The sequence below is a fragment of the Rhizobium sp. X9 genome (assembly GCF_018873185.1).
Taxonomy (GTDB): domain Bacteria; phylum Pseudomonadota; class Alphaproteobacteria; order Rhizobiales; family Rhizobiaceae; genus Agrobacterium; species Agrobacterium oryzihabitans.
The window spans coordinates 1,017,735-1,075,405 of sequence record NZ_CP071311.1 but is presented as its reverse complement, the minus strand read 5'-3'; the positions used below and the strand labels follow the sequence as shown (position 1 = coordinate 1,075,405).

The 57,671-nt window shown below is 59.4% G+C and carries 49 protein-coding genes and 3 tRNA genes (2 of these 52 cut by a window edge); 16 read left to right on the top strand and 36 right to left on the bottom strand.

Annotated elements, in window-relative coordinates; translation table 11 throughout:
* Window positions 1-230, bottom strand: partial view of a GNAT family N-acetyltransferase gene (locus JZY08_RS05225; RefSeq protein ID WP_035242812.1) — the 5' end (the start) only. The gene continues 382 nt to the left of window position 1, outside the view; the window shows 230 of its 612 coding nt (coding positions 1-230); the start codon lies at window positions 228-230; the stop codon falls past the left edge of the window.
* 139 nt (window positions 231-369) lie between these two features.
* Entirely contained in the window at window positions 370-2,022 is a 1,653-nt protein-coding gene (locus tag JZY08_RS05220; protein ID WP_003496378.1) for an acyl-CoA dehydrogenase family protein, read from the bottom strand.
* Window positions 2,023-2,530: 508 nt separating this feature from the next.
* Here JZY08_RS05220 and JZY08_RS05215 point away from each other — a divergent pair.
* The 5 genes from JZY08_RS05215 (at window position 2,531) to dprA (ending at window position 7,264) form a co-directional block, all read left to right on the top strand.
* Window positions 2,531-2,962, top strand: coding sequence for a hypothetical protein (locus JZY08_RS05215; RefSeq protein WP_035242813.1), 432 nt, complete (start codon window positions 2,531-2,533; stop codon window positions 2,960-2,962).
* Between the two features lie 241 nt (window positions 2,963-3,203).
* Window positions 3,204-4,145, top strand: coding sequence for an aspartate carbamoyltransferase catalytic subunit (locus JZY08_RS05210; protein WP_003502441.1), 942 nt, complete (start codon window positions 3,204-3,206; stop codon window positions 4,143-4,145).
* The gene (locus JZY08_RS05205; protein ID WP_216331234.1) at window positions 4,142-5,434 is read left to right on the top strand and encodes a dihydroorotase; all 1,293 of its coding nucleotides are present in this window, start codon (window positions 4,142-4,144) and stop codon (window positions 5,432-5,434) included. The genes JZY08_RS05210 and JZY08_RS05205 overlap by 4 nt, the downstream gene beginning before the upstream one ends.
* A gap of 47 nt (window positions 5,435-5,481) precedes the next feature.
* A complete protein-coding gene (gene plsY, locus JZY08_RS05200; protein ID WP_216331233.1) occupies window positions 5,482-6,099 on the top strand; it encodes a glycerol-3-phosphate 1-O-acyltransferase PlsY in 618 nt (205 codons plus the stop codon).
* A 22-nt stretch (window positions 6,100-6,121) separates the two neighbouring features.
* Complete coding sequence (dprA, locus tag JZY08_RS05195) at window positions 6,122-7,264, top strand: DNA-processing protein DprA (RefSeq protein ID WP_216331231.1); 1,143 nt, start codon at window positions 6,122-6,124, stop codon at window positions 7,262-7,264.
* On the opposite strand, the gene JZY08_RS05190 is transcribed toward dprA, so the two are convergent.
* Entirely contained in the window at window positions 7,217-7,450 is a 234-nt protein-coding gene (locus JZY08_RS05190; protein WP_080600295.1) for a hypothetical protein, read from the bottom strand. The genes dprA and JZY08_RS05190 overlap by 48 nt on opposite strands.
* Window positions 7,451-7,708: 258 nt before the next feature.
* Between JZY08_RS05190 and topA the strand changes: the two genes are divergently transcribed.
* The 6 genes from topA to rpmG all read left to right on the top strand — a co-directional run bounded on the left by topA (window position 7,709) and on the right by rpmG (window position 15,375).
* Entirely contained in the window at window positions 7,709-10,393 is a 2,685-nt protein-coding gene (gene topA / locus JZY08_RS05185) for a type I DNA topoisomerase (RefSeq protein ID WP_216331229.1), read from the top strand.
* Entirely contained in the window at window positions 10,390-12,744 is a 2,355-nt protein-coding gene (gene rnr, locus JZY08_RS05180; protein WP_216331227.1) for a ribonuclease R, read from the top strand. The genes topA and rnr overlap by 4 nt, the downstream gene beginning before the upstream one ends.
* Window positions 12,745-12,804: 60 nt before the next feature.
* The gene (locus JZY08_RS05175; RefSeq protein WP_035242571.1) at window positions 12,805-13,248 is read left to right on the top strand and encodes a DUF983 domain-containing protein; all 444 of its coding nucleotides are present in this window, start codon (window positions 12,805-12,807) and stop codon (window positions 13,246-13,248) included.
* A 62-nt stretch (window positions 13,249-13,310) separates the two neighbouring features.
* A complete protein-coding gene (locus JZY08_RS05170; protein ID WP_003496400.1) occupies window positions 13,311-13,937 on the top strand; it encodes an NUDIX hydrolase in 627 nt (208 codons plus the stop codon).
* A gap of 17 nt (window positions 13,938-13,954) precedes the next feature.
* Window positions 13,955-15,118 (top strand): MFS transporter, encoded by a 1,164-nt coding sequence (locus JZY08_RS05165; RefSeq protein WP_003496401.1) that lies wholly within the window; start codon window positions 13,955-13,957, stop codon window positions 15,116-15,118.
* 89 nt (window positions 15,119-15,207) lie between these two features.
* On the top strand, window positions 15,208-15,375 hold the full coding sequence (gene rpmG / locus JZY08_RS05160; protein ID WP_003496403.1) for a 50S ribosomal protein L33: 168 nt from the start codon (window positions 15,208-15,210) through the stop codon (window positions 15,373-15,375).
* Window positions 15,376-16,191: 816 nt separating this feature from the next.
* On the opposite strand, the gene JZY08_RS05155 is transcribed toward rpmG, so the two are convergent.
* Both JZY08_RS05155 and JZY08_RS05150 read right to left on the bottom strand, forming a co-directional pair.
* On the bottom strand, window positions 16,192-17,562 hold the full coding sequence (locus JZY08_RS05155; RefSeq protein WP_003496407.1) for a PleD family two-component system response regulator: 1,371 nt from the start codon (window positions 17,560-17,562) through the stop codon (window positions 16,192-16,194).
* 18 nt (window positions 17,563-17,580) lie between these two features.
* On the bottom strand, window positions 17,581-17,952 hold the full coding sequence (locus JZY08_RS05150; RefSeq protein WP_003496409.1) for a response regulator: 372 nt from the start codon (window positions 17,950-17,952) through the stop codon (window positions 17,581-17,583).
* 131 nt (window positions 17,953-18,083) lie between these two features.
* On the opposite strand from JZY08_RS05150, the gene JZY08_RS05145 reads away from it, so the two are divergent.
* The 3 genes from JZY08_RS05145 to JZY08_RS05135 all read left to right on the top strand — a co-directional run bounded on the left by JZY08_RS05145 (window position 18,084) and on the right by JZY08_RS05135 (window position 21,150).
* Entirely contained in the window at window positions 18,084-18,392 is a 309-nt protein-coding gene (locus tag JZY08_RS05145) for a DUF3572 domain-containing protein (RefSeq protein ID WP_216331225.1), read from the top strand.
* Between the two features lie 70 nt (window positions 18,393-18,462).
* Window positions 18,463-19,746: a DNA polymerase IV gene (locus JZY08_RS05140; protein WP_216331224.1), complete on the top strand. Its 1,284-nt coding sequence runs from the start codon at window positions 18,463-18,465 to the stop codon at window positions 19,744-19,746.
* Between the two features lie 153 nt (window positions 19,747-19,899).
* Window positions 19,900-21,150: a L,D-transpeptidase family protein gene (locus JZY08_RS05135; protein WP_216331222.1), complete on the top strand. Its 1,251-nt coding sequence runs from the start codon at window positions 19,900-19,902 to the stop codon at window positions 21,148-21,150.
* A 21-nt stretch (window positions 21,151-21,171) separates the two neighbouring features.
* On the opposite strand, the gene dnaE is transcribed toward JZY08_RS05135, so the two are convergent.
* From dnaE to JZY08_RS05005, 26 genes are all read right to left on the bottom strand, one after another.
* Window positions 21,172-24,672: a DNA polymerase III subunit alpha gene (gene dnaE / locus JZY08_RS05130; RefSeq protein WP_216331220.1), complete on the bottom strand. Its 3,501-nt coding sequence runs from the start codon at window positions 24,670-24,672 to the stop codon at window positions 21,172-21,174.
* Between the two features lie 485 nt (window positions 24,673-25,157).
* Window positions 25,158-25,841, bottom strand: a complete 684-nt coding sequence (locus JZY08_RS05125) for an ABC transporter ATP-binding protein (RefSeq protein ID WP_003496425.1) — start codon at window positions 25,839-25,841, stop codon at window positions 25,158-25,160.
* A gap of 15 nt (window positions 25,842-25,856) precedes the next feature.
* Entirely contained in the window at window positions 25,857-27,164 is a 1,308-nt protein-coding gene (locus JZY08_RS05120) for a lipoprotein-releasing ABC transporter permease subunit (RefSeq protein ID WP_216331218.1), read from the bottom strand.
* 124 nt (window positions 27,165-27,288) lie between these two features.
* Entirely contained in the window at window positions 27,289-28,611 is a 1,323-nt protein-coding gene (proS, locus tag JZY08_RS05115) for a proline--tRNA ligase (protein WP_035242814.1), read from the bottom strand.
* A 786-nt stretch (window positions 28,612-29,397) separates the two neighbouring features.
* Window positions 29,398-29,703 carry a DUF1467 family protein gene (locus JZY08_RS05110; RefSeq protein WP_003496431.1) on the bottom strand — a complete coding sequence of 102 codons (306 nt, stop codon included), beginning with the start codon at window positions 29,701-29,703 and terminating at the stop codon, window positions 29,398-29,400.
* Window positions 29,704-29,843: 140 nt separating this feature from the next.
* On the bottom strand, window positions 29,844-31,511 hold the full coding sequence (locus JZY08_RS05105; RefSeq protein WP_216331216.1) for a ribonuclease J: 1,668 nt from the start codon (window positions 31,509-31,511) through the stop codon (window positions 29,844-29,846).
* Between the two features lie 204 nt (window positions 31,512-31,715).
* Window positions 31,716-32,456 carry a biotin--[acetyl-CoA-carboxylase] ligase gene (locus JZY08_RS05100; RefSeq protein ID WP_216331215.1) on the bottom strand — a complete coding sequence of 247 codons (741 nt, stop codon included), beginning with the start codon at window positions 32,454-32,456 and terminating at the stop codon, window positions 31,716-31,718.
* 26 nt (window positions 32,457-32,482) lie between these two features.
* Complete coding sequence (gene nuoN / locus JZY08_RS05095) at window positions 32,483-33,925, bottom strand: NADH-quinone oxidoreductase subunit NuoN (protein ID WP_137037474.1); 1,443 nt, start codon at window positions 33,923-33,925, stop codon at window positions 32,483-32,485.
* 18 nt (window positions 33,926-33,943) lie between these two features.
* A complete protein-coding gene (locus JZY08_RS05090) occupies window positions 33,944-35,455 on the bottom strand; it encodes an NADH-quinone oxidoreductase subunit M (RefSeq protein ID WP_082184148.1) in 1,512 nt (503 codons plus the stop codon).
* Complete coding sequence (gene nuoL / locus JZY08_RS05085; protein WP_216331213.1) at window positions 35,455-37,452, bottom strand: NADH-quinone oxidoreductase subunit L; 1,998 nt, start codon at window positions 37,450-37,452, stop codon at window positions 35,455-35,457. Before nuoL ends, JZY08_RS05090 begins: the two co-directional genes overlap by 1 nt.
* 7 nt (window positions 37,453-37,459) lie before the next feature.
* The gene (gene nuoK / locus JZY08_RS05080; protein ID WP_003496445.1) at window positions 37,460-37,768 is read right to left on the bottom strand and encodes an NADH-quinone oxidoreductase subunit NuoK; all 309 of its coding nucleotides are present in this window, start codon (window positions 37,766-37,768) and stop codon (window positions 37,460-37,462) included.
* 29 nt (window positions 37,769-37,797) lie between these two features.
* Window positions 37,798-38,412: an NADH-quinone oxidoreductase subunit J gene (locus JZY08_RS05075; protein WP_216331211.1), complete on the bottom strand. Its 615-nt coding sequence runs from the start codon at window positions 38,410-38,412 to the stop codon at window positions 37,798-37,800.
* A 136-nt stretch (window positions 38,413-38,548) separates the two neighbouring features.
* Window positions 38,549-39,040, bottom strand: a complete 492-nt coding sequence (gene nuoI / locus JZY08_RS05070) for an NADH-quinone oxidoreductase subunit NuoI (RefSeq protein ID WP_003496449.1) — start codon at window positions 39,038-39,040, stop codon at window positions 38,549-38,551.
* Between the two features lie 36 nt (window positions 39,041-39,076).
* Entirely contained in the window at window positions 39,077-40,123 is a 1,047-nt protein-coding gene (nuoH, locus tag JZY08_RS05065) for an NADH-quinone oxidoreductase subunit NuoH (protein WP_046800309.1), read from the bottom strand.
* A gap of 13 nt (window positions 40,124-40,136) precedes the next feature.
* Complete coding sequence (gene nuoG, locus JZY08_RS05060) at window positions 40,137-42,218, bottom strand: NADH-quinone oxidoreductase subunit NuoG (RefSeq protein ID WP_216331209.1); 2,082 nt, start codon at window positions 42,216-42,218, stop codon at window positions 40,137-40,139.
* A 150-nt stretch (window positions 42,219-42,368) separates the two neighbouring features.
* The gene (gene nuoF / locus JZY08_RS05055) at window positions 42,369-43,673 is read right to left on the bottom strand and encodes an NADH-quinone oxidoreductase subunit NuoF (protein WP_003496455.1); all 1,305 of its coding nucleotides are present in this window, start codon (window positions 43,671-43,673) and stop codon (window positions 42,369-42,371) included.
* 10 nt (window positions 43,674-43,683) lie between these two features.
* Window positions 43,684-44,781 (bottom strand): NADH-quinone oxidoreductase subunit E, encoded by a 1,098-nt coding sequence (locus JZY08_RS05050; protein WP_082184144.1) that lies wholly within the window; start codon window positions 44,779-44,781, stop codon window positions 43,684-43,686.
* Between the two features lie 16 nt (window positions 44,782-44,797).
* Window positions 44,798-45,058 (bottom strand): hypothetical protein, encoded by a 261-nt coding sequence (locus JZY08_RS05045; protein WP_003496459.1) that lies wholly within the window; start codon window positions 45,056-45,058, stop codon window positions 44,798-44,800.
* Window positions 45,058-46,248: an NADH-quinone oxidoreductase subunit D gene (locus JZY08_RS05040; RefSeq protein WP_003496461.1), complete on the bottom strand. Its 1,191-nt coding sequence runs from the start codon at window positions 46,246-46,248 to the stop codon at window positions 45,058-45,060. The genes JZY08_RS05045 and JZY08_RS05040 overlap by 1 nt, the downstream gene beginning before the upstream one ends.
* A 1-nt stretch (window position 46,249) precedes the next feature.
* Complete coding sequence (locus JZY08_RS05035; protein ID WP_216331207.1) at window positions 46,250-46,678, bottom strand: GFA family protein; 429 nt, start codon at window positions 46,676-46,678, stop codon at window positions 46,250-46,252.
* Entirely contained in the window at window positions 46,675-47,277 is a 603-nt protein-coding gene (locus JZY08_RS05030) for an NADH-quinone oxidoreductase subunit C (protein WP_035217676.1), read from the bottom strand. Before JZY08_RS05030 ends, JZY08_RS05035 begins: the two co-directional genes overlap by 4 nt.
* Window positions 47,278-47,297: 20 nt before the next feature.
* On the bottom strand, window positions 47,298-47,882 hold the full coding sequence (locus JZY08_RS05025; RefSeq protein ID WP_003496467.1) for an NADH-quinone oxidoreductase subunit B family protein: 585 nt from the start codon (window positions 47,880-47,882) through the stop codon (window positions 47,298-47,300).
* Window positions 47,873-48,238, bottom strand: coding sequence for an NADH-quinone oxidoreductase subunit A (locus JZY08_RS05020; protein WP_003496469.1), 366 nt, complete (start codon window positions 48,236-48,238; stop codon window positions 47,873-47,875). Before JZY08_RS05020 ends, JZY08_RS05025 begins: the two co-directional genes overlap by 10 nt.
* Window positions 48,239-48,673: 435 nt before the next feature.
* Window positions 48,674-48,750: transfer RNA gene (locus JZY08_RS05015), tRNA-Asp, on the bottom strand.
* A gap of 40 nt (window positions 48,751-48,790) precedes the next feature.
* A tRNA-Asp gene (locus tag JZY08_RS05010) sits at window positions 48,791-48,867 on the bottom strand.
* A 99-nt stretch (window positions 48,868-48,966) separates the two neighbouring features.
* On the bottom strand, window positions 48,967-49,272 hold the full coding sequence (locus JZY08_RS05005; protein WP_216331205.1) for a hypothetical protein: 306 nt from the start codon (window positions 49,270-49,272) through the stop codon (window positions 48,967-48,969).
* Window positions 49,273-49,313: 41 nt separating this feature from the next.
* Here JZY08_RS05005 and JZY08_RS05000 point away from each other — a divergent pair.
* Both JZY08_RS05000 and JZY08_RS27745 read left to right on the top strand, forming a co-directional pair.
* Window positions 49,314-49,389: transfer RNA gene (locus JZY08_RS05000), tRNA-Val, on the top strand.
* 321 nt (window positions 49,390-49,710) lie between these two features.
* Entirely contained in the window at window positions 49,711-49,845 is a 135-nt protein-coding gene (locus JZY08_RS27745) for a hypothetical protein (protein WP_003496477.1), read from the top strand.
* Between the two features lie 208 nt (window positions 49,846-50,053).
* On the opposite strand, the gene JZY08_RS04995 is transcribed toward JZY08_RS27745, so the two are convergent.
* From JZY08_RS04995 to clpP, 5 genes are all read right to left on the bottom strand, one after another.
* Window positions 50,054-52,252, bottom strand: a complete 2,199-nt coding sequence (locus tag JZY08_RS04995; RefSeq protein WP_216331203.1) for an esterase-like activity of phytase family protein — start codon at window positions 52,250-52,252, stop codon at window positions 50,054-50,056.
* 354 nt (window positions 52,253-52,606) lie between these two features.
* Window positions 52,607-52,882, bottom strand: a complete 276-nt coding sequence (gene hupB / locus JZY08_RS04990) for a DNA-binding protein HupB (protein WP_003496481.1) — start codon at window positions 52,880-52,882, stop codon at window positions 52,607-52,609.
* A gap of 289 nt (window positions 52,883-53,171) precedes the next feature.
* On the bottom strand, window positions 53,172-55,589 hold the full coding sequence (gene lon, locus JZY08_RS04985) for an endopeptidase La (protein WP_003496483.1): 2,418 nt from the start codon (window positions 55,587-55,589) through the stop codon (window positions 53,172-53,174).
* Between the two features lie 412 nt (window positions 55,590-56,001).
* Window positions 56,002-57,279, bottom strand: coding sequence for an ATP-dependent Clp protease ATP-binding subunit ClpX (gene clpX, locus JZY08_RS04980; protein ID WP_003496489.1), 1,278 nt, complete (start codon window positions 57,277-57,279; stop codon window positions 56,002-56,004).
* Between the two features lie 292 nt (window positions 57,280-57,571).
* Window positions 57,572-57,671, bottom strand: the 3' end of a protein-coding gene (gene clpP, locus JZY08_RS04975) for an ATP-dependent Clp endopeptidase proteolytic subunit ClpP (RefSeq protein WP_003496491.1). 533 nt of this gene lie beyond the right edge of the window; only the last 100 of its 633 coding nucleotides appear in the window; the start codon falls outside the window, past its right edge — the gene reads right to left on this strand; the stop codon is at window positions 57,572-57,574.

The following is a 57,671-nucleotide window of genomic DNA, read 5'->3' as shown; positions in this document are numbered from 1 at the left end:
TGCAAGGCCGTATCAAGCGTGCCGGCGATATAACCGCACACACCTTCCTCATCCTCCGCCACAAATACGGCATCGGGCCACAGATGCAGGTAAGGTGCGGAATAGATATGACCCACCATGCGGCCGTCACGGTAGAGCGGCGTCGCGTCTTCCCCGGCATCGCCGGTTGCAAGACTTATGGCGTAAAGCGCATCCTCATCTTCCAGGCGGGCGGAACGAAACGTCAGCATCTGCAGCCGCCCTCCATTGCCGCGCATCGACACGCGACGCTGTCACGACAGATCAAAGCACGCTCCATGCCACCGCTTTTTTTCAAATCCGAGCCCCCTCCCGCCGGGAATGCAACAACCGTCATCCGCCCTTCGTCGCTCAGGACGCGGGCGGATACAGAAGATCGATAATATAATTTGGATCGAAGCGGGAATCGAGCATGCCGTAAGTGTGGCGCCAGCCACCCGCAAGACGGGTCTCCAGGAACGCGTCGGCTATCTTGCCGGCACCCAGCCGGCAAAGCTCGGCAGCGGCCGCAGCGAGCGCGAACTGCTCGACCAGCAGGCGGGCAGCCCCCTCATCGCGCTCGGCAAGGGCGATTGCGGCACGCAGGACGTCGGTGGTCTTTTTGCCGGCAGGTCCAAGATCCCGCTCCAGCGTCTGGAAGACGAGATCGAACAGATCCTTGCCACGCTGAAGAACCCGCAGCACATCCAGCGCCATGACGTTGCCGGAGCCTTCCCAGATGGCGTTCACGGGCGCTTCGCGGTAGTGGCGGGCAATCGGCCGCTCTTCGACATAGCCGTTACCGCCGAGGCATTCCATGGCCTCGTAAATCAGCGCGGGCGCGATCTTGCAGCACCAGTATTTCACGATCGGCGTCATGACCCGTGCATAGGCGGCTTCCGCCGGATTGTTGCGCGCGGCATCGAAGGCCGACGCCAGCCGGAAGGAAAGCGCCGTCGCGGCGGCGACATCCAGCGCCATGTCGGCAAGAACACGCGTCATGATCGGCTGGCTGACCAGCATTTTGCCGAAAACCGAACGGCCGCGGGCGAAATGCACAGCTTCCGCGAGCGAGGCACGCATCATGCCGGCCGATGCGAGCGCACAGTCGAGCCGCGTCAGCGTCACCATGTCGAGGATGGTGCGCACCCCGCTGCCTGGATCGCCGAGAATATAACCGAAAGCATCGGTGAACTCGACCTCGGCAGAGGCGTTGGAGCGGTTGCCGAGCTTATCCTTGAGGCGCTGGAAATGCAGGCCGTTCTTCGAACCATCTTCCAGATAACGCGGCACCAGGAAGCAGCCCATGCCGTCGCCCATCTGGGCCAGCATCACAAAACCGTCGCTCATCGGCGCGGACAGGAACCACTTGTGGCCGGACAGGCGATAGATGCCCTCGCCCACCCGTTCCGCCGTAGTGCGGTTGGCGCGCACATCCGTGCCGCCCTGCTTTTCCGTCATGCCCATGCCGATGGTCACGGCGGTTTTCTGCAGCCCCGGTTTCTGCGAAGAATCATATTTGCGCGACAGGATCTTCGGCACCCATTCCTTCTGCACGCGTGGCGAGGTCATGATGGCGGCGACGGAGGCGCTGGTCATCGTCAGCGGGCAGAGGTGCCCGGCCTCGAGCTGCGAGGTCAGATAGAACTTGGTGGCGCGGGCCTTGTGTTCATTGCCGCGCGTTTCGGCCAGATTTTCCCAGACGCTGGAATGAAGGCCCGATGACATGGAGCGGCGCATCAGCGCGTGCCATGCGGGGTGGAACTCCACCTGATCGAGACGTTCGCCGCGCGGGCCGTGGGTGTGCAGCTGCGGCACGCCCTGGTTGGCCATGCGCGCCAGTTCCTGCGCCTCATGCGAGGTCACGTATCGCCCGAGCTGGTCGAACTCTTCTCTCAGATTGCGGGACAGGCCAGAGGTGAGGTCGACGATCAGCGGGTCGGAACGATAGGCATTGATACCGGACCAGAGGCTGGGCTGGTTCAGTTCGGCGAGCGTTTCTTCTGTCCGGGAATTCTGGGTCATCCACTGCTTCTAGCTGTTTTTTACTGGAATTGCATAGGGGGGTGATATTGCATAATCCCGCCCACAGGAAGCGATTGAGACGATTAAACCCCCGCTTTCAGCATTTTTCAGGACCGGTCTAGAAAATGCCGAACACGTTTCCGGCAAGACCGAGGGACAGCGCCATGAGGAAGCCGGATGCCGTGCCTCGAACGAGCATCGGCGAAGAGTGGCCCGCATGGCGGATGAGAAGGCTTCCAATCGAAATCCCACAAGGACCGCGCATGCCACCAGCGCCCAAAAAAGGATGTGCGGCGCCTTGATGTAAGACAAGCGACGAACCCCTCAGCCACTTCAATATTAGGCTCTGCACACGGCAACTCCACTCAGCCTGGAGCGAATGCGTGATCTGGCTGAAACCCAATCATCGCATATGTCGAATATTATGCATCAGCCATCACCCGACGTGGAACTTTCGGCAGGCTTTTTCGGTTCGCAACTTATTGGAAGGCTGCGCAGGGAGGAAACCATGGAGGCCGGTGTAAGAAAGCTCTTCGAGCGATACGAGCGGTTTTTCAACAGGTCGCTCAACGGTCACATGGATATGGAAGAGGTCGCATCCCTCTATGCGTCAGACTTCATCGCCGCTTCCCCTTCAGGAGTGATGACCGGAAAGAATGACGCGCAACTGAGGCAGGTCATGACAAAGGGTTATGAGCGCTATCGGGCGATAGGAACGAAAGAGATGCGGATCCGCAATATCCACCTCTCGCCCATCGATGAACATCATTGCGTCGCCCATGTTGCCTGGACGGCGACCTTTGCCCCCAAAAGCCAGGCGGATGTCGCAATCGATTTCGATGTTCACTACTTTGTCCAGAATCTGGACGGGAAGCCTAAAGTTTTCGGCTGGGCTTCGGGCGACGAGCAGGCGCTTTTGAGAAAGCATGGCATCATCTGACATTCGCTCAAACGCGGTCAGATAGTCCACTTTTTCTCGCGCGCTGGGGAAACATCGCCATGTTTTCATTTCAGGGGTTCACGGGTGCTTGCCCCTGCGGCAAGCAATCTCTATAGAGCGCAGGACCGAATTCCGCGGCACTCCACCGGCGTGTTCACAGCGAATGGAGCGCACGGATCAGCATTCGGGCGTTCCGGGCATTTTCACGGGAAAATGCGACGCCCGTCAGGAGGCAAACCGCATGGTCTTCTTCCCCCATCGCCATCTCCTCGGCATCAAGGGGCTTTCCCATCAGGACATCACCCTGCTTCTCGACAAGGCCGACGAGGCGGTGAAAATCAGCCGCCAGCGCGAGAAAAAGACCTCGACGCTCCGGGGCCTCACGCAGATCAACCTGTTTTTCGAAGCCTCTACGCGCACGCAATCCTCCTTCGAGCTTGCCGGAAAGCGCCTTGGCGCAGACGTGATGAACATGTCGGTGGGCAACTCCTCGGTGAAGAAGGGCGAAACGCTGATCGATACGGCGATGACGCTGAACGCCATGCGCCCGGATGTGCTGGTCGTGCGCCATTCTTCCGCCGGTGCGGCAGCCCTTCTCGCGCAGAAGGTCGCCTGCTCCGTGGTCAATGCCGGCGACGGCCAGCACGAACACCCGACGCAGGCCCTTCTCGACGCGCTGACCATCCGCCGCGCCAAGGGCGAGCTATCTGGCATCACGGTGGCGATCTGCGGCGACGTGCTGCATTCGCGCGTTGCCCGCTCCAACATCATCCTCCTCAACCAGATGGGTGCGCGCGTGCGCGTCGTCGCCCCCGCCACGCTTCTCCCCTCCGGTATCCGCGACATGAGCGTCGAGGTCTTCCACGACATGAAGGAAGGGCTGAAGAACGCCGATGTGGTGATGATGCTGCGCCTGCAGCGCGAGCGCATGTCCGGCTCCTTCGTGCCTTCGGTGCGTGAATATTTCCATTATTACGGTCTCGATGCCGAAAAGCTGAAGGCGGCGAAGGAAGATGCGCTGGTCATGCATCCCGGCCCGATGAACCGTGGCGTCGAAATCGCTTCCGAAGTGGCCGATGGTCCGCAGAGCGTCATCGAAAGCCAGGTGGAAATGGGGGTTGCCGTGCGTATGGCCGTCATGGAAACCCTGCTTGTCTCGCAAAATCAGGGTGAGCGCGTATGAGTGCCGTAACCGTTCTCAAGAACCTCCGCATCGTCGATCCCTCCCGCAATCTGGACGAGGCCGGCAGCGTCATCATCGGTGCTGACGGCACGATCCTCGCGTCCGGCAGGGATGCTCACAATCAGGGTGCTCCCGAAGGTGCGACGGTTCGCGACTGCAAGGGGCTGGTGGCCGTACCCGGTCTGGTGGATGCCCGGGTCTTCGTTGGCGAACCGGGCGGCGAGCACCGCGAAACAATCGAATCCGCCTCGCGCGCGGCAGCGGCCGGCGGCGTTACCAGCATCATCGTCATGCCGGACACTGATCCCGTGATCGACGATATCGCGCTGGTCGAATATGTGAAAAAGACGGCGCGCGACAAGGCGATTGTCAATGTTCATCCCTCGGCGGCGCTGACCAAAGGCCTCAGGGGCGAGGAAATGACCGAGATCGGCATGCTGAAGGAAGCCGGTGCGGTGGCCTTCACCAATGGCCGCAAGGCGCTTTCCGACACGCTGGTCCTGCGCCGCGCCATGACCTATGCGCGCGAACTGGGTGCGGTGATCGCGCTCGAGACCCGCGACAAATATATCGGTGGCGGCGACATGAATGAGGGGCTTTTCGCAAGCTGGCTCGGTCTGTCAGGCATTCCGAAGGAAGCCGAGATCATCCCTCTGGAGCGCGACCTGCGCATTGCCGGTCTGACGCAGGCGATCTATCACGCCGCCAAGATTTCCGTACCGGAATCGGCAGAGGCGATCCGCGTTGCGCGGCAGCGGGGCGTCAAAGCCACCTGCGGCATCTCGATCAACCATCTGACGCTCAACGAGAATGATATCGGCGAATACCGCACCTTCTTCAAGCTCTCGCCGCCGCTGCGCGCCGAAGACGATCGCAAGGCCATGGTGGAAGCGCTGAAAGACGGCACGATCGACATCATCGTCTCTTCGCACGATCCGCAGGATGTGGACACCAAACGTCTGCCCTTTTCGGACGCGGCAAGCGGTGCCGTGGGGCTGGAAACCATGCTGGCGGCGGCGCTGCGGCTCCACCACAGCGGCGAGGTTCCGCTGATGCGGCTGATCGATGCGCTTTCCACGCGTCCGGCGAAAATCTTCGGTCTGGATGCGGGAACGCTTAAAGTCGGCGCAAAAGCCGATATCACCCTGATCGACCTCGATGAACCATGGCTCGTCACGCGGGAACAGCTGGTGTCAAAATCCAAGAACACGCCGTTCGAGGACGCCCGTTTCAGCGGCCGCGCTGTGGCCACTTATGTGGCTGGCAAAGCCGTTCATTCCTTGGCATAAGAACACGACAGAGATCACGCAGCCGGCGCGACAGAGGGGACGTTTGAATGAGTGCTTTGACTGACTGGCAGACGGCGCCCGCCCTTCTCGCGCTTGCGGCGCTGATCGGCTATCTGTTCGGTTCGATACCCTTCGGCCTCCTTCTCACCCGCATGGCCGGGCTGGGGGATGTGCGCAAAATTGGTTCCGGCAATATCGGCGCAACCAACGTTCTGCGCACCGGCAACAAGAATCTCGCCGCAGCGACTTTGCTGCTCGATGCGCTGAAGGGCACCGCTGCCGTGCTGGTGGCCAATGCGCTCTGGGGCCACGAAGCGTCGCTGGTCGCCGGTTTCTTCGCCTTTCTCGGGCACCTGTTTCCAGTGTGGCTCGGTTTCAAGGGCGGCAAGGGTGTGGCCGTCTATATCGGCGTGCTTTTAGGCGCAGCACCGCTAATGATGCTGGCCTTTGCGCTGATCTGGCTCGCGACCGCTTTCATCACTCGTTATTCCTCGCTGTCAGCGCTGCTTGCCATGCTGGTCATTCCCGTGGCGCTCTGGATACTCGGACCTGAAAAGACGGCGCTGCTGGTAACGGTGCTGAGCGCCATTTCCTGGTGGAAACATCGCGAGAACATATCGCGGCTTCTGGCCGGTACGGAAAGCCGGATCGGGCAAAAAGGCTAAGGCCAGTCTTTAAGGATATGTCATGCCGCATGAGGAAACGACACGGCAGGGCATAGAGCTTTCCGCCCGGCAGCGGGTCGCCTGGCTGCGGCTGATCCGCAGCGACAATATCGGTCCCGTCACCTTCCGCGAACTCATCAATCATTTCGGCAGTGCCGAAAAGGCGCTTGATGCCCTGCCCGAGCTTTCAAGGCGCGGCGGTTCATTGCGCAGCCCGCGCATCGCCACGCTGGCGGAAGCGGAAGGCGAAATCGAAACGGCTGAAAGATTCGGCGCGCGTTTCGTCGGCATTGGTGAGCCTGACTATCCACCCGCCTTGCGGCATCTGGACGGCGCGCCGCCGCTGATCGCCATGAAGGGGTCGGCATCCACCGCAACAAGACCCTGTGTCGGCATTGTCGGCTCGCGCAACGCCTCCATCAACGGCGCGAAATTCGCCGCGATGTTGTCGCGCGACTGTGGAAGGGCCGGTTATACGATCGCTTCTGGACTGGCGCGTGGTATAGATGCGGCGGCGCACCGGGCAAGCCTTGCAACCGGCACGGTGGCGATGCTGGCGGGCGGTCTCGACCGTCCTTACCCGCAGGAAAATTTCGGGCTGCTGCAGGACATATACGATCAGGGCGGCGCGACCATCAGCGAAATGCCCTTTGGCTGGGAACCGCGCGCACGGGATTTTCCCCGCCGCAACCGGCTGATATCAGGCGTCTCCCTCGGTGTCGTCATCGTGGAGGCGGCGGAGCGTTCGGGTTCGCTGATCACCGCGCGGCTTGCCGGCGAAGCAGGCCGGCTGGTTTTCGCCGTGCCCGGCTCGCCGCTCGACGCGCGGTGCGAAGGCACCAACCGGCTGATCAAGGAAGGCGCGATGCTGACGACCGGGGCTTCAGATATTCTCGATGCGCTGCGGCCGCTGATGGAGCCGCAATTGCCGTATGAGCGAAAGGTCGAGGAACCGAGATCCGACATCGAGATGTCACCACTAGGGGACGACGAGCGCAGCATCATCGCAGCCGCTCTCGGTCCCTCGCCCGTGGAAACGGACGATATCATCCGTCACACGGGTTTTTCCGCCGCCACCGTTCATCTGGTGCTGCTGGAACTTGATATAGCCGGGCGACTAAACCGGCATGCCGGGGGTCGGGTTTCGCTCTTCGTCGCGGATTGAGAGCTTGCGTCGTCCGCTCTGGATGTCACCGACTTCGACATAGGCCATCTCGATCAGGTAGCAGAGCATATCTGCTCCCTCGCGGCTGGCGACCTGGCGCAGTTCCGCCAGCATCTGGCGAATGTAAGCCAAGTTCTCTCTGGTCCCTTCATTATCGGCATTATTGTTTGTCGCGTTCGGGACCATATATCTATCCTGGAAATTCAATCTGAAACAAACGGCATTAAGTAGATTCAAATCATGTTGGTCACCATAACCAATTTACCAAAGATTGCAATACAACGATAGATTATCCATAGGTTGCACCCGCCTTGGAGTGATAAAATCGGCCTTGCCTCTTGACCCGCGCGCATTACCTGTCCATGTCGAATTATAAAGAGGCCTTGTTGCAGCATTCGGTTGCAACCCGGCTATGTTAACGGACCAGTTCCCAGAGAAAAAAATATGAATGTCGTCGTCGTAGAATCTCCGGCCAAAGCCAAGACGATCAACAAGTATCTTGGTCCCGGCTACAAGGTTCTTGCATCTTTTGGCCACGTCCGGGACCTTCCTGCCAAGGACGGATCGGTGCTGCCCGACCAGGACTTCGAAATGTCCTGGGAGGTCGATAGCGCGTCCGCCAAGCGCATGAAGGACATTGCCGACGCGGTGAAATCCTCCGACGGCCTGTTTCTCGCAACCGACCCGGATCGCGAGGGCGAAGCGATTTCCTGGCATGTGCTCGATCTTTTGAAGAAGAAGCGCGTTCTCGGCGACAAGCCGGTGAAGCGTGTGGTCTTCAACGCCATCACCAAAAAGGCGGTGCTGGATGCGATGGCGAACCCACGCGACATCGACATTCCACTGGTCGACGCCTATCTCGCCCGCCGCGCGCTCGATTATCTCGTCGGCTTCAACCTGTCGCCGGTGTTGTGGCGCAAGCTGCCCGGCGCCCGCTCGGCCGGCCGCGTGCAGTCCGTTGCATTGCGTCTCGTCTGCGATCGTGAATCCGAGATCGAACGTTTCGTCTCCGAGGAATACTGGAACATCAGCGCGCTTTTGAAGACACCGCGCGGTGACGAGTTCGAAGCCAAGCTGGTTTCCGCCGATGGCAAGCGCCTGCAAAGCCGCTCGATCAAGACCGGTGAGGACGCCAACCGCCTGAAGGCGCTGCTCGAAGGTGCGACCTATGTAGTCGACACCGTCGAGGCAAAGCCCGTCAAGCGCAATCCCGGCCCGCCCTTCACCACCTCGACGTTGCAGCAGGCGGCGTCTTCACGCATGGGCTTTTCCGCCTCGCGCACCATGCAGGTGGCACAGAAGCTTTATGAAGGTATCGATATCGGCGGCGAGACCGTCGGTCTGATCACCTATATGCGTACCGACGGCGTGCAGATGGCACCGGAAGCGATCGACGCCGCACGCCGCGCCATCGGCGAGCAGTTCGGCGACCGCTATGTGCCGGAAAAAGCGCGCTTCTATTCAACGAAGGCAAAGAACGCCCAGGAAGCGCACGAGGCGATCCGCCCGACCGACTTTAACCGCACGCCGGATCAGGTGAAGCGTTACCTTGATGCCGACCAGCTGCGTCTTTACGACCTGATCTGGAAGCGCGGCATTGCAAGCCAGATGGCATCTGCCGAAATCGAACGTACCACGGTGGAAATTCTTGCCGACAAGAACGGCGAAAAGGCCGGTCTTCGTGCCGTCGGTTCGGTGATCCGCTTCGACGGCTTTATCGCCGCCTATACCGACCAGAAGGAAGATGGCGAGCAGAGCGACGACGGTGACGACGAAGGCCGTCTGCCGCCGATCAATGCGCGCGAGAACCTCGCCAAGCAGAAGATCAATGCCAGCCAGCACTTTACCGAGCCGCCGCCGCGTTATTCGGAAGCATCGCTCATCAAGAAGATGGAAGAACTCGGCATCGGCCGTCCTTCCACCTATGCGGCGACGCTGAAGACGCTGAGCGACCGCGAATATATCATTGTCGACAAGCGCAAGCTCATCCCGCATTCGCGCGGACGACTGGTGACGGCTTTCCTCGAAAGCTTCTTCTCCAAATATGTCGAATACGACTTCACCGCCGCTCTCGAAGAAAAGCTCGACCGTATTTCCGCTGGTGAGTTGGACTGGAAGCAGGTGCTGCGCGATTTCTGGAAGGATTTCTTCGCGCAGATCGAAGATACCAAGGAATTGCGCGTCACCAACGTGCTGGATGCGCTGAACGAGGTTCTGGCGCCGCTGGTGTTCCCCAAGCGTGAGGATGGTTCGGATCCGCGCATCTGTCAGGTTTGCGGCACCGGCAATCTCTCGCTGAAGCTCGGCAAATACGGCGCTTTCGTCGGTTGCTCCAACTATCCGGAATGCAATTACACCCGCCAGCTCACCTCCGATGGTTCGGAAGCCGAAGCTGCGGCCTCGAACGAGCCGAAGGCACTCGGCGCCGATCCGATGACCGGTGAAGAGTTGACGCTGCGCTCCGGCCGCTTCGGACCCTATATCCAGCGCGGCGACGGCAAGGAAGCCAAGCGTTCTTCGCTGCCCAAGGGCTGGAAGCCTGAGGACATCGACCACGAGAAGGCTTTGGCGCTCATCAACCTGCCGCGCGATATCGGCAAACATCCGGAAACCGGCAAGATGATATCGGCCGGTCTCGGCCGTTATGGGCCGTTCCTTCTGCATGACGGTTCCTATGCGAACCTTGAAAGCATCGAGGACGTGTTCTCGATCGGTCTCAACCGCGCCGTCACCGTCATTGCCGAAAAGCAGAGCAAGGGACCGGGACGCGGCCGCAGCGGCACGCCGGCAGCGCTGAAGGAACTGGGCGACCACCCTGATGGCGGCCCGATCACCGTGCGTGACGGGCGTTATGGCGCTTACGTCAACTGGGGCAAGGTCAACGCCACCATTCCGAAGGGTCAGGATCCGGCCTCGGTGACGCTGGACGAGTCTCTGGTGCTGATTGCCGAGCGCATTGCCAAGACCGGCACCGGCGGCAAGCCTGCCAAGGCCAAGAAGCCCGCCGCCAAGAAGGCCGATAGCGACGCCGCGGCAAAACCGAAGGCGACGAAAGCCAAGGCAGCAACCAAGAGCAAGACGGCCGCCAAGCCGAAGGCCGCAGCCAAATCCAAGAAGGCAGAATCGTGAGCAAGGCGCCGCGTCAGAAACAGGGTTCCGCCAGCGACGGCTTCGGACGCACCGGGCGCGGCAAGCGGGTGAACGAAGGTGAAGGCATCATCCATGGCGAGGTGCCTTCCCGCGAAGTGCTGCTGAAATTCATCGCAGACCATCCGCAGCAGGCCTCCAAACGCGAAATCGCCAAGGCTTTCGGGCTGAAGGGGGACGACCGCGTTGTTCTCAAGGCGCTGCTGAAGGAGCTTGAAAACGACGGCATGGTGCAGAAGAGCCGCAAGACGCTGACGCGGCCGGGTGGCCTGCCGCCCGTTACGGTTCTCGACATCACCACCCGCGACAAGGATGGCGAATTGATTGGCAGGCCGGCGGAATGGCCGGAAGATATGGGCGCGGCACCTGCCGTGCTCATCCGCCAGTCCTCGCAGGATCGCGGCAAGAAAGCCCCGGCGGCCGGTCTCGGCGACCGCATTCTGGCAAAGATCTTCCCCTCCAAGGACAGCGTCGGCCCGGCCTATACCGCCCGTGTCGTGAAGCTCATCGACCGTCGCCAGAACGCGCTGCTCGGCGTGTTCAAGCAGACGGAAGGCGGCGGCGGACGCCTGATGCCGATCGACCGGCGCGGCGAGGAAATGGTCATCGACCCCGATGGTGTCGGCGACGCCAAGGACGGCGATCTGATCGAGGTGGAAACCTCACGCAATAGCGGCCGTTACGGCCTGACGCGCGCGAAGGTTCTGTCTGTCGTCGGCTCAGTCGCCTCGGAAAAGGCGATCTCGATGATCGCGATCCATGCCCACGGCATTCCGCACATCTTCCCTTCGAATGTTCTGGCCGAAGCGGACGCTGCCAAACCCGCAACCATGTCGCACCGCGAGGACTGGCGCGACCTGCCGCTCATCACCATCGATCCGGCCGACGCCAAGGACCATGACGACGCGGTCTATGCCGAACCGGATACATCGCCCGACAACCCTGATGGCGTCATCGTCACCGTCGCAATCGCCGATGTCTCCTGGTATGTGCGATCAGGCGCGCCGCTCGACCGCGAGGCGCTGAAGCGCGGCAACTCCGTCTATTTCCCTGACCGTGTCGTGCCGATGCTGCCGGAGCGCATTTCCAATGATCTCTGCTCGCTGAAGGAAGGCGTCGACCGCCCTGCCCTTGCCGTGCGCATGACCTTCTCCAAGGAAGGCCGCAAGGCGGGCCACACCTTCCATCGCATCATGATGAAAAGTGCTGCCAAGCTTTCCTACCAGCAGGCTCAGGCAGCAATCGACGGCCACCCGGACGACAAGACCGGCACACTGCTGGAGCCGATCCTGAAGCCGCTTTGGCACGCCTATGCCGTGATGAAGCGCGGCCGCGACCGCCGCCAGCCGCTGGAACTCGACATGCCGGAGCGCAAGATTCAGCTCAGGCCCGACGGCACGGTGGACAAGGTCGTCATTCCCGAACGCCTCGACGCGCACAAGCTGATCGAGGAAATGATGATCCAGGCGAATGTCGCCGCCGCCGAGACGCTTGAAAAGAAAAAGCAGCCGCTGGTCTACCGCGTGCATGACGCGCCGACGCTCTCGAAGCAGGAGGTGCTGCGCGAATTCCTCGGCACGATCGGCATTTCCATGGCCAAGGGCGTGGCCATGCGCGCCAATTCCTTCAACGGCATTCTGGCACGCGCACTCGACACGCCGCACCAGATCATGGTCAACGAAATGGTGCTGCGCAGCCAGAGCCAGGCGATCTACAGCCCGGAAAATATCGGCCATTTCGGCCTCAACCTGATGAAATACGCGCATTTCACCTCGCCGATCCGCCGTTATGCCGATCTGATCGTGCACCGTGCGCTGGTGGGGTCACTGGGCCTCGGCGAAGGCGGCATCACCCCGCAGGAAGAGGCGACGCTTGATGATATCGCCGCCGAAATCTCCACCTTCGAGCGGCGCGCCATGGCGGCCGAGCGCGACACCGTCAACCGGCTGATCGCGCATCATCTTTCCGAACGGGTGGGTGAAGAGTTCGAGGGCCGCGTCGGCGGTGTCACCAAGGCGGGACTATTTGTCGCGCTGCCGCAGTTTGGCGCGGACGGGTTTGTTCCTATATCTACACTCGGAACCGACTATTTCCTTTACGACGAGGCGCATCAGGCTCTGACGGGGGAAAAGACGGGTCTCGGTTATCAACTAGGCGACACGGTTCAGGTGCGGCTCGCGGAAGCGGTGCCACTGGCGGGTGCGCTGCGTTTTGATATGCTGAGCCCTGGGCGCAAGATGCCGGTCGGCACCCGGTCGTTCCACAAGGCGGGCCGGCGGACATCGCGTCCTGCCGCAAAGCCCGGAACACGGCCGCCCAGAAGGCGACGTTAGGCCGGCGACGCTAACAAGACCGCGACAGGCGGTAGAAGGAAACGGGAGAAGGACTTAAGGATGAGTGCACATCAGAGCTCGGAAACGGTCACCTTCGGCGACAACAGTGCGGAGCGGCCGCTTGGACGCTCCATCATGCGGGGTATGGCGAACCGCTGCCCGGCCTGCGGCAGCGGCCGCCTGTTTCGCGCTTTCCTGAAGCCGGTGGATAATTGCGCGGCCTGTGGTGAGGAAATGCATCACCACCGTTCCGATGATTTGCCGCCCTACATCTCCATCGTCATCATCGGCCATATCGCCGTCGGCGGTTTCATGATGACGGACATGGTTTTTTCCGTTCCCATGTGGGTGCATTTCGCCATCTGGGTGCCGATCACCATTCTCGCTGCCCTTTTGACGCTGCAGCCGATCAAGGGTGGCGTCATCGGCCTGCAATGGGCGCTTAAGATGCACGGCTTTGACGGAAAGCAGCCAAAAGCGCAGATAGACGGCTCCTCCCACTGACCGCGGGCGGGAACTTTCACGTGCCCCAGCGTCCCACGAATACCGGAGCGGCGAGCACACCGATGCGTCCGCGCGATGCCGCCTCCATCATTCTGTTCGACCGTTCCGGCCCAGCCCTCCGGGTGCTGATGGGCCAGCGCAGCAGCGCCCATGTCTTCATGCCGGGCGCTTACGTGTTTCCCGGCGGCAAACGCGATCCGCGCGACCACGCCCTGCCCTTCTCAAGCGACCTGCATCCCGCTGTCATCAACAGCCTGACAGTCTCTGCGGCGCGCCGTCTGAGCATTGCCGGGGCAAGAGCACTGGCGCTTGCCGCCGCCCGCGAACTTGTCGAGGAAACCGGCGTGGACATCGGGCTCGATACGGGCGGCCCGGATCTTTCCTGTTTCCGATATGTGGCGCGCGCCATCACCCCGCCCGGCAATATCAGGCGTTATGACACCCGATTTTTTTGCTGTTATGCCGACGAATTGCGGCTGGATACCCGGCTAACCCGAGATTCCGACGAGTTGCACAATGTGCAATGGCTTGACATGAATGACCTTTCCGGTCTGAACATGCCGAAAATCACGCGCACGGTTCTCGAAGATGTCACAAAACTCATGATAGGTGATCCCTCACTGCCCTTTGACAGCCCCGCGCGGCTCTATTTCACGCGCCACGGCCGATTCATTCAAGAGTTTGTATAAAGGCCGTTATGTCACAAATGAAATGCGAAGCGGATGCCATTCACTGGCCCTCACTGATCGCCGCGATTTCCGCCATCAGTGCGGTCGGTGTCGCCATCGGTCTTGGCCTGCCGCTCCTGTCGATCATCCTCGAGAAGCGTGGCATCTCCTCCACCATGATCGGCGTGAATTCGGCGATGGCCGGCGTCGCCGCGATGATGGCCGCGCCGGTGACGACCAAGATCGCCCATGATTTCGGCGTGGCGCGAACGATGCTGTTTGCGGTCGTCGTTTCGGCCCTGAGTGCGCTCTGTTTCTATTTCGCCGACGCCTTCTGGATGTGGTTTCCGCTGCGAATCGTCTTCCATGGCGCAACCACCACGCTGTTCATCCTTTCCGAATACTGGATCAACATGACAGCGCCGCCGAAAAAACGCGGCATGGTTCTCGGCATCTACGCTACCGGACTTGCGGTCGGCTTTGCTGTCGGCCCGCTGTTGTTTTCCGTGGTCGGCAGCGAGGGCATCCTGCCGTTTCTGGTCGGCGCGGCGATCATCCTGCTGGCGGCGATCCCGATCTATCTGGCGCGCGGCGAGAGCCCGGAGCTGGACGAGCGGCCCAACCACCATTTCATCCGTTATGTCTGGCTGGTGCCGATGGCGTCCGCTGCGGCTTTTGTCTTCGGCTCGGTGCAGGCGGGCGGCCTGTCGCTCTTTCCGATCTATGCGACGCGTGAAGGCTTCAACGAATCACAGGCCGCACTTCTGCTGACCGTGATGGGCATCGGCAACATGGTCTTCCAGATACCGATCGGCCTGCTTTCGGACCGGATGAAGGACCGGCGCACGATGCTCGCGCTGATGGCCTTTGCGGGCGTTTGCGGCACGTTGGCGCTTCCCCTGCTGGTGGACAGCTGGATCCTCGTGGCGGCTCTGCTGCTGTTCTGGGGCGGCCTCGTATCCGGCATGTATACCGTCGGCCTCACGCACCTCGGATCGCGCCTGAAAGGTGCAGATCTCGTGGCCGCCAATGCCGCCTTCATCTTCTGTTACGCCATGGGCACGATAGCAGGACCACAGGCCGTGGGCATTTCCATGGATGTCGCCGGCACCGATGGCTTCGCCTGGGCGCTCGCCGTGTTTTTCGGGCTTTACGTGGTGCTTTATGCCTTCCGTTTTGTTTTCCGGGCAAAACAGACTTGACTTTTCAGGCGCGATACGTAGTTTCGCGCCAGATTTAGCCGAGGTGAGAAGCGCCTGCGGCTTCTCTTTTGTTTAAAGGCAGGACGACCATGGCGAAAGCTACAACAATCAAGATCAAGCTGCTGTCGACAGCCGACACCGGTACCTTCTACGTCACCACCAAGAACAGCCGTACGTTCACGGACAAGATGACGAAGACGAAGTACGACCCGGTTGTACGCAAGCACGTTGAATTCAAGGAAACCAAGATCAAGTAATTCTTGATCGGGTTCTCCGGCAAAAGCGCGCCCAACGGGCGCGTTTTTTGTTTGTGCGCTGGGGCAAATCCAGACACACTCTTATTCGTACGGACATCGCAGGGGAGGATGTGCCGAAGGCCCCTTCCCCGCCATTCCAAGCCAAGCCGATGACGAGACCACAAGGTGACGCGCGATGAGTGCCAGAAGCCCTCTGTGTCGCGAACGCTTCCGTCGCCCGAATGCAGCGTAAGAGAACACTCCGCTAAAGGCGCGTTACAGGCAGACGGATTTTGAGGGATAAGGCGGTCGGCCAACGATGTGATTACGGCACGAGGAACCGATTCGGACATCGTCAGCCGACCGACCCCACGATTCAGGAGATGCGGCGGACCTGAGCATCATGGGGCATTCGAACTACGCAATACCAGCCCCTGACGAGCGAATTCGCGGCGGTGTCAACCGCCATCATTCCATCATCACAAGACGGAAAACCCGCCGGAAGAACTGTTACTCTCAATAGGGAGTGTGCGCAGAAGTAAAATAAAAATCAACAAATTCTTAAGCCAGAGATACATCACTTGGAAAACATGGTTAAATATACCAAGCTGGCACACTATAGTTCCCTGAGAGATTGAATTCAACGTATTTTTCAACTTGAACTCTATTAACCCTGCTTACTTTCACGCCTTCATTGCAAGAAGATAAAATACAGGCCGCGTCAGGGGCTTGGGACCTATCGAGTCCCCCCTAAAATTCGTTATGCGGCTATTGCCAGTACGCAGCACAAGAAAAAAGGCGCATGAATTCTCCACGTAAAGTGGAGTTTGGGGGGCGTCAGGCCGCAGCTGCCACAACCCGGTTGCGTCCGGCGCCCTTTGCTTCGTAGAGCGCCCTGTCGGCCTGTTTCAAGAGTTCGTCAGGTGTGCCGAAGGCACCTTTACTGGTGGCGATGCCAAGTGAAGCAGTGATGCTCAGTTCGCGGTCGATGGAACGCACGTAAAAAGGCTTGTCCTCGACGATTGCCCGCAGGCGCTCGGCAACGCTTGCCGCCAGCTCCATCGGCGTATCCGGCATGACGACCACGAATTCTTCCCCGCCATAACGGCAGGCGAGATCGGCGCCGCGCACCGTGCTGCGGATACGCGCTGAAAACTCCCGCAGGACTTCGTCACCAACATCATGGCCATAGGTATCGTTGACCAGCTTGAAACGGTCTATGTCGGTCATGCAGATGGAGATCGGGCGGCCACGAACGGCGGCACGGTCGAAAAGTATCCTGAGGTGACTGTCGAGATAACGGCGATTATTAAGACCTGTCAGCCCGTCGACGATGGCAAGTTCCATCGTATGCTGGAGATTGAGCCGCAGATGCTCGTTATAGCGCTTGCGCCTGATCTGCGTGAGCGACCGGGCGACAAGTTCGTTGGGATCGATCGGGCGGAGAATGTAATCGTTCACACCGAGATCGAGTGCGCGCGAAACCATATCGTCCGCCCCCTGCTCCGCCACCAGAAGCAGCGGCAGAAAACGGGTGCGCTCCAGAGAGCGAAGCTGCGAGCACAGTCGCAGCGGATCGTAGTCTTCGAAATTGGAATTGACGATGACGAGTTCGAAGGGGTTGCTCGCTGCCTTCAGCAGTGCCGCCTGCGGCTCGGTGACGGCATCGACCTCGGCAACCGGCTTCAGCGCCCTGACAATGCGCTCCTGCGAGCTGGCACGGCCATCCGCGACGAGCACACGGCCTGGCGTCTGCATAAGGCCATCGCTGCGCAGCATCTCCTCGATGCCGATCTGCCTTGCCGTTTCGGCGCGCATCCGCAATTCGTCACTGACGGCCTTGAGGCGCACCAGGCTTTTGACACGGGCGATCAGCTGAAGATCATTAACCGGTTTGGTCAGAAAATCGTCGGCGCCCGCTTTCAGGCCGCGCACGCGGTCTGACGGCTGATCGAGCGCGGTGACCATGACGACCGGGATATGCGCCGTTTTGGGGTTGGCCTTCAGGCGTTCGCACACCTCGAAACCGTCCATGCCCGGCATCATGATGTCGAGCAGGATGATATCGACCTGTTCCTCGTCGCAGATCGCCAGCGCCTTGAAGCCATCCTCGGCGGTGACGACGTCGAAATATTCCGCCAGAAGCCGCGCCTCGAGAAGCTTGACGTTTGCGGGTATGTCGTCAACAACCAGAACTCTCGCCGTCATAACAGTTCCCCAGTCGCCTTATGCATCGCCAAGATATGTCTTGATGATTTCGATGAATTTCGGAACGGAGATCGGCTTCGACACATAGGCCTCACATCCGCCCTGACGAATGCGTTCCTCATCGCCCTTCATGGCAAACGCAGTGACCGCGATGACCGGAATGACATGCAGCTCGTCATCCTCCTTCAGCCACTTGGTCACCTCCAGCCCGGAAACCTCCGGCAGCTGAATATCCATGAGAATGAGGTCCGGGCGGTGCTTGCGGGCAAGGTCCAGCGCTTCCATGCCGTTGCGTGTCTGGATCGTCGTATAGCCAGACGCCTCGATCAGGTCGCGAAAGAGCTTCATGTTCAGCTCGTTATCTTCGACTATCATGACCTGCTTGGGCATGGTGAGCAGTCCCCGTTTCGCTTTGAAACCTTCATCCAGACATATAGGGTGTCAGAGAACCGATTCCATCGTCCATTTGTTGCGCAAGGCTAGATGGATTTGGTTTCAAAATAGGTAACTTCGGTAGAGAAATGCTGCGAGATCCAAAAAACAAAGACGATGCCGGCAAAGATCCGCAAGAAACGGCGGCCGCCATACTTGGCTGGCTGGCAAACGAGCCGGACATGCTGGCGCGTTTTCTGGCGCTGAGCGGATTGCAGGCCAACATGCTGCGCCAGGCCGTCAACGATCCCGGCTTTCTGGCGGGCCTCACCGATTTTCTGATGAGCCACGAGCCCGACCTCATGGCCTTCTGTGCCGCGACGGGTACCTCTCCCGAAACGGTGGCTGCCGCCTGGCACCATTTTTCCGGGCCTGGGCTGGATTCAGGCGTGTATTGACAGGCCGACCTCTTGAGCCAAGGTCACCACCGGAGTATGGTCGGCAACGTTCTGGTTTTGTTTTCGGTCCATGCCCACGTCGCACCACTATGATCCCGGTTTTTGCCGTGACTGTCTGGCGGGCCAGCCAGCGGGCATGAGGCGTTGCCGCGCCTGCGGCAGCCCGCGTCTCGTCTACCATGACGAACTCTATGATCTCAGCATCGCCCATATCGATTGCGACGCCTTTTACGCCTCCGTCGAAAAACGGGACAATCCCGAACTTGCCGACAAGCCGGTCATCGTTGGCGGTGGCAAGCGCGGTGTGGTTTCCACCGCATGCTACATTGCCCGCATTCAGGGCGTGCGTTCCGCCATGCCGATGTTCAAGGCGCTGGAAGCCTGCCCGGATGCGGTGGTCATCAAGCCGGACATGGAAAAGTACAGCCGCGTCGGGCGCGAAATCAGGTCCATGATGCAGGAGTTGACGCCGCTCGTGCAGCCGATTTCCATAGATGAGGCATTTCTTGACCTTTCCGGAACCGAAAGGCTGCATCATGATCCGCCAGCGCGCGTGCTGGCGAAATTTGCCAAGCGGGTGGAAAAAGAGGTCGGCGTGACGGTCTCGGCCGGCCTGTCCTATTGCAAGTTTCTGGCCAAGGTCGCTTCCGACCTCAAAAAGCCGCGCGGCTTTTCGGTAATCGGCGAAGCCGAGGCGCTTTCCTTTCTGGCGACGCGGCCCGTCACCACCATCTGGGGCGTGGGAAAGGCATTTGCGGCAACGCTGGAGGCGGACGGCATCCGCATGGTGGGCCAGCTGCAGGAGATGGAGGAAGGCGATCTGATGCGCCGCTACGGGGTGATGGGGCAGCGGCTCTTCCGGCTCTCACGCGGCATAGACGAGCGTCATGTCCACAACAATGACCCGGCCAAAAGCGTGTCTTCCGAGACCACTTTCTTCAACGATATTTCCCGGCACGATGACCTCGTCCCGATCCTGCGCTCGCTGTCCGAAAAAGTCGCCTGGCGGCTGAAGAAGAGCGGCATTTCAGGCCAGACGGTGGTGTTGAAAATGAAGACGGCCGACTTCAAGAGCCGCACCCGTAACCGCAGGCTTGATGACCCTACCCAGCTTGCCGACCGGATATTCCGCACCGGTCTTTCGCTGCTGGAAAAAGAAACCGACGGCACCAAGTTCCGGCTGATCGGTATCGGCGTCAGCGATCTGCGCGATGGAGGGCTTGCCGATCCTCCCGATCTCGTCGACAGACAGGCTGAACGCCGGGCAGCGGCGGAAGCGGCCATGGACAAGCTGCGCGACAAGTTCGGCAAGGGCAGCGTCGAGACCGGCTACACTTTCGGCACACGAAAGTGAGGCCTGCGCATGCCGGTGCCGCTCTCAGCGAATGACGCGCGTTTATTTAAGCTTTTACACAAATTAGTGATGCTGCAACTGGCGCATCCTTAAACTTCATTAAACTTCGCGTGGTTGAGTGAAGCAAGTTTTGTGCATGTGGTGTATTGCGTCATGTCCCTTCGCCTATGTTTTCTGACCGGCATGTTGTCGGCCAGCATTCTTGCCTTTCCGGCGCTCGCCGCCGACAGCAAGTCCCTGCAGATCGTCGTTTCGAAAAACGATCAGTCGCTGGCGCTTTATGAAAACGGCGAGATCATCGCCACATCGAAAGTCTCCACCGGCAAGGCCGGACATGAGACGCCGAGCGGCATATTTTCCATTCTGGAAAAGCGTAAATACCACGAATCCAATATCTACTCGGCCGCCCCCATGCCCTTCATGCAGCGGCTGACATGGTCGGGCATAGCACTCCACGAAGGTAAGGTGCCGAATTATCCGGCCTCGCATGGCTGCGTGCGCCTGCCCTCCAAATTCGCGAAGTCACTCTTCGGCGACACGCAACGCGGCGTGCACGTCATCATCACCGACCGGCCGGTCTCGCTGCGCTTCGTGCAGCATCCGGCGCTGTTTGAGCCGCGCGAGGATGGCGATGACGGCGAGCTGCTGCTCTCCGATGTCGAGCTGCGCCCGGCGACATTCGATGCCGCACTGGGTGCGGTGGAGGTCGCGGTCAATGAAAAGACGCATTCTCTCAAGCCGGCTCTCAAAACGACCGCAAAGGGTAAGGAATCTTCGCCCCTGCGAATCCTCATCACCCGGCGCGGTGAGCGGGAAAAGGTGATGGATATTCAGGCCTTGCTGACCCGCCTTGGTTTCGATGCTGGTTCAGCGGATGGTTATGCCGGAGAGATGACGATCAGCGCCATTAACGGGTTCAAGCGCTGGAAAGGCCTGAAAACCACCGGACCGCTTCTGACGGATACTTTCGTAACGGCGCTTTATGCTTCCGCCGGTGAAGACCATCCACTGAGCGGCCAGATCATGGTGCGGCAGGATTTCAAGCCGTTGTTCGAGGCCGCCATCGACATCAAGGATCCTGAAGTGGCGCTCGGAACCCATTTCTTCGAGGCCGTTTCGGTGGACCGTGCGAGGGGCACCGCCGAATGGAACGGCTTGACGCTGGAAAACCATCTGCCCACCGCTGCCCGCAAGCGGCTGGGCATTACCGTTACCGAGGCTCCCGGCGGCTTCGACCAGCTGAGCGCCGTGCTCGGCCGCCTCGACATACCGGCCGACATCCGTGCCCGCATCGAAAAGGAGCTTTCAACGGGCAGCTCGATCACCGTTTCCGACCTCAGTCACCAGATGGAGACAGGTGCTGGAACGGACTTCATCACCGTGACCAGGGAAGGGCCGGTCTGAGCAGGCTGCGCGATTGAGGCCTCACACCAGCTCGACATCAACAATGCCGGGAGCGGAGCGAAGTGCTGCGGCGATTTCCGGCGAAATGCGGTATTTCTCCGTCAGTTCCACCTCGATCTCGCGACTGCCTTCATCCTTGATGACGATAAAATAGACTGATCCGTCACCCTTCGTGTTGAGGTGCCGGGCGACGGTTTTCAGCGGGCCAGAATCGCGCACGTAAACGCGCAGAGCCTTCTGCATCTGCACGGATTTCTCCTCCAGCGATTGCGCCGTCTGGATGCGAAGACCGATGCCTTCCGGGCGTTCTTCGGCCTGAACAGTGATGACCAGCGATTTGCCCACTTCTAGCAGATCACGGAACTGGCCGAGCCCTTCGGAAAACAGCACAGCCTCATACTGCCCTGACGCATCCGAGAAGGTGACGATTCCCATCTTGTTGCCGGTGCGGGTCTTGCGCTCCTGCTTGCCCGTGACCGTGCCGGCCAGACGCCCGGCGGTTGCGCCCTGCTTCACCGCCGCTGAAAAATCGGCGAAATTCTGTACCCGCAATTTCTCCAGGACCGGCCGATAGGTATCGAGCGGATGGGCGGTGAGGTAAAAGCCGAGTACCTGATATTCGCGCAGCAGCTTTTCCGAAGCGAGCCAGGGCTGGAAGGCGGGCAGCACGAGCTTTTCCGGACCGCTTGCGCCGCCTGAGCCGAACATGTCCGACTGGCCGGTGACACGGCTTTCCTGCGCGCGCTGCGAATAACCGATGATCCGGTCCAGACCGCCGATCATCTCGGCACGGTCGCGACCGAAACAATCGAAACCGCCGGCATTGATGAGGCTTTCCAACACACGCCGGTTGATCTGCTTCGGATCGATCCGCAGGCAGAAATCCTCAAGGCTCGTAAACGGCTTGTCGCCGCGAACAGTGACGATGTGCTCCACCGCCCCCTCGCCCACGCCCTTGATGGCGGCCAGCGAATAATAGATGCGGTTTTCGCCCGTCTCGAACTGGCGGAAGGAGGTTTGCACGGAAGGTGCGACGATCTCGATGCCGAGGCGGCCGGCATCCTGCCGGAAATCGTTGAGCTTATCCGTATTCGCCATATCAAGCGTCATGGAGGCCGCCAGGAACTCCACCGGATAATGCGCCTTCATATAGGCGGTCTGATAGGAAACGATGGCGTAGGCGGCTGCGTGGCTCTTGTTGAAGCCGTAATTGGCGAATTTCGCCAGAAGGTCGAAGATGGTGTCGGCCTGCGGCTTCGACACGCCGTTCTTGATGGCGCCATCAACGAAACGTTCGCGCTGCTTGTCCATCTCCTCCTTGATCTTCTTGCCCATGGCGCGGCGCAGAAGATCGGCCTCGCCGAGCGAGTAACCGGAGAGAACCTGGGCGATCTGCATCACCTGTTCCTGATAGACGATAACGCCCTGCGTTTCCTTCAAGAGATGGTCGATGGTTGGATGGATGGACTCCAGCTCCTCCTCGCCATGCTTGCGGGCATTATAGACCGGGATATTCTCCATCGGTCCCGGACGATAGAGCGCCACCAGCGCGATGATATCCTCGATGCAGTCCGGGCGCATGCCGATCAGCGCCTTGCGCATGCCGGCACTTTCCACCTGGAACACGCCGATGGTCTCCCCGCGCGACAACATCTCGTAGGTTTTTGCGTCATCCAGCGGAATTGCGGCAAGATCGACCTTGATGCCGCGCTTGGCAACAAAATCGACGGCCACCTTCAGCACCGTCAGCGTCTTCAGGCCGAGGAAGTCGAATTTGACGAGGCCGGCGCTTTCCACCCATTTCATGTTGAACTGGGTGACCGGCATGTCGGAGCGCGGATCGCGATACATCGGCACGAGCTTCGATAGCGGCCGGTCTCCGATGACGATACCGGCGGCATGGGTGGATGCGTGCCGGTAAAGCCCTTCGATCTTCTGGGCGATATCAAGCAGACGGGCGACGACCGGTTCCTTGTCCGCTTCTTCCTGCAGACGCGGTTCTTCCTCGATGGCTTTCGACAAGGGTGTCGGATTGGCCGGGTTGTTGGGCACGAGTTTGCAGATCTTGTCCACCTGCCCATAGGGCATTTCCAGCACGCGGCCAACGTCGCGCAAAGCCGCACGCGCCTGCAGCGAACCGAAGGTGATGATCTGCGCCACCTGCTCGCGGCCATATTTGCGCTGCACGTAACGGATCACCTCTTCGCGGCGATCCTGGCAGAAGTCGATATCGAAGTCGGGCATCGATACGCGTTCGGGATTGAGGAAGCGTTCGAACAGCAGCGAGAAGCGCAGGGGATCGACGTCGGTGATGGTGAGTGCATAGGCAACGAGCGAGCCGGCACCCGAACCGCGGCCGGGGCCGACCGGAATATCCTGCTGCTTGGCCCATTTGATGAAGTCGGCAACGATGAGGAAGTAACCGGGGAATTTCATGCGCGAGATGACGCCGAGCTCGAAATCCAGTCTCTCGCGATAATCCTGCTCCGTATAGCCGGGCGACATGCCGAGCGCGGCGAGCCGCTGATCCAGCCCCTCGACAGCCTGTCGACGCAACTCCTCGGTTTCGGCGTGCTCCGCAGCCTCCGGATCGTCGCTGGCGCCGGTGAAACGCGGCAGGATCGGCCCGCGTTTTTTCAGCACGTAGGAGCAGCGGAGCGCAATCTCGATGGTGTTTTCCAGCGCCTCGGGAATGTCGGCAAACAGCGCCGTCATTTCCTCGCGGCTTTTCAGATAATGGTCGGGGGTCAGGCGAAACCGGCTGTCATCGGAAACGATGGCGTTATGCGCCACCGCCATCAACGCATCATGCGCCTCGTAATCGGCCTTTGAAGGAAAGAACGCCTCATTGGTGGCGACAAGCGGAATATCGTGTTCGTAAGCAAGCCCGATCATACGCCGCTCATGGGCGCGGTCATAACCGGACTGGCGCTGCAATTCGATGTAAAGCCTGGCACCGAAGAGCGACTTCAGCGTTATCAGACGTTCTTTTGCCTGGGATGCATGCCCTTCCTTCAGGGCCATATCAACAGGACCACCCGAGGCGCCCGTCAGCACGATCAAACCGGCATTGGAGGCCTCCTCCAGCCACGCACGGGTAATGTGCACGGACTGGCCGCCGCTCTCACCTTCCAGATAAGCGCGGCTGATCAGATCCACCAGCCGCTCGTAACCTTCAGCATCGGCCGCCAGAAGCACGATGGCGGGAAGTTTTGCGAGGTGGCTGTTATGGTTGCGGCGATCATCCGCCGCATCCTGCATGTCGATCGATACCTGGCAGCCGATGATCGGCTGCAAACCTTCATCGCGCGCCTTTTCGGAAAATTCCAGGGCAACGAAAAGATTGTTGGTGTCGGTAATGGCAATGGCCGGCTGCCCGTCCGCGACGGCCTTGGACATGATTTTCTTGAGGGGTAGCGCCCCCTCAAGCAGGGAGTAAGCGGAATGGACCCGCAGATGGACGAAACCCGGCGTTTTCAGCGTTCCGTCAGAGTTTTCTCCACGCACAACCGTATCGCCCATAACATCGTCCTGTCATTCTGAATCGAGGGGACGATTTTCCGATTTCCGGCGCTCAAAGTCCACAGCCTTGCGGCCTCTATACAGGCTTCTGCGCCGGTGCGTCCTTCACAGGGCAGTGAGGATCACCGAAAAGCTGGCAACGAAGACAGCGATGGAAGCGAAAGCGGCAACGTCACGGATGAAATCAGTCATTGGTCTCTCCTTACTCGTTATGTTCCAAGTTTGTTCTCATTTCGTTCCATTGTCAACAGGGTTCTGCTGATGTTCCTCTTGCTAACGCGAGAGAATCGGCCGCGGTTCCGTTGGCGTTGTCGGCAAGTCCCTGACTCCAAAGCAAAAAACCCGGAGGCAAAAAACACCTCCGGGTTCGGAAAAATTCAGTTGTGGAAGAGCGAGCGACAGTCTGGCCGACGCAGGGTGAAGAGACTCACCGGTTCGGTACGGATCGCACCGGGCGTCGCAATGATCGCCCTATGCAGTGACGATCAGAAATCGACGATCTTCCCTTCGGCGAGCGTCACGCGACGGTCCATGCGGTTGGCAAGATCGTGATTATGGGTGGCGATCAGTGCTGCAAGACCGGACTGGCGCACCAGCGCTTCCAGCGCATCGAACACATAATGCGCGGTCTCGGGGTCGAGGTTGCCGGTCGGCTCGTCGGCAAGCAGCAGGAGCGGTGCATTGGCGACTGCGCGCGCAATGGCCACACGCTGTTGTTCACCGCCGGAAAGTTCCGCCGGGCGATGTTCGCCGCGATGGCCGACGCGCATGTAGTCGAGCAGCGCGCTGGCGCGCTTGCGGGCCTCAGCCTGCGTCAAGCCGGCGATGAGCTGCGGCATCATCACATTCTCCACCGCCGAGAATTCCGGCAGCAGGTGATGGAACTGGTAGACGAAACCGATGTCGCTGCGGCGGATCGCCGTGCGGGTTTCGTCGCCCAGCCCATTGCAGGGCGCACCGTTGATGAAGACCTCGCCGGCATCGGGATGTTCCAGAAGCCCCGCCAGATGCAGCAGCGTGGATTTGCCGGTTCCCGAGGGGGCGACAAGTGCCACCATCTCGCCGCTCTTCAGTTCAAAATCGGCCTTGCGCAGAATGGAAAGCGACGTCTCGCCCTGACCATAAGTCCTCTCGACGCCGGTAAGCCGCAGCACTGTTTTTTTTGCCATATTGCGAAGCGGTCCTTATTCGTAACGCAGGGCCTGCACCGGATCGAGCTTGGAAGCCCGCCATGCCGGAAAGATCGTTGCCAGGAAAGAAAGCGTCAGCGCCATGATGACAACGGTGATGGTCTCGCTCAAATCCATTTCAGCCGGCAGCTGGCTCAGGAAATAGAGCTGCGGATCGAACAATACCGTGCCTGATATCCAGGAGAAGAATTGCCGGATGGATTCCACGTTGAGGCAGACGATGACGCCGAGCGCCACGCCCGCGAAGGTGCCGACCGTGCCGATTGCCGCCCCGGTCATGAAGAAGATGCGCATGACCGCGCCGGAACTGGCGCCCATGGTGCGGAGAATCGCGATATCGCTGCCCTTGTCCTTCACCAGCATGATGAGGCCGGAAATGATGTTGAGCGCCGCCACCAGAACGATGAGGGTGAGGATCATGAACATGACGTTTCTTTCCACCTGCAGGGCGGAGAAGAAGGTCTGGTTTCGCTGTCTCCAGTCGGTGATATAGATCTGCCGTTCGGCCGCCTGCTCCACCAGCGGCCGGATTCCGTCGACATCGTCGGGACGGCTGACGTAAAGCTCGATGGACTGCACGATACCGTCGGCATTGAAATAAAGCTGGGCTTCCGACAAGGGCATATAGATCATCGAGGCGTCATATTCCGACATGCCAATCTCGAAGACGCCCGATATCTTGTAGGATTTGACGCGTGGATTGACACCCATCGGCGTCACATCGCCTTCCGGCGAAATGAGGGTGATATCGTCGCCCGCCGTCACGCCAAGCTGGGCGGCGAGCCGCGAGCCGACCAGAACGCCGTCTCCCGCCATGAAGCCAACGAGGTCGCCGGTCTTGATGTTGGTGGAGACTTCCTTGATCTTGTCGATATCGTCCTGACGCACACCGCGCACCAGCGCGCCGGAGCCTGCACCGCCGCGACCGGAGGCCAGGGTCTGGCCTTCCACCAGCGGCAGGGCCATGTTGACACCCGGAACGGCGGCGAATTTCTTCGCCAGCTCATCATAATTGTTGAAGGGCTGATCGATCGGCTGGACGATCATGTGGCCGTTGATGCCGAGAATGCGGGAAATCAGCTCCGTGCGGAAACCGTTCATCACCGCCATGACGATGATGAGCGTCGCAACGCCCAGCATGATGCCGACGAAGGAAAAGCCGGCGATGACGGAAATGAACGCTTCCTTGCGCCGCGATCGCAGATAGCGCCACGCCACCATGCGCTCGAAAGCGGAAAACGGCCGGGCGGTTTTTTCCCGGGCGGAAGGAGCCGCACCCTTGTCAGCCTCGGCTTTTGCCATTTCGTCTCCCTGATCTCACCTTGCAAGATCGGTCTTTTCAAAGACCGGTCCCAATCTCTGCGGCATGCGCTCTAAAACTGGAGCGGTCTTCGGATGAAGGCCGCTCCCATCTTTCCGTTCGTGCTTAGCCAAGCACCCTGTTCATTGCCGCCTCGATTGTGACGGTTTCACGTTCGCCGGTCTTGCGGTCCTTCACTTCGACCTCGCCATTCGCGACCGAACGCGGGCCGACGATGATCTGCAACGGCACGCCGATGAGGTCGGCGGTGGCAAACTTCTGGCCGGCGCGGTCGTCGGTGTCGTCGTAAAGAACATCCTTGCCGGCGTTGGACAGCGAGTAATACAGCTTTTCGCAAGCCGCATCACAGGCCTCGTCGCCAGCCTTCATGTTGATGATGACGACATCGAACGGAGCAACCGAAGCAGGCCAGATGATTCCGTTCTCGTCATGCGATGCTTCAATGATGGCGGGAACAAGGCGTGTCGGTCCGATGCCATAGGAACCCATGTGGACGGGGTGTTCCTTGCCATCCTTGCCCTGCACTTTCGCGCCCATCGGCTCGGAATATTTGGTGCCGAAATAGAAGATGTGGCCGACTTCGATACCGCGCGCGGAAAGGCGCTCGCCATCGGGAATGGCGTCATAGGCGGCTTCGTCGTGCATTTCCGAGGTGGCGGCATAATCGGCCGTCCACTCGTCGAAAACGCCCTGAAGCGCTGCGACATCGTCGAAATCGGTATTCTCAGCCGGGATGGCGCGGTCGAGGAAGCTCTTGTGGCAGAAAACTTCGGATTCGCCGGTATCAGCCAGAATGATGAATTCATGGCTGTGGTTGCCGCCAATCGGGCCGGTATCGGCGCGCATGGGAATCGCACGCAGGCCAAGGCGCTCGAAGGTGCGCAGGTAAGCCACGAACATCTTGTTATAGGAGTGGATCGCCTCTTCCTTGGTCAGATCGAAGGAATAGGCGTCCTTCATCAGGAACTCGCGCGAACGCATGGTGCCGAAACGCGGGCGAACCTCGTCGCGGAACTTCAGCTGGATATGGTAGAGGTTGAGCGGCAGGTTCTTGTAGGACTTCACATAGGAACGGAAGATGTCGGTGATCATCTCCTCGTTGGTGGGACCATAGAGCATCTGGCGGTCCTGGCGGTCCTTGATGCGCAGCATTTCCTTGCCGTAGTCATCGTAGCGGCCGCTTTCCTGCCAGAGCTCGGCAGATTGCAGCGTCGGCATCAGAAGCTCGATGGCGCCGGAGCGGTCCTGCTCCTGCCGGATGATCCTGTTGACCTTGTCCAGTACACGTTTGCCGAGCGGCAGCCAGGAATAAATGCCAGCCGATTGCTGCCGGATCATGCCCGCACGCAGCATCAGGCGGTGGGAGACGATCTCCGCTTCCTTGGGGTTTTCCTTCAGGATGGGCATGAAATAACGGCTAAGACGCATGACGGCTTCCATTGATATTGGCGATAACGCGCATATGCGCGGGAATCGCCCCGAATAGAGGGATATTGGCGCCGTACATAGCCGTTTCCCGCCAAGAAGAAAACCCGCCATTAAAAGAGCGCTCAAGGCGATTTCATGGCATTTTCGCGATAGCTAATTCGCGTCAAAACGCTTTGGTCGGAATATTATTCTTGTTCCGGTGCGACAAATTGCACCATAGGGAATTTTTTGCCGACTGTAACAAATATGCAAAAAATGAGATGACAAGCATGGGTGATTAAGCTAGCTTTAGCTTACAAAAGAGGCAGGAAGTCTAAATTCTTGTCGTTTTCGCGGTCAGTCTTGGGAGGATCAGATCTTAGGCGCGCTCGTTCGCTGCCCCGGTAACGGTTACAGATCACGCGAAACCTGAAAAACAAGGCTGAAAAGCCTTGTTTTTTTTTGATTCATAGACGCGACCAACCCCCGGCTCGTTATTCCGGTTAAATTGTGACGGTGAATCAGCCGTCCGATACGTCCATGCTGTGTGCACGATGGAGATGACATCCTTATGACAGTGTCCGGTGCGCCGCTTGCCGCGCCGTGGTGGGTGCTGACATGTGAGGATTTTTTACTCTGCCTCTTTCCCTTATTCCTTTGCTTGTCACAGGGGCCCAGTCAGCCCAAGTTTTTGGGCTGAAAAGGACTCTCTCTCCGCGCAGACGCGCGTCGGCTGGATTCCTGTGACAGGCACAGGAATGAGGGGAAGAGAACGTCTGCTATGGGTGCCGACAGGCTTCCGATGCGTCAGTCGTAGACGGGAATAATTCTCGGCAAGTCATCAAGGCTGACGCCGAACCACCAGGATCCGCCGTACCAGATGCCGCAGATCAGGGCCGATATCAGGGTGGTCAACAAGACGACACGGCCGCCCCTGAACCGCGACGGTGCGCTTGCGACCGTGCCCAGCGCCACGTCTCCGTCTTCCGCCTGGGTACGAAGGCCGATCGGCAGCACGACGAAAAGAACCGTCCACCAGACGATGAAATAAATGGCGAAGACCGAAAGAAGCGGCATGACATCCTCCCTGCATGTGCGTTCCTTGTAACGCATTCATCCGTAAACCGGAATCACTTCCCTGCCAGAAGCGCAAAAAGCCACAGGAAGAAGCGGGAAACAGTTGCCACGTCATATCCGGATCAACCCGGATATGGCGCGACGCAGCTGTTTGAAAGGTCCAGCGGCTCTCCGGCTCAGACCTTCGTCACGAAAACCGTCACGATCGGCTTCTTGCCCCAGGTCTGGTTGGCGGCAGCGCGCACGGCGCGGCGAACCGCCTCGCGCAGCAGTTCCAGATCCTTGCGACGGGCGCGGGGAATGCTCTCCACAGCGCCGAGAACGGCGTCATAAAGCGTATCTTCCATATCCTCGCCTTCGTCATCGAATTCCGGCAGGCCGAAAGGCACGACATCGGGATCGCCGAGGAAGTCATAACGGCTGTCCAGCACCACATTGACGGACACATGGCCAGCGAAGGAAAGCTTGCGACGGTTGGAGATTCCCATCTCGTCCATATCGCCGATGAGATTGCCATCCTTGAAGACGCGGCCATGCGGTGCATCGTCGATGACTTCCGCAGGACCGGGTGCCAGACGCAGAACATTGCCGTTGCGAACCTTCGGCACCTGCGAGATGCCGGCCTGTTCGGCCAGTTCCTTCTGCGCCACCAGATGGGCGGCCTCGCCATGCACCGGCACGACGATCTGCGGCTTCGTCCATTCATACATCTTCAGAAGTTCGTTGCGGCGCGGATGGCCGGAAACGTGGACCAGAGCCTCATTGTCCGTAACGATGTGGACACCCTGCTCTATCAGGCCGTTCTTGATCTCGATGATCGCCTTTTCGTTGCCGGGAATGGCGCGCGAGGAAAACACGACCGTGTCCCCGGCGGCAAGCGCCACATTGCGCATCTCATCACGCGACAGCTTGGCAAGGGCCGCCCGCGGCTCGCCCTGAGAGCCGGTGAGAATGACGACGACCTTGTTGCGCGGGATATAGCCATATTCGTCTTCGGCCAGGAACGGCTTGATACCTTCCATGATACCGAGATCCTGCGAGACGTTGACGACGCGCTTCAGCGACGAGCCGAGCAGCAGCACCTCGCGGCCCGCCGCTTCTGCAGCCTGCGCGATGGAACGGATACGCCCGACATTGGAGGAGAAGGTGGTGATGGCCACGCGGCCCTCGGCATTTTCGATGATCTGCCGCAGACCTTCGGAGACTTCGTGTTCCGACGGAGACACGCCGTCGCGGAGCGAGTTGGTGCTGTCGCACATCAGCGCCAGTACGCCCTCTTCACCGATGGCGCGGAAGCGGGCCTCATCCGTCAATGGACCGAGCGACGGCGCTTCGTCGATTTTCCAGTCACCCGTGTGGATGACATTGCCGAGCGGCGTGCGGATGACCAGCGACATCGGCTCCGGGATGGAGTGATTGACGCCGACGGCCTCGATTTCGAAGGGACCGACATTGATGCGATCGCCCGCCTTGAAAGGCGTCACCGGGATCTCGGCGCGGGAGCCTTCATAGGCGCGCTTCGCCTCCAGCATGCCGGCGGTGAAACCCGAGGCATAGACGGGCACGTTGAGGCCCGGCCACAGATCGTTCAGCGCGCCATAATGGTCCTCATGAGCGTGGGTGATGATGATGCCTTTGAGGCTCTTCTTCTGCTCGGCGATGTAGCTGATGTCGGGCAGAACCAGATCGACCCCCGGCAGATCGAGACCGGCAAAGGTCACGCCGCAATCCACCATGATCCATTCGCGCTTGCTTGCCGGACCGTATCCGTAAAGCGCCAGATTCATGCCGATTTCACCGACGCCGCCAAGCGGCAAAAATACCAGTTCGTCCTGTTTAGCCATTATTCTTCTTATCCATTCACGAGAGCGCGCGAGCGACGGCGATCTGCCACGCCCCGCGCCGGTTAGCAGCATCGGACCTGTTAAACCATCTGATCGACCGGGCCGATGCGGAGCCGGTCTGCCACCCTGCTTTTCAAGAGCTGCAGGAAAGCTCCAACCTGTGGGATCCGGTTCGGCGCGGGCGTCCAGCCCGCACGGCGCACCTCATCCGAAAAAGACGTCGCCGGCGGCGATGGAGCGTCTTGCGCCCTCATCCTCATCCAGCAGCAGATAACCATTATCATCAATTCCGACGAAACGCCCGCCGATCGAGCGATCGGGGAAGTTGACGGTGATATGTTCGCCGATACCGCAGGCGGCCGCCCGCCAGCCTGTCATGACACCGGCCACACCCCTGCCCTCATCCCAGCCCGTCAGCACATCCGCCGTTTCGCGGAAAAGATGGGCGAAGAGTTCGTCGGGTGAACAGGAAGCACCGTGTTCGGACAGCATGGTGACGGGATAAAGCGGGTTTTCCGGCTTGTGGGCGATATTGATGCCGATGCCAATGACGATGGCGCGCCGTCCGTCCGGCAGAAGCTCCGCCTCCATCAAAATGCCGCAGGTTTTTTGACGACCAATCAGCACGTCATTCGGCCATTTGATCTCTAGCGGCTCGCCGCCGGTCGGCAAAACCGCGCGGATGGCGCGGTAAACGGCCAGCGCAAAGGCAAGCGGCAAAGACCCGACGCGGTCCATCGGTGCGGGATCGATCAGGAGAAGCGAGGCGTAGAGATTGCCGGGCTCTGAAACCCACGGCCGGCCGCGACGGCCGCGCCCGCCGGTCTGGCGGATGGCGGTGATCCACAGATTGCCGCCATCGCCCGCCCGCGCTCGGGCAAAACATTCTATATTGGTCGATGGTGTTTCCACCATCGCTTCGTGCCGGAAGTCATCGATGGACATCCGGCCCGTATGCTTGTGCGTATTGGTCAAAAGAACGTCTTTGCTGCGACCGTGACCGCATTGCCGAGCGCACCGCCGAAGACGATGAAGGCGACGACAAACAGTCCCGAAAGCGCATAAACGATTTTCAGTTCACCGGCCGGACGCTCGAAGCTGCCCTTGGCCTCATCGAACCACATGACCTTGACGACGCGGATATAATAATACGCGCCGACGACCGAACCGATCACGCCGATGACGGCGAGCGGATAGAGCTTGGCTTCGATGGCAGCGAGGAAGACGTAATACTTGCCGAAGAAGCCGGCGAGCGGCGGGATACCGGCAAGCGAGAACATCAGGATCGTCAGCACAACCGCCATGAACGGGTTGGTCGAGGAAAGCCCGGCCAGATCCTCGACAGTCTCCACATTGCCGATTTCCTTGCGGCGCATGGAGAGAATGCAGGCGAAGGTGCCAAGCGTCATGACCATGTAGATGGTCATGTAGAGAATGACGCCCGAAATGCCGGCTTCCGTGCCCGCTGCAAGACCGACCAGCGCGTAACCCATATGACCGATGGAGGAATAGGCCATCAGTCGCTTGATGTTCTTCTGGCCGATCGCGGCAAACGAGCCGAGCAGCATGGAAGCGATGGAGATGAAGACGACGATCTGCTGCCAGTCGGCAAAAACCGGCTGGAAAGCATCAATGACGATGCGAACGAAGATCGCCATGGCGCCAATCTTGGGGGCCGCGGACAGGAAGGCCGTGACCGGGGTCGGCGCGCCTTCATAAACGTCCGGCGTCCACATGTGGAACGGCACGGCGGAGATCTTGAATGCCAGACCGGCGAGAACAAAGACCAGACCGAAAACGAGGCCGAGCGAACGGGTCTCTGCCGTAAGCACCTGGGCGATTTCGGTAAAGCCGGTATTGCCGGTGAAACCGTAAACCAGCGACATGCCATAAAGCAGCATGCCGGAGGAAAGCGCGCCGAGAACGAAATACTTCAGGCCCGCTTCCGTAGAGCGCAGGCTTTCCCGGTTGATGGCGCAGACGACGTAGAGCGCAAGCGACTGCAGTTCCAGCGCCATATAGAGCGAGATCAGGTTGTTGGCCGAGATCATCAGCAGGATGCCGAGGGTCGCGAGAACCAGAAGCACCGGATATTCGAACCGGCCGACCGGTTCGAAACGGCCCTGGCCGACGGAAAGGATCATGGCGGTGATCGAGCCGATCAGCGCCAGCACCTTCATGAAGTTACCGAAGGCATCGGCGACGTAAACGCCGCCGAAGGCCACACCCGAAGCGGGCGCAAAGACGATCCAGAGACCGACGACGAGCAGCAGGGCCACGGAGAGGCCCGTGACCGTCGTTGTCGACTTGTCGCCCGAGAAGACGCCAATCATGAGCAGCGCCAGCGCGCCGACCGCAAGGATCAGCTCGGGCGTCGCGATGTGCAGACTGGCAAAAAGAATTTCAGCGGTCATGTCCAACGGGTCCTGTCGTCAATTCATAGTGAGCGCAACATTTTGCGCCGCCTGCAATGCAGCCGTATAGTTGTTTACCAGAAGATCAACCGATGCGGCGGTGGCATCGAACACCGGCGCCGGATAGACGCCGAAGAAGATCGTCAGGACGACCAGCGGATAAAGGATGACCTTTTCGCGGGTCGACAGATCGAGCATCGCCTTCAGGCTTTCCTTCTCGAGCGCACCGAAAATCACGCGGCGGTAAAGCCACAGCGCATAAGCGGCCGAGAGGATGACGCCGGTTGCCGCAAACAGCGCGACCAGCGTGTTGGCGCGGAATACGCCGATCAGCGTCAGGAATTCACCGACAAAGCCAGACGTGCCGGGCAGACCGACATTGGCCATGGTGAAAATCATGAAGGCGACGGCATATTTCGGCATGTTGTTCACGAGACCGCCATAGGCCGAAATCTCGCGGGTGTGCAGCCGGTCGTAGACAACGCCGACGCAGAGGAAGAGTGCGCCAGAGACAATGCCGTGCGACAGCATCTGGAAGATAGCACCCTGAACGCCCTGCACGTTGGCGGCGAAGATGCCCATCGTGACGTAACCCATGTGGGCAACGGAGGAATAGGCGATCAGCTTCTTGATGTCGTCCTGCATCATCGCCACCAGCGAGGTGTAGATGATGGCGAGAACCGACAGCGTGAAGACGAAGGGAGCGAAATAGTCCGACGCCAAGGGGAACATCGACAGCGAGAAACGGATGAAACCGTAACCGCCGAGCTTCAGCATCACGCCAGCCAGAATGACCGAGCCTGCCGTCGGCGCCTGCACGTGGGCGTCCGGGAGCCAGGTGTGCACCGGCCACATCGGCATCTTGACCGAGAAGGCCGCGAAACAGGCAAGCCACAGCCAGGTCTGCATGCCAGCCGGGAAGCCGTATTTCAGCAGTTCGGTCATATCGGTCGTACCGGACTGCCAGTACATCGCCATGATGGCGAGCATGGTCAGGACCGAGCCGAGCAGCGTATAGAGGAAGAACTTGTAGGAGGCGTAGACGCGATCCTTGCCACCCCAGACGCCGATGATGATGAACATCGGGATCAGCGTCGCTTCGAAGAAGACGTAGAAGAGAACCGTATCCAGCGCCACGAAGACGCCGATCATGACGACTTCCAGAAGCAGGAAGGCGATCATGTATTCCTTGATGCGCTTTTCAATCGAATCCCAGCTTGCCAGCACGCAGAAGGGCATGAGGAAAGTGGTGAGGATGACGAACAGCATGGAGATGCCGTCGACGCCCAGATGGTAAGCGGCGATGTTGCCGAACCAGGCGTGCTTTTCCACCATCTGGAAACCGGGGTTCGAATTATCGAAGCCGATCCAGATGAACAGCGACACCAAGAAGGTGAAAACGGTCGTCAGCAGCGAGACGTTGAGAATGTTGCGGCGACCGAAGGGGCCGTTCTCATTGGTCAAGAGCAAGAGCACCACGCCGACGAGCGGCAGAAAGGTGACCGTTGAAAGAATGGGCCAATCGGTCATCAGAGGGCACTCCCGAGCATCATCCAGGTGACAAGCGCCGCGATGCCGATCAGCATCGCAAAGGCATAATGATAAAGGTAACCGGATTGCAGGCGGACCATGCGGTTGGTCACGTCAACCACACGCGCTGCAATGCCGTTCGGTCCATAATGGTCGATGACGGCGACGTCGCCCTTCTTCCACAGGAAGCGGCCGAGCGCCTTTGCGGAACGAACGAAGAGGAAGTCGTAGAGTTCGTCGAAGTACCATTTGTTGAGAAGGAACTGGTAGAGGCCACGATGGGTCTCGGCCAGACGCTTCGGTGTCTCGGGCGATTTGATATACATGTACCATGCGGTCACGAAGCCAAGCGCCATGGCGAAGAACGGGCTCCACTTGACCCACAGCGGCACGTGGTGGAATTCCTCGAGGATTTCGTTGCCGGGAAGCGTGAACAGGGCACCCTTCCAGAATTCGGCATATTCCTCGCCGAAGAAGTAACCTTCGAAGGCCACACCGGCGAAGATCGCGCCGATTGTGAGGATGAAGAGCGGGATCAGCATGACCATCGGCGATTCATGCACGTGGTGCATCACATCGGCCGAAGCGCGCGGCTTGCCGAAGAAGGTCATGAAGGCCAGACGCCAGGAGTAGAAGCTGGTGAACAGGGCCGCGATGACCAGCAGCGTGAAGGCGACGCCCGAGAGAACCGAATGCGAAGCATAAGCGGATTCGATGATGACGTCCTTCGAGAAGAAGCCGGCAAAACCGATCATCGTGCCCGGAATACCAACGCCGGTCAGCGCCAGGGTGCCAACGGTCATGGTCCAGAAGGTGATGGGGATATGCTTGCGCAGGCCGCCCATGTAACGCATGTCCTGCTCGCCATCGACGGCATGGATGACCGAACCGGCGCACAAGAACAGCAGAGCCTTGAAGAAGGCGTGCGTGAAGAGGTGGAACACGGCCGCGCCATAAGCGCCGACGCCAAGCGCCACGAACATGTAACCGAGCTGCGAGCAGGTCGAATAGGCGATGACGCGCTTGATGTCGTTCTGCACGAGGCCGACGGTCGCCGCAAAGAAGGCGGTGATCGCGCCGATCAGCGTCACGACAGTCAGCGCATCATGCGACAGTTCAAACAGCGGCGACATGCGGGCGACGAGGAAGACGCCGGCGGTGACCATGGTTGCGGCGTGAATGAGGGCAGACACCGGGGTCGGGCCTTCCATCGCGTCCGGCAGCCAGGTGTGCAGCAGGAACTGCGCCGATTTACCCATCGCGCCCATGAAGAGCAGCAGGCAGACGCCCGTCATCGCATTGGCCTTGTCCAGCTGCATGCCGAACAGGTTGATGACGGTTTCGGTGGAAGCGGCACCTTCAGCCGGCAGATAGGTGCTGGCGGCAGCGAAGATGGTCTCGAAATTGATCGAGCCGAACAGCACGAAGACGCCGCCAATGCCGAGAATGAAGCCGAAGTCACCGACGCGGTTGACGATGAAGGCCTTCATGGCGGCAGCCGATGCGGACGGCTTCTTGAACCAGAAACCGATCAGCAGATAAGACGCCAGACCCACGCCTTCCCAGCCGAAGAACATCTGCAGCAGGTTGTCGGAGGTCACCAGCATCAGCATGGCGAAGGTGAAGAGCGACAGATAGGCGAAGAAACGCGGACGATGCGGATCGTGGTGCATGTATCCGATCGAATAGAGGTGCACCAGCGTCGAGACGGTGTTGACGACGACGAACATGACGGCCGTCAGCGTGTCGATGCGGAATGCCCATTCGACGTCGATGCCGCCGGACTGGATCCAGCGCAGCACGGTGACCTTGATCACCTCGCCCGGCTCGCCATGGGCAAGCGCGACGGTGAAGAACACGATCCAGGACAGGATGGCGACCACGATCATCAGACCGGTGGTGACATATTCCGAAGCCTTGGCGCCGATCGAACGGCCGAACAGGCCGGCGATCAGGAAGCCGATCAGGGGAAGAAAGACGATAGCCTTGTAGATCATAGCCTTATCAGCCCTTCATCATATTGACGTCTTCGACGGCGATCGATCCGCGGTTGCGGTAGAAGACAACGAGTATTGCAAGACCGATGGCCGCTTCGGCGGCTGCAACGGTCAGAATGAACAAGGCGAAGACCTGGCCGACAATGTCGTTCAGGAAAGCCGAAAACGCCACCATGTTGATGTTGACCGCAAGCAGGATAAGCTCGATCGACATGAGGATGACGATGACGTTCTTCCGATTGAGGAAGATGCCGAAGATGCCGATCGTGAAGAGGATCGCGCTGACCGTCAGGTAGTGGGAAAGACCGATTTCCATATTCTGTTTCCTTGGATCCGTTCGCGCCTTCAGATGCCCTGGCCCGGCTTGACCTTGACCGTGGTAACGGCGGTCTTCGGGTCACGGCCAACCTGCGTGGAGATATCCTGCCGCTTGATGTCGGTGCGATGACGCAGCGTCAGCACGATGGCGCCGATCATGGCCACCAGCAGCACGAGACCGGCGAGCTGGAAGAAGTAGACGTAATTGGTATAGAGCACATCGCCGAGGGCTGCGGTGTTGGTACGCTCGGAGACTGGCGGGATCGGCATGGTGATCGATTTCGCCGCCTGCGGGTTAAGCACGCTGCCACCGACAACGACGATCAGTTCCGCCGCAAGGATCACGCCGATCAGCGCGCCAACCGGGGCATATTGCAGTACGCCCGAGCGCAGCTCCGCGAAATCGACATCCAGCATCATGACGACGAAGAGGAAGAGCACCGCCACGGCGCCGACATAAACCACCAGCAGGATCATGCCGAGGAACTCGGCGCCCGTCAGCAGGAACAGCGCGGCTGCGTTGAAGAAGGTCAAAATCAGAAACAGCACCGAATGAACAGGGTTCTTCGATGCGATGACCATGAACGCAGACGCCACGGCGACGAAAGCGAATATATAAAAGAATACAGCGTGCAGACCCATCTTGGTGCCTTCTTGTCCTCATCGGGCAAAGATGGCTCGAAGGCCCCTCACCCGTTTCGTCCCCGCCGGCGAAAACCGCGCAGGCATTTTACTTTTCATCGTTTTCCGGGGTTTCCCCCGGAAAGACGGTTGCGCCTTAACGGTAAGGCGCATCCAGTGCGAGGTTGCGTGCGATTTCACGCTCCCAGCGGTCGCCGTTGTCGAGAAGCTTCTGCTTGTCGAAATAAAGCTCCTCGCGGGTTTCCGTCGCGAATTCGAAGTTCGGGCCCTCGACGATGGCATCGACCGGGCAGGCTTCCTGGCAGAAACCGCAATAGATGCACTTCACCATGTCGATGTCGTAACGCACCGTGCGGCGGGTGCCGTCATTGCGGCGCGGGCCGGCTTCGATGGTGATCGCCTGAGCGGGACAGATCGCCTCACACAGCTTGCAGGCGATGCAGCGTTCTTCACCGTTCGGATAACGGCGCAGCGCATGTTCGCCGCGGAAGCGCGGAGAGACCGGGCCCTTTTCGAAAGGATAGTTCACCGTTGCCTTCTGTTTGAAGAAGTGGCGCATCGTGAGCAGGATCGCGCCCACGAACTCCTTGAGGAACAGTGAATTGACGGCTTGGGAGAGGCTTGCCATCTCAGTCTCCAGATTTCTGAGCGAGGAGTACGGACATCAACCGGCCCACCCCGTCAGCTTCAATACGAATGCAACAATAACGACCATGGCGAGCGACAGAGGCAGGAACACCTTCCAGCCGAGACGCATGAGCTGGTCATAACGGTAACGCGGAACGAAAGCCTTGGTCAGAGCGATCATGAAGAAGACCATGCAGCCCTTCAACGCGAACCAGACAATGCCCGGAACCCAGTTGAGGAACCACACATCCACGATCGGCAGCCAGCCGCCCATGAACAGGATCGTCGTCAGGCAGCAGATCAGGACGATCGCAGCATATTCGCCGAGCATGAACATCATGTAAGGCGTGGAGCCATATTCGACCATGTGACCGGCAACCAGTTCCGATTCCGCTTCCGGAAGGTCGAAGGGCGGACGGTTGGTTTCGGCAAGGCCCGAAATGAAGAACACGATGAACATCGGGAACAGCGACAGCCAGTGCCAGTCAAGGAACGAGGCAGGCAGGCCAAGCATGGTGCCGAGGCCGGTCTTCTGGGCCAGAACGATGTCCGTCAGGTTCAGCGAACCGACGCAGAGCAGAACGGTGACGATGACGAGGCCGATCGACACTTCGTAGGACACCATCTGTGCTGCCGAACGCAGAGCGCCAAGGAAAGGGTACTTCGAGTTCGAAGCCCAGCCGCCCATGATGATACCGTATACTTCGAGCGACGAAATCGCGAAGATGTAGAGAATGCCGACATTGATATTGGCAACGACCCAGCCATCGGCGAAGGGAATGACCGCGTAGGTGGCGAGCGCCAGCGTCACCGCAACCAGCGGCGCCAGAAGGAAGACGGCCTTGTTGGCACCCGCCGGAATGACGGGTTCCTTGAGGATGAACTTCAAAAGGTCGGCGAAGGACTGGAAGAGACCGAAGGGACCAACGACGTTCGGACCACGGCGCAGCTGCACGGCCGCCCAGACCTTGCGGTCGGCGAGCAGCAGGAAGGCGATGGCCACCAGAAGGCAAACGAGAAGCAGCAGGGACTGGCCGACCATGATCAGCGCGGGCCAGACGTAGCTCCAGAAAAACTGTTCCATAAATCCCCTACCCTTACTCTGCCGCAGCCTGGAAATTGTTGCGGGCCAATGCGGAACACTCGGCCATGACGGCGGAGGCGCGCGCAATCGGGTTCGTCAAATAAAAGTCTTTAACCGGCGAGGCAAACGCCGACTTGTTGAGTGAGCCGGTCTTGCCGGCCAGCGCTTCGATATCCGTAGCCTTGCCGGCGACGATCTCGTCGGTTTCCGCCAGATGCGGATGCGCGACATAGAGCTGGCCGCGCAGGGCAGACAGCGAATCGAACGGCAGCTTCTTGCCGAGAACATCGGAAAGCGCACGCAGGATCGCCCAGTCTTCGCGGGCTTCGCCCGGTGCGAAACCGGCGCGGTTGCCCAGCTGCACGCGGCCTTCGGTGTTGACCCAGATCCCGGATTTTTCGGTATAGGCTGCACCCGGAAGGATGACGTCGGCGTTCATCGCGCCCTGGTCGCCATGGCTACCGATATAGACGGTGAACTTGGCGCCCTTGTTGGAGAGATCGAGTTCATCGGCGCCGAGCAGGAAGAGAACGTCCATGGACGCGACCATTTCAGCAGCGGCAACACCGCCCTCGCCCGGCACGAAGCCGATGTCGAGACCGCCAACGCGGGCAGCGGCGGTGTGCAGAACCGAGAAACCGTTCCACTCTTCGGTGACAGCGCCAACCGACACGGCAAGCTTTGCAGCAGCGGCGAGCACCGCTGCACCATCGGCACGCGCCAGAGCACCCTGGCCGATGATGATCAGCGGGTTCTTGGCGGACTTCAACTTGTCGACGAAGCTGTGCGAACCATTGGCCAGATCGGACAGTGTTTCAGCGCCGGAACCGAGATATTCGTAATTGTAGCGAAGCTCGCCGGCTTCACCGATCACGCCGATCGGGAAACCGCCGCGACGCCAGCGCTTGCGGATGCGGGCGTTGAGCACGGCCGCTTCGTAGCGCGGGTTGGAACCAACGATCAGCAGGGCGTCGGCCTGTTCGATACCTTCGATGGTGGAGTTGAACAGGTAGCTTGCACGGCCGAGCGACGGATCGAGTGCAGCGCCATCCTGACGGCAATCGACATTGGCCGAGCCGAGCGACGCCAGAAGCGACTTCAGCGCGAACATTTCTTCAACGGAGGCCAGATCGCCGGCAATTGCGCCGATCTTGCTGCCGGACGTTGCGGCAACAGCCTGCTTGATCGCACCGAAGGCTTCACCCCAGCTTGCAGGCTGCAGGCGGCCATCCTTGCGGACGTAAGGGCGGTCGAGACGCTGTGTCTTCAGGCCGTCCCAGATGAAACGGCTCTTGTCGGAAATCCACTCTTCGTTGATCGCCTCGTTGACACGCGGCATGACGCGCATGACTTCGCGGCCACGGGTATCGACGCGGATGGCCGAACCGAGCGCGTCCATCACGTCGATGGTTTCGGTCTTGTTCAGTTCCCACGGACGGGCAGTAAAGGCGAAAGGCTTGGAGGTGAGCGCGCCGACCGGGCAAAGGTCAACAACGTTGCCCTGCAGCTCCGAGGTCATGGCCTGCTCGAGATAGGTGGTGATTTCCGCATCTTCACCGCGGCCGATAAGGCCCAGTTCGGCAATGCCGGCCACTTCCGTGGTGAAACGGACGCAGCGCGTGCAGTGGATGCAGCGGTTCATCACCGTCTTGACGAGCGGGCCGATATATTTGTCTTCAACCGCGCGCTTGTTTTCCGCGTAACGCGAACCGGCGATACCGAAGGCCATGGCCTGGTCCTGCAGGTCGCATTCGCCGCCCTGATCGCAGATCGGGCAATCGAGCGGGTGGTTGATGAGCAGGAATTCCATCACGCCTTCGCGGGCCTTCTTGACCATCGGCGTGTTGGTGAAAACCTCAGGCAATTCACCGTTCGGGCCGCCGCGAACATCGCGAACGCCCATGGCGCAGGATGCGGCAGGCTTGGGCGGTCCGCCCTTCACCTCGATGAGACACATGCGGCAGTTACCCGCGACCGACAAGCGCTCATGAAAACAAAAGCGCGGAACTTCAGCACCAGCCTCCTCGCACGCCTGCAACAGCGTGAAATGATCCGGAACCTCGATCTCTTTACCGTCAACCTTGAGCTTTGCCATGGTCCTACTTACGTCCTGTTGCCTGTTCGTCCCATGTCTCACACGGTCCGCAACAAATCCTTAATCACGCCCGGCACTCGTGTCGTCTGCCAGACGCTTCATGGTGTCGCGAGGCCGGAAAATTCCGGCTCCGCTCGAAGCCTTCTATGCTTATTCAGCGGCTTCCAGAACAGCGCCATCATCCATGGCCCTGTAGGTATATTGGTCGATGCGCTTTTCGATTTCCGGACGGAAATTGCGGATCAGCGCCTGTACCGGCCATGCGGCGGCGTCGCCGAGCGCACAGATGGTGTGGCCTTCGATCTGCTTCGTCACTTCAAACAGCATGTCGATTTCGCGCTTCTGGGCATTGCCCTTGACCATGCGCTCCAGCACGCGCCACATCCAGCCGGTGCCTTCGCGGCACGGCGTGCACTGGCCGCAGCTTTCATGCTTGAAGAAGGCCGCGATGCGAGCAATCGCCTTGATGACGTCGGTGGACTTGTCCATGACGATCATGCCGCCGGTACCGAAGGAAGACTTCACTTCGCGCATGCCGTCGAAATCCATGATGGCGTCCTTCATGTCCTCACCGCGAACGATGGGGCAAGATGCGCCGCCGGGGATGACGCCGAGCAGATTGTCCCAGCCGCCGCGAATGCCGCCGCAATGGCGCTCGATCAGCTCACGGAAGGACAGGCCCAGCGCATCTTCGAAGGTGCAGGGACGCTCGACATGGCCTGACACCATGAACAGCTTGGTGCCGACATTGTTCGGACGGCCGATGGACGAGAACCATGCAGCGCCACGGCGCAGGATGGTCGGCGCAACGGCGATCGATTCAACATTGTTGACGGTCGTCGGGCAGCCGTAGAGACCCATATTGGCCGGGAACGGCGGCTTGAGGCGCGGCTGGCCCTTCTTGCCTTCGAGGCTTTCGAGCAGAGCTGTCTCTTCGCCGCAGATATAGGCACCCGCGCCATGATGGACGTAGATGTCGAAATCCCAGCCGTTCTTGTTGTTCTTGCCGAGCAGGCCGGCATCGTAGCACTCGTCGATGGCCGCCTGCAGCGCCTCACGCTCGCGCATATATTCGCCGCGAACGTAGATATAGGCGGTATGCGCGCCCATGGCGAAACCGGCGATAACGCAGCCTTCGATCAGCGTATGCGGATCGTTGCGCAGGATTTCGCGGTCCTTGCAGGTGCCGGGCTCGGATTCATCGGCATTCACGACGAGATAATGCGGACGGCCGTCATTTTCCTTTGGCATGAAGGACCACTTGAGACCCGTCGGGAAGCCAGCGCCGCCGCGACCGCGAAGGCCTGATGCCTTCATCTCGTTGATGATCCAGTCACGGCCCTTTTCGATGATCTGCTTGGTGCCGTCCCAATGGCCGCGCGCTCTCACGCCCTTCAGGGACTTATCCTTGAGGCCGTAGAGATTGGTAAAGATGCGATCCTGATCTTTTAACATGCTTCACCTCTTACCGCGGCTTCTTGCCGAAGACCCTGATATACTCGGCTTCGCCACCCTTGGCGAGCGCCTCGGCCTGCTTGATCCACTCGTCGCGTTCGATGCGGCCCTTGAAATTCAGATAACCGTCAACCCAGTCGCATTCGGCCTTCTTCCAGCCCGCGACCTGCGCGAAGGTGAAGATGCCGAGCTCATGCAGCGTGCCTTCGATCTTCGGACCGACGCCGGAAATGAGCTTCAGGTCGTCAGGCGTTGCGGGCTTCTCGATACCCGCCGGACGATCCTTGGAATCGAGCGACGGCTTCGCAGATCCCGAAGCTTCCTTTTCGGCGGCCTTGACGTTGGCTTCCGCAGCCTTCGGCTCGTTTGCCGGCGTCTTCAGCTTCGGATCTGTCTCCGGCGCATCGGTCTTCGGCTTGGCGGCATTGGACGGCGGAACCGGTGCGGCTTCCGCAGGCACTTCGGCCGGCTTGTCGAGATTGGAACGATCCGGCTTGATCTCTTCCGTCAGCGTCGTCAGTCCACCGACTGGAACCGACTCGTGACGGTCGATCTGCGGGCCGGTCTTGACGGTGTCGCCCTTGCCTGCTTCGAACGTGTCGATGATCTCTTCCAGACGCTCTGGCGTCAGGTCCTCATAGGCATCCTTGAAGATGATGACCATCGGCGCGTTGACGCAGGCGCCCTGACATTCCACTTCTTCCCAGGAGAGCGTGCCGCTCTCATTGGTGTGCAGCGGATCGTGGTGGATCTTCTTGCGGCAGACATCCATCAGCGCTTCCGAGCCGCGCAGCATGCAGGGCGTGGTGCCGCAGACCTGAACGTGGGCGCGCGTGCCAACCGGCTTCAGCTGGAACTGGGTATAGAAGGTCGCCACTTCCATGACGCGGATATAGGCCATATCCAGCATGTCGGCGATCTTTTCGATGGCGGCGCGGGTAACCCAGCCGTCCTGCTCCTGCGCACGCATGAGCAGCGGGATGACCGCCGATTGCTGGCGTCCCTCGGGATATTTCAGAATCGTCTTCTCAGCCCATGCGGTATTTTCCGCATTGAAGGCAAATGCCACGGGCTGGAACTGATCTTCGGCTAGTCGACGAACGGACATACTTCCTCACGCCTTTTCAGTTTAACGTCTCACAACGCGATCTCGCCACCGTGACGAATTCGCAGGCGTAAGCCGCCTTGTCTTTCTGCATGAACACGATGAACTTGCTGCCATTGGGAACCGAGGCCTTGATCTCGAATCCCGAAGACAGAAGCTGCTTGATGGTGGAACCGCCGCCGCTCGACAGTGATACGCCGCCCTCGTCCGTCGCCGTCTGGGCGAGAACGGGGGTCGACATCGCAGCAAGAAAAGCCGGAATGGCGAGCGGCAGACGCATCAGCGGTCGACCTCCCCGAACACGATGTCGAGGGAGCCGAGAACGGCTGTAACGTCGGCAAGCTGATGGCCCTTGCACAGGAAATCCATAGCCTGCAGGTGTGCGTAACCCGGAGCGCGTATCTTGCAACGGTAGGGCTTGTTCGAACCGTCTGCGACCACGTAAACGCCGAACTCGCCCTTCGGCGCTTCGACGGCGGCGTAAACTTCGCCGGCCGGAACGTGATAACCTTCGGTGTAGAGCTTGAAGTGGTGGATCAGCGCTTCCATCGAACGCTTCATCTCGCCACGCTTCGGCGGAACCACCTTGCCATCGAGCGAGGAGACCGGGCCGATGCGGTGCTTGCCGGACAGAAGATCGACGCACTGCTTCATGATCTTCACGGATTCGCGCATTTCCTGCATGCGGATCAGGTAACGATCATAGCAGTCGCCGTTCTTGCCGACGGGAATGTCGAATTCGAGATCGGAATAGCACTCATAGGGCTGCGCGCGGCGCAAATCCCAGGCAGCGCCCGAGCCGCGCACCATCACGCCCGTGAAACCCCAGGCGAAGGCATCTTCAAGCGAAACGACGCCGATATCGACGTTACGCTGCTTGTAGATGCGGTTATCGGTCAGCAGGCCCTCGATATTGTCGAGAACGGTGAGGAACGGGTCGCACCACTTGCCGATATCATCGACCAGTTCCGGTGGCAGGTCCTGATGCACGCCGCCCGGACGGACATAGGCCGAGTGCATGCGGGCGCCGCAGGCGCGCTCATAGAACACCATCAGTTTTTCGCGCTCTTCGAAACCCCAGACCGGCGGCGTCATCGCGCCAACGTCCATGGCCTGCGTCGTGACGTTCATGATGTGCGACAGGATGCGGCCGATTTCCGAATAAAGCACGCGGATCAGCTGGCCGCGCATCGGGATTTCGAGGCCGAGCAGCTTTTCGACGGCGAGCGCGAAAGCATGTTCCTGGTTCATCGGCGCGACGTAGTCGAGACGGTCGAAATAGGGAACGGCCTGCAGATAGGTCTTGGTCTCGATCAGCTTTTCGGTGCCGCGATGCAGAAGACCGATATGCGGATCGACGCGCTCGACGATTTCGCCGTCCAGTTCCAGAACCAGACGCAGCACGCCGTGCGCGGACGGATGTTCCGGACCAAAGTTGATCGTGAAATTGCGGACGTTATGCTCAGTCATTCTAGTGCTCCGCCGAGGTGATCATGGCGATGAATTCGGGGCCGGTCATGTTCTGCGTGGCTTCGGCGAAAGAGTAGCTCGAAGGCTTCTCATCCGTGAAAATCTGCGACGCGAACTTGAAACTGGAAGGGTTATCGAAAGCCTGCAGCGAAACGGCAAAATGCTTGCCGTCCTTGGAACGCCACATCAGCGTGCTGCCGCAGTTCTTGCAGAAGCAGCGCTCACCCCATTCCGACGAGGAATAGACGCCGAGGTTCTCTTCGTTTTCGACGGAGATATCAGCGCATTCGACAGCCAGAAACGCACCGCCGGACCAGCGGCGGCACATGGAGCAATGGCAAACGCCAAATTCACGGGCACCGATGACGGCGTTGAAGCCGACGGCGCCGCAAAGACATTGCGCATGCTCTGTCGCGGGGGCTTGGCTCATTGCTTGGCCTTTTCGTCACCCGGGAGAACATATTCGGTTCCTTCCCATGGGGAGAGGAAATCGAAGTTGCGGAATTCCTGCTTCAGTTCGACCGGTTCATAAAGAACCCGTTTCAGTACGTCATCGTAACGTACTTCCACAAAGCCGGTAACCGGAAAATCCTTGCGCAGCGGATGGCCTTCGAAACCGTAATCCGTGAGGATACGGCGAAGGTCCTTATGGCCTTCGAACGGAATGCCATACATGTCCCAGGCTTCGCGCTCGAACCATTCGGCACCCATGTAAACGGAGGTCGAAGACGGTACGCCCTCGTCTTCCGCTACCTGCAGCTTGATGCGGACGCGCAGGTTCTGGCGCGGCGACAGCAGGTGATAAACGACATCGAAACGCTTTTCGCGCTGCGGCCAGTCAACGCCACAAATGTCGATGATGTTGACAAAACCGCACTGCACGTCGTCACGCAGGAAGGTCAAAAGCGCGATCACACTTTCAGGCGTCGTGTTCAGCGTCAGTTCGCCATAGGCGATATCAGCCGACACCACGAGGGAACCGCGCGCTTCCTTAACGTAAGCAGCAAGATCGTTGAGAGCTTCGCTCATTCTTAATCCGTCCTTTGCCCTTAGCGCTCGATCGTACCGGTACGACGAATCTTCTTCTGCAGCAGAAGCACGCCGTAAAGCAGCGCCTCCGCCGTGGGGGGACAGCCCGGAACGTAGATATCCACCGGCACGACGCGGTCGCAGCCACGCACGACAGCGTAGGAATAGTGATAATAACCGCCGCCATTGGCACAGGAGCCCATGGAGATGACGTAACGCGGCTCAGGCATCTGGTCATAGACCTTGCGCAGAGCAGGCGCCATCTTGTTGGTCAGCGTGCCGGCGACGATCATCACGTCCGACTGGCGCGGTGAGGCGCGCGGGGCGACACCGAAGCGCTCCATGTCATAACGCGGACCGGACGCCTGCATCAGGCCTTCGACGGCGCAGCAGGCGAGACCGAACTGCATCCACATCAGGGAGCCGGTGCGCGCCCAGGTGATCAGCTCGTCGGTCGAGGTGACGAGGAAGCCCTTGTCGGCCAGCTCGTCATTGATTTCCGTGAAGTAGGCATCGTTGCTGCCAACCGGCTTGCCGGTCGAGGGATCGATGATCCCCTTTGGCTGCGGCGCAACGAGCGTGCTGTTGTTCTGGCTCATGCCCATTCCAGCGCTCCCTTCTTCCACTCATAGATAAAGCCGATGGTGAGGACGAGGAGGAACACCATCATCGACCAGAAACCGAACCAGCCCATCTCGCCGAAAGACACCGCCCAGGGGAACAGGAAGGCGACTTCCAGATCGAAGATGATGAAGAGGATCGACACCAGATAAAAGCGGATATCGAACTTCATGCGGGCATCGTCGAAGGCGTTGAAACCGCACTCGAAAGCAGAGAGCTTTTCCGGGTCTGGCGCCTTGTAGGCGACCGCAAAGGGCGCAATGAGAAGCGCCAGGCCGATGACGAGAGCGATACCGATGAAGATTGCGATCGGAATGTAGGAACTGAGGAGTTCAGTCATGGTCTCTTCCCTGTCCGGCCGGGTGCCGGACCTGCCTTTGGACCGAAAAGTCTCAAGGCGCACAAATATGTTGCAACGCCAAAGTGGTTAGCGCAGCCGCGCTCTCTCTGCAAGAGTTTAGGCACCATTTCAAGACACCTGCCGCATTGATTGGCAACAATATTGCCGGAATTGACGCAAATTTGGGCCACAATTCCGACCTAAGCCCCTCAAATACAATAATAATCGATTGAACGACGCAACCGCAAAAAAGTCACACGAATTTTACGTCAAAATGGCAACGAAGTGACGATCTGCGCCAATCGAAACTTGAGTATAAATGGCAGGAAAAATCGTGCTTGCGAGCGCGGGAATCAGGGTCCGAAATGGCCAATAACGAGCCGCACAAACAGCGCGTCAATTCAGCTTTCAAAGGAGACATTTCAGAAAGAGAAATGGCGCGAGTGACGGGGCTCGAACCCGCGACCTCCGGCGTGACAGGCCGGCACTCTAACCGACTGAGCTACACCCGCGCTCCACAGACATTCATCTGCGTTTTTCCGAGGAACAGGATGGCGCGAGTGACGGGGCTCGAACCCGCGACCTCCGGCGTGACAGGCCGGCACTCTAACCAACTGAGCTACACCCGCTTATCCTGACGGACAGGACCTTGTCCTGCCGTACGAACCAGCCTCGGCTGTTCGTTGAGCGGCTAACTACGGCGTTCGTGCGGGGGTGTCAAGCAGGTTTCACGACAAAAGAATAAGCTTTTTCATTTTGATCGGGAAAAACCTGAAGGCCATTGATAGGCGTTCCGGCAAACGCCTTGTTTTGCGGGCTTTTCCCAACGAAAACAAAAATCTTGTCCACAGCCGCGGGCGTCCGCAGGAAGATTCCCGTGCGTCGTTCGCGCTGGCTGCGGCTTCTGTTTTTGCCAAAAAGCCCGCAGTTCCGCCCTTTTGGCCGTCAGCCATGCACATGGGAAAATACGACCCGGAAAAAAAACAAAAAAACTTCATAAAAGCCCTTGCGGTTTTTTTCCGATCCGAATACATCACGGCCACCGACGCGGCGGACATGATCCGCAAGACGCGAAGGGCGATTAGCTCAGTTGGTAGAGCGCCTCGTTTACACCGAGGATGTCGGGAGTTCGAGTCTCTCATCGCCCACCATTTTCCAAACTCTCCAAATTGCCAGGCAGTTAGACCGGACATTGTTCGGAACACGTTGTTCTTTGCCGCGAATTTCCGGCATTGAGAATTATCCCCTGCCCGCTGCAATCTGGCCTATTGCGGCCGGATTGACGTTCTGGGCGTCGGAATCGCTTTTTTCGATTTCCACCTAATCCAAATCGGCACGGATGTTTCATATTCCGACAATGGATTCTGATCTGTGTGCCACCCTGCAACATACGGGAAAATAAGCAGATTCAGACTTTTTAAAGGGATTTCAGGCAATGTTTTCGAGCCGTTTCATGATGAGCGGCAGAAATAATGGATGAAACCATGGTCGACGCGTTTGTAACACTCGCGCTTATTGCGCTGCCTGTTTATATTTTTTTCCGCTGGGTCCAGCAGGACTCGGAAAAAGACAATACTCCCAAAAGCAAGAATTCCATGGGGCGGTGATCCTTTGCGATCGGTTCGTGGCTTTTGCCTGGCGTCCCCCCCCCGGACAATCCCCCGATGACCGATAGCAAAGTGGCAATGCCGGTTTAACGGCCTGCATTGCGAAACATCGCGCCAGACAGGTACCTCCGTACAAGGGTTGCCTCTGCCGCATAAAAAAGCCGGGCTCATGCCCGGCTTTTCTCATTTTCGATGTCCTTTGGAAGGATCAGTTGATCGCCTTCAGATCGACAGTGAAGAACAGCGTTTCACCGGAAGAATCGTCGACGCCGTCATTGTCGGTGACGGCATAGGCCGTTCCCGCCTTGTCGAAGGTGAAGCCTTCCAGCTTGTCGACGACATAACCATTGGTCTGAGCCTTGAGGTCGGGCAGGAAGTCATGCGCTTCCTGCTTGGCCACCAGCGGCAGCTCCCCGCCGATCTTGCCCGGCTTCAGGTCGGCGCTCGCAACGCGGTAGAGCTTCTTGATCTTGGCCTTCTCGCCGATCTGGTTATCGCGCTCGACGATATAGACATGCTCGCCCTGCGCGGTAATTTCGGAAAGGCCAACCCAGCCTGCCTCGGTCTTGTCGAGCGGGTAACGCACGGCGCCCCATTCCTTGGACTTCGGATTGTAGGAGACGAGCTTGACGAAGCCCTTCTCGTCCGTTCCCCATTCGCGCTGCACGGCCATCCACAGCGTGGCGTCGTCGCCCTTGCCGATCATGGTCACGCCTTCGAAACCGAAGCGGGTGTCACCGGCCAGCAGTTCCTTCGGCAGAGCGATTTCAGCCTTGATCTCGCCCTTGGCGTTGACGTTGTAGAGCGCATGCGGGACGAGCTTGGCGCTATCGCCTTCCGAAGCGAGCCAGAAGCCGCCCTTGCCATCGAGCGTGATGCCTTCGATGTCCAGTTTCTGGGCTGCGATGCCGTCACGCTTGATGCGCAGGACGCTGGTGATGGTGGCAGGCTTCTTCGTCGCATCGATGGTGAAGATCGACGGCTGGTTGCCATAGACCGAGTCGGACACGGCGTAGAGAATGCCGGGCTTCTCGGCATCGCCGACCAGACCCGAAAGAGCGCCCCAGCCGATCGGCGCGCCGTCGACGGTGGCGGAGACGAGCTGCGGATAGGCAGCCGTGCCCTCAGCGCGCTCATAGATCATGACGTGCGAACGGGCACCGCCATCCTCAACCAGATCGACCTCGTTCGCGGTCACGAAAAGATTGCGCGACGGGATGGCGACAGCGCCTTCCGGCGAAATGCCAGACGGCAGAAGCTGCGTCAGTTCCGGCTCTTTTCCGGTGTCCTTGTAGACTGCGACGATGGAGCCACGCTCGGAAAGAACGAAGAAATACTTCTGGTCACCGAATGTCGCCGCTTCCAGGCCTTCCGGCTCGATGCCCTTGGCCTTGGAGCGCTTTTCCGGATAGTGGCCGATGGCCGCGACCGCATGTTCGAGCGAGGAGCCGGCTTCATAGAGGAGCTTGCCGGTCTTGTCGAAGATGGTGAAGCCGCGCGAACCGCCCTGCCAGTCACCTTCGTTGGCGATGACTATGCGGTCATTGTCCAGCCACTTCACGGCGTCGGGCTCGCGCTTGCGGCCTTCCTGCTTGTCAGTGAACTTCAGCTGGCCGTCGGACTTCGTATCGATGCCTTCCAGATCGACCTTGCCGGCGGAGAAATGCGTCTTCACCGTGCCGGTCTTGCCGTCGATGATGACGATGTGGTTGTTTTCCTGCAGCGTGAGCGCGATCTCGCCATTGGCGTTGATCGACACGAATTCCGGCTCCGGATCTTCCGGGGCAATTTCAGCAAGGCCGGTCAGTTCGATCTTCTTCAGCGTCGCACAGTCGGCAACACCGTTTTTCAGGCCAACGGTGACCAGATAACCGGCAGGCATCTGCGGCAGGGCGCCTTCGTTCACCTCTTCGTCGCGCTCGTTTTCGATCGCGATGGCGGCAAAGGTCTTGTCGGGGGAAACGGCAACCGAATCGGGCTGACCGCCGAGATCGCAGCTTGCTTCAATCTTCTTGGTGGCGATATCGACCGTTACCAGCTTGCCGGAGGGCTTGGCGCGGTTTTCCGACGTATTGACGCCGGCCAGAACCTTGACGCCTGCAGCGGCAACCGAGGTCGGCTCGCCTTCAAGCAGCAAAGCGCCGCTGGCCTTGGGAGCCTTGGCGTCCGTGATGTCGATGAAGCCGATGCCGCCAAGCGGGCTGTCCGAATAGATCAGCGTCTTGCCGTCTTCGCTGGCAGTGACGATTTCAGCGGATGTGACGGACTTGGCGTCCTTGTCCGCGGGAAGGTTCTTCGCCACCGGAAACGATGCGATGCGGTTGAATACCGGCTCGGCCACAGCCGGAAAGGCTGCGGATGTGAGCAGAGCAGCGGTCAAAGCCATGTGAGAAAATCGGAACGCCATTGTAATCCCCCTTGGGTCCAGAAACACCCCATGGCTTCTGCGTCAAAGACATGACAGTGGCATGACATTTCATGTTGGAATCAAAAAGCCCGACCATAAAGGCCGGGCTTTCTTGTTTATGCGCACATTCCGCGTATCGGAACGCCGTGTGAACGGATGGGGGCTACACAGGCGCGCTCCCCTACTTTCAATTATCATCCTGCCGGTTGAAAAACTGGGCTGTCCGAAAAGAGCTTTTCGAAGAGCCGCCCGGTTTTCGGGCCGGCATGATGGCGTCAGGGCGTCAAAACATGTTTCCTCGTGAACCTGAAAAGCCGCACGTCCGCCGCCGGGCGTTACGGCTTTCCGGAAACCTTACGAGTTGACAGCGTCCTTCAGGCCCTTGCCTGCGGAAAACTTCGGCACGTTGCGAGCCGGGATATCGACTTCAGCACCCGTGGAAGGGTTACGGCCCTTGGAGGCTTCACGGCGGCTAACGGAGAAGCTGCCGAAGCCAGCGAGACGGATGTCGCCACCGCTCTTCAGTTCGTTCTGTACGGTTTCGAATACGGCATCAACAGCGGAAGCAGCATCTGCCTTCGTGAGACCAGCCTTTTCGGCAACAGCAGAGACGAGCTCGTTCTTGTTCATGTTTCCACCCCTTTCAATGGTTTGAAACGACTCGGAATTAAGCCGGCGCAGAATACGTTTACATCCACGCGCAGCAACCCAAAAGCGCTGGAATCGCCTGAAAAACAAGGGGTCTGCGATTTTTTTCACAAAAAAGGCCGACATTTCTGCCGGCCTTCCACATATTCGTGCCAAATTGGCATCACTTGCGCGGGCCGAAGCGCCGCCTGTGCCTTCCGGCACCTAACGCATTGATTCTATGCATCACCTTTTGCGAAAACCGATTCCGGCCTCCGCGTCGATGCCTTGATCAATGCGCGATCGTCTGACCGCCTTCGTCGACACCCTCAACGGTGGCGATGACAGGCGTTTCGATGCTGCCGTCCCACTCGATGGGCTCCGGCTTGCGAAGCAGCGCGTGTTCGATGACCTCACCCATGCGCGAAACCGGGATGATTTCCATCTCGTTCTTCACATTGTCCGGAATCTCCGCCAGATCCTTGGCGTTCTCTTCCGGGATCAGCACCTTCTTGATGCCGCCGCGAAGTGCTGCAAGCAGCTTTTCCTTCAGGCCGCCAATCGGCAGCACGCGACCACGCAGGGTGATTTCGCCCGTCATCGCCACATCCTTGGAGACCGGAATGCCGGTCATGATCGAGACGATGGCGGTTGCCATGGCAACACCGGCGGACGGTCCGTCCTTCGGGGTTGCCCCTTCCGGAACGTGGACGTGGATGTCGCTCTTGTCGAAACGCGGCGGCTCGATGCCGAAATCCACGGCGCGCGAACGAACATAGGATGCCGCTGCCGAAATGGATTCCTTCATCACTTCCTTGAGGTTGCCGGTCACCGTCATGCGGCCCTTGCCCGGCATCATCACGCCTTCGATGGTGAGCAGCTCACCGCCGACTTCCGTCCAGGCAAGACCGGTGACGACACCGACCTGATCCTCACGCTCGGCCTCGCCGTGGCGGAACCGCGGAACGCCCAGATAATCCGGAACGTTGGCTGCGGTGACTTCCACGGACTTGACCTTGCCCTTGATGATCTCGGTCACGGCCTTTCGTGCGAGCTTCATCAGCTCGCGCTCGAAGCTGCGCACGCCCGCCTCGCGGGTGTATTGCTGGATCACGATCATCAGAGCGTCATCGCTGACCGAGAACTCTTCCGGACGCAGGGCATGTTCCTTGATCGCCTTCGGCAACAGGTGACGCTTGGCGATTTCGCGCTTTTCGTCTTCCGTGTAACCGGCGATGCGGATCACTTCCATACGGTCCATCAGGGGACCCGGAATGTTCAGCGTGTTGGCCGTGGTCACGAACATCACGTCGGACAGGTCGTATTCCACTTCAAGGTAGTGGTCCATGAAGGTGGAGTTCTGTTCCGGATCGAGAACCTCCAGCAGGGCAGACGACGGGTCGCCACGGAAATCCATGCCCATCTTGTCGATTTCGTCGAGCAGGAAGAGCGGGTTCGCCTTCTTGGCCTTCTTCATCGACTGGACGATCTTGCCCGGCATGGAGCCGATATAGGTACGGCGGTGACCGCGGATTTCCGCCTCGTCACGAACGCCACCCAGCGCCATGCGCACGTATTCGCGGCCGGTCGCCTTGGCGATCGACTTGGCGAGCGAGGTCTTGCCGACGCCCGGAGGGCCGACGAGGCACAGGATGGGGCCACGGATCTTGGTGGCGCGCGCCTGCACTGCCAGATACTCGACGATACGCTCCTTGACCTTGTCCAGACCGAAATGATCCTGATCGAGGATGGTCTCGGCGGCGTTGAGGTCGGTCTTGATCTTCGACTTCTTGCCCCATGGCAGACCCAGCAGCCAGTCCAGATAGTTGCGCACGACAGTCGCTTCCGCAGACATCGGGCTCATCTGGCGAAGCTTCTTCATTTCCGCCTCGGCCTTGTCCTTGGCCTCCTTGGAAAGCTTGGTCTTGGCGATGCGCTCTTCCAGTTCGGCCATCTCGTCCCGGCCGTCCTCGCCGTCGCCGAGTTCCTTCTGGATCGCCTTCATCTGTTCGTTCAGATAATATTCGCGCTGCGTCTTCTCCATCTGGCGCTTGACGCGCGAGCGGATACGCTTCTCGACCTGAAGCACGGAAATTTCGCCTTCCATGAAGCCGAGCGCCTTTTCAAGCCGCTGCTTCACGCTGACGGTTTCCAGCATTTCCTGCTTTTCGGTGATCTTGATCGACAGGTGCGAAGCGACCGTATCGGCTAGCTTCGAATAATCGTCGATCTGACCGGCAGCGCCGACAACCTCGGGCGAGATCTTCTTGTTGAGCTTCACATAGCTCTCGAATTCCGAAACGACGGAACGCGACAGCGCCTCGATCTCGACGGGATCTTCGGCAGGCTCCTGCAACGGCGTCGCAGACGCCTCGTAGAAATCCTCGCGGCCGGTATATTCGTCGATCTGGGCGCGGCCCTTGCCTTCCACCAGAACCTTGACAGTGCCATCGGGCAGCTTCAGGAGCTGGAGAACATTGGCAACCGTGCCGACCTTGTGGATGGCGTCCGGGGTTGGATCGTCATCGCTGGCGTTGATCTGGGTGACAAGCATGATCTGCTTGTCCGAACCCATGACTTCCTCGAGCGCGCGAATGGATTTTTCCCGCCCGACGAACAGGGGAACGATCATATGCGGGAAAACGACAATGTCGCGCAGGGGAAGTACCGGATAGGTACCGCCAGATGCCGCAGACGTGATGTTCGTCATATCATTTCCTTTCCATGGTCCCTTTCGGGACACTTTGCAGGACGTCTTGGGGCGTCCGGCATATTCATTTCTCGAGACTGAAAGTGGAGTTTCGAAACACCGATTTCAAGTCGCCGGAAGAGACGGCCCCGCGCAGCGGCAAGACCGTAAAATTCAACAAAACCCAGCGCCGGCCATTACTCCCGACATTTCCGGTTATCCTTGAAGGCCAGGAACCGGGTCGCCGACGGTAATTCACATTTCCGTCATATCGCGCTGCAAATCAGTTGTAAGACTTTATCAGCAAAGCGCAATCCGCTCCAAACGCAAAATCGGGCTCAGCCAAGTTAGGCGCAAGTTTCACACCCTGGCCCAACAGAAAAGGCCCGCACGGGTGCGGGCCTTCCAATTCATACCAGACCGGATCAGCCTATCAGGCGGAAACGTTGGTCTTTTCTTCCTGACGATCCGCATAGATGTAGAGCGGACGAGCGACGCCGCTGACGACATCGTTGGAGATCACAACCTCGCGCACGCCTTCCAGAGTCGGCAGTTCGAACATGGTATCCAGAAGGATCTTCTCCATGATCGAGCGCAGGCCACGGGCACCGGTCTTGCGGGTGATTGCCTTGCGGGCGATCTCGCGCAGCGCGTCCTCGTGGAAGGTCAATTCCACATCTTCCATCTCGAACAGGCGCTGGTACTGCTTGACCAGCGCGTTCTTCGGTTCCGACAGGATCTGGATCAGCGCATCCTCGTCGAGATCCTCCAGCGTCGCCAGAACCGGCAGACGGCCGATGAATTCCGGGATGAGGCCGAACTTCACCAGATCTTCCGGCTCCAGTTCGCGCAGCACTTCGCCGACGCGACGATCGTCTTCCGCCTTGACGGTGGCACCGAAGCCGATCGAGGTCTTTTCACCCCTGGCCGAGATGATCTTGTCGAGGCCGGCAAAGGCGCCGCCGCAGATGAACAGGATGTTGGTCGTATCCACCTGCAGGAATTCCTGCTGCGGATGCTTGCGGCCGCCCTGCGGCGGCACGGAAGCGACCGTGCCTTCCATGATCTTCAGAAGAGCCTGCTGGACGCCCTCGCCCGACACGTCACGCGTGATGGACGGGTTGTCCGACTTGCGGGAAATCTTGTCGACTTCGTCGATATAGACGATGCCGCGCTGAGCGCGTTCGACATTGTAATCCGCAGACTGCAGCAGCTTCAGGATGATGTTTTCCACGTCCTCGCCGACATACCCGGCTTCGGTCAGCGTCGTTGCATCCGCCATGGTGAAGGGAACGTCGATGATGCGGGCGAGCGTCTGGGCAAGGTAGGTCTTGCCGCAACCCGTCGGACCGACGAGCATGATGTTCGACTTCGCAAGCTCGACATCGCCGTTCTTGGAGGCGTGCGCGAGGCGCTTGTAATGGTTGTGAACGGCAACAGACAGAATTTTCTTCGCCTGTTTCTGGCCGATGACATATTCGTCGAGGATCTTGATGATGTCCTGCGGGGTGGGAACACCCTCGCGCGACTTCACCATCGACGTCTTGTTCTCCTCGCGGATGATGTCCATGCACAATTCGACGCATTCATCGCAGATGAATACTGTCGGCCCGGCAATGAGTTTCCGGACTTCGTGCTGGCTCTTGCCGCAGAATGAACAATAGAGTGTATTTTTAGAGTCGCCGCCGTTGCTGCCGCTGACTTTGCTCATATCTCTTTCCTTCCAGCACGCCGCAGGTCCGCCAAACGGATCGCGGTCAACTTACCGCCCGCCGATACGGCAGCCCTTGGGGTGCATCACCGTATCCGCCTCGTTTCCCGGGGTACTAGCCGTATCAGATACAGGAGCTGACAACCGGCTGCAACGAATTCCCCATCAAACCAAAGGCCACGTCATAAAAATTCAACACAGCCTTTATATACACTAATATCGCTTTCTGTTCCGGTTGAAAGCCCCGAAATTACTTTCCGGGGTTAAACAAACGTCAAAAAAGCATCGCGCCTCAATTCGCGGCGGCGCCTTCCATTTCCTGGCGCGAGGTGAGGATCTTGTCGATCACACCCCAGTCCTTCGCCTCGTCTGCATCCATGAAGTGGTCGCGA

Bases quoted from the DNA above. Each gene is read 5' to 3' on its own strand.
- nuoF (WP_003496455.1), bottom strand. From the start codon at position 43,673: ATGTTAAAAGATCAGGATCGCATCTTTACCAATCTCTACGGCCTCAAG.
- clpX (WP_003496489.1), bottom strand. From the start codon at position 57,279: ATGAGCAAAGTCAGCGGCAGCAACGGCGGCGACTCTAAAAATACACTC.
- JZY08_RS05110 (WP_003496431.1), bottom strand. From the start codon at position 29,703: ATGCGTTACAAGGAACGCACATGCAGGGAGGATGTCATGCCGCTTCTT.
- dnaE (WP_216331220.1), bottom strand. From the start codon at position 24,672: ATGGGCGATACGGTTGTGCGTGGAGAAAACTCTGACGGAACGCTGAAA.
- nuoG (WP_216331209.1), bottom strand. From the start codon at position 42,218: ATGGCAAAGCTCAAGGTTGACGGTAAAGAGATCGAGGTTCCGGATCAT.
- JZY08_RS05190 (WP_080600295.1), bottom strand. From the start codon at position 7,450: ATGGTCCCGAACGCGACAAACAATAATGCCGATAATGAAGGGACCAGA.
- JZY08_RS05135 (WP_216331222.1), top strand. From the start codon at position 19,900: ATGTCCCTTCGCCTATGTTTTCTGACCGGCATGTTGTCGGCCAGCATT.
- hupB (WP_003496481.1), bottom strand. From the start codon at position 52,882: ATGAACAAGAACGAGCTCGTCTCTGCTGTTGCCGAAAAGGCTGGTCTC.
- lon (WP_003496483.1), bottom strand. From the start codon at position 55,589: ATGACGAACATCACGTCTGCGGCATCTGGCGGTACCTATCCGGTACTT.
- JZY08_RS05030 (WP_035217676.1), bottom strand. From the start codon at position 47,277: ATGAGCGAAGCTCTCAACGATCTTGCTGCTTACGTTAAGGAAGCGCGC.
- nuoI (WP_003496449.1), bottom strand. From the start codon at position 39,040: ATGGCAAGCCTCTCCCAAGCCGTCAATTCACTGTTCCTCAAGGAGTTC.
- JZY08_RS05050 (WP_082184144.1), bottom strand. From the start codon at position 44,781: ATGTCCGTTCGTCGACTAGCCGAAGATCAGTTCCAGCCCGTGGCATTT.
- nuoL (WP_216331213.1), bottom strand. From the start codon at position 37,452: ATGATCTACAAGGCTATCGTCTTTCTTCCCCTGATCGGCTTCCTGATC.
- JZY08_RS04995 (WP_216331203.1), bottom strand. From the start codon at position 52,252: ATGGCGTTCCGATTTTCTCACATGGCTTTGACCGCTGCTCTGCTCACA.
- JZY08_RS05165 (WP_003496401.1), top strand. From the start codon at position 13,955: ATGAAATGCGAAGCGGATGCCATTCACTGGCCCTCACTGATCGCCGCG.
- JZY08_RS05040 (WP_003496461.1), bottom strand. From the start codon at position 46,248: ATGACTGAGCATAACGTCCGCAATTTCACGATCAACTTTGGTCCGGAA.
- JZY08_RS05155 (WP_003496407.1), bottom strand. From the start codon at position 17,562: ATGACGGCGAGAGTTCTGGTTGTTGACGACATACCCGCAAACGTCAAG.
- topA (WP_216331229.1), top strand. From the start codon at position 7,709: ATGAATGTCGTCGTCGTAGAATCTCCGGCCAAAGCCAAGACGATCAAC.
- proS (WP_035242814.1), bottom strand. From the start codon at position 28,611: ATGCGTCTTAGCCGTTATTTCATGCCCATCCTGAAGGAAAACCCCAAG.
- JZY08_RS05075 (WP_216331211.1), bottom strand. From the start codon at position 38,412: ATGGGTCTGCACGCTGTATTCTTTTATATATTCGCTTTCGTCGCCGTG.
- JZY08_RS05045 (WP_003496459.1), bottom strand. From the start codon at position 45,058: ATGCGTCTGCCGCTCGCCATTCCGGCTTTTCTTGCTGCGATGTCGACC.
- JZY08_RS05170 (WP_003496400.1), top strand. From the start codon at position 13,311: ATGCGTCCGCGCGATGCCGCCTCCATCATTCTGTTCGACCGTTCCGGC.
- JZY08_RS05020 (WP_003496469.1), bottom strand. From the start codon at position 48,238: ATGACTGAACTCCTCAGTTCCTACATTCCGATCGCAATCTTCATCGGT.
- JZY08_RS05140 (WP_216331224.1), top strand. From the start codon at position 18,463: ATGCCCACGTCGCACCACTATGATCCCGGTTTTTGCCGTGACTGTCTG.
- JZY08_RS05035 (WP_216331207.1), bottom strand. From the start codon at position 46,678: ATGAGCCAAGCCCCCGCGACAGAGCATGCGCAATGTCTTTGCGGCGCC.
- JZY08_RS05120 (WP_216331218.1), bottom strand. From the start codon at position 27,164: ATGGCAAAAGCCGAGGCTGACAAGGGTGCGGCTCCTTCCGCCCGGGAA.
- JZY08_RS05125 (WP_003496425.1), bottom strand. From the start codon at position 25,841: ATGGCAAAAAAAACAGTGCTGCGGCTTACCGGCGTCGAGAGGACTTAT.
- JZY08_RS05210 (WP_003502441.1), top strand. From the start codon at position 3,204: ATGGTCTTCTTCCCCCATCGCCATCTCCTCGGCATCAAGGGGCTTTCC.
- JZY08_RS05215 (WP_035242813.1), top strand. From the start codon at position 2,531: ATGGAGGCCGGTGTAAGAAAGCTCTTCGAGCGATACGAGCGGTTTTTC.
- JZY08_RS05100 (WP_216331215.1), bottom strand. From the start codon at position 32,456: ATGTCCATCGATGACTTCCGGCACGAAGCGATGGTGGAAACACCATCG.
- JZY08_RS05145 (WP_216331225.1), top strand. From the start codon at position 18,084: ATGCTGCGAGATCCAAAAAACAAAGACGATGCCGGCAAAGATCCGCAA.
- JZY08_RS05090 (WP_082184148.1), bottom strand. From the start codon at position 35,455: ATGACCGATTGGCCCATTCTTTCAACGGTCACCTTTCTGCCGCTCGTC.
- rpmG (WP_003496403.1), top strand. From the start codon at position 15,208: ATGGCGAAAGCTACAACAATCAAGATCAAGCTGCTGTCGACAGCCGAC.
- JZY08_RS05005 (WP_216331205.1), bottom strand. From the start codon at position 49,272: ATGTATTCGGATCGGAAAAAAACCGCAAGGGCTTTTATGAAGTTTTTT.
- JZY08_RS05220 (WP_003496378.1), bottom strand. From the start codon at position 2,022: ATGACCCAGAATTCCCGGACAGAAGAAACGCTCGCCGAACTGAACCAG.
- JZY08_RS05150 (WP_003496409.1), bottom strand. From the start codon at position 17,952: ATGCCCAAGCAGGTCATGATAGTCGAAGATAACGAGCTGAACATGAAG.
- JZY08_RS27745 (WP_003496477.1), top strand. From the start codon at position 49,711: ATGGATGAAACCATGGTCGACGCGTTTGTAACACTCGCGCTTATTGCG.
- nuoN (WP_137037474.1), bottom strand. From the start codon at position 33,925: ATGACCGCTGAAATTCTTTTTGCCAGTCTGCACATCGCGACGCCCGAG.
- JZY08_RS05205 (WP_216331234.1), top strand. From the start codon at position 4,142: ATGAGTGCCGTAACCGTTCTCAAGAACCTCCGCATCGTCGATCCCTCC.
- dprA (WP_216331231.1), top strand. From the start codon at position 6,122: ATGCCGCATGAGGAAACGACACGGCAGGGCATAGAGCTTTCCGCCCGG.
- JZY08_RS05025 (WP_003496467.1), bottom strand. From the start codon at position 47,882: ATGGGCATGAGCCAGAACAACAGCACGCTCGTTGCGCCGCAGCCAAAG.
- nuoH (WP_046800309.1), bottom strand. From the start codon at position 40,123: ATGGAACAGTTTTTCTGGAGCTACGTCTGGCCCGCGCTGATCATGGTC.
- plsY (WP_216331233.1), top strand. From the start codon at position 5,482: ATGAGTGCTTTGACTGACTGGCAGACGGCGCCCGCCCTTCTCGCGCTT.
- JZY08_RS05175 (WP_035242571.1), top strand. From the start codon at position 12,805: ATGAGTGCACATCAGAGCTCGGAAACGGTCACCTTCGGCGACAACAGT.
- nuoK (WP_003496445.1), bottom strand. From the start codon at position 37,768: ATGGAAATCGGTCTTTCCCACTACCTGACGGTCAGCGCGATCCTCTTC.
- JZY08_RS05105 (WP_216331216.1), bottom strand. From the start codon at position 31,511: ATGGCTAAACAGGACGAACTGGTATTTTTGCCGCTTGGCGGCGTCGGT.